The sequence below is a fragment of the Paludibacter propionicigenes WB4 genome (assembly GCF_000183135.1).
GTDB classification, from domain to species: Bacteria; Bacteroidota; Bacteroidia; order Bacteroidales; family Paludibacteraceae; genus Paludibacter; species Paludibacter propionicigenes.
In genome coordinates this window covers 576,717-634,387 of record NC_014734.1, presented here as the reverse complement: position 1 = coordinate 634,387, position 57,671 = coordinate 576,717, and the positions used below count along the sequence as shown (strand labels likewise).

The 57,671-nt window shown below is 39.8% G+C and carries 48 protein-coding genes, 1 tRNA gene and 2 pseudogenes (2 of these 51 cut by a window edge); 14 read left to right on the top strand and 37 right to left on the bottom strand.

Annotation, left to right across the window (positions count from 1 at the left end; all coding sequences use genetic code 11):
- From PALPR_RS02575 to PALPR_RS02565, 3 genes are all read left to right on the top strand, one after another.
- Window positions 1-21: the 3' portion of a 3-methyl-2-oxobutanoate dehydrogenase subunit VorB gene (locus PALPR_RS02575; protein WP_013444048.1), read on the top strand. The gene continues 1,062 nt to the left of window position 1, outside the view; only the last 21 of its 1,083 coding nucleotides appear in the window; its start codon lies off the left edge, out of view; its stop codon occupies window positions 19-21.
- Window positions 22-104: 83 nt separating this feature from the next.
- Complete coding sequence (locus PALPR_RS02570; protein ID WP_013444047.1) at window positions 105-866, top strand: thiamine pyrophosphate-dependent enzyme; 762 nt, start codon at window positions 105-107, stop codon at window positions 864-866.
- Between the two features lie 13 nt (window positions 867-879).
- Window positions 880-1,425: a 2-oxoacid:acceptor oxidoreductase family protein gene (locus PALPR_RS02565; protein ID WP_013444046.1), complete on the top strand. Its 546-nt coding sequence runs from the start codon at window positions 880-882 to the stop codon at window positions 1,423-1,425.
- 86 nt (window positions 1,426-1,511) lie between these two features.
- Here PALPR_RS02565 and prmA read toward each other — a convergent pair whose 3' ends face one another.
- Window positions 1,512-2,351, bottom strand: a complete 840-nt coding sequence (gene prmA / locus PALPR_RS02560) for a 50S ribosomal protein L11 methyltransferase (protein WP_013444045.1) — start codon at window positions 2,349-2,351, stop codon at window positions 1,512-1,514.
- Window positions 2,352-2,610: 259 nt separating this feature from the next.
- On the opposite strand from prmA, the gene PALPR_RS02555 reads away from it, so the two are divergent.
- The 8 genes and pseudogenes from PALPR_RS02555 to PALPR_RS02525 all read left to right on the top strand — a co-directional run bounded on the left by PALPR_RS02555 (window position 2,611) and on the right by PALPR_RS02525 (window position 16,873).
- Window positions 2,611-4,167 (top strand): hypothetical protein, encoded by a 1,557-nt coding sequence (locus tag PALPR_RS02555; RefSeq protein ID WP_148226415.1) that lies wholly within the window; start codon window positions 2,611-2,613, stop codon window positions 4,165-4,167.
- Between the two features lie 54 nt (window positions 4,168-4,221).
- Entirely contained in the window at window positions 4,222-5,778 is a 1,557-nt protein-coding gene (locus tag PALPR_RS02550) for an OmpP1/FadL family transporter (protein WP_013444043.1), read from the top strand.
- A gap of 191 nt (window positions 5,779-5,969) precedes the next feature.
- The gene (locus PALPR_RS02545; RefSeq protein ID WP_013444042.1) at window positions 5,970-7,547 is read left to right on the top strand and encodes a peptide chain release factor 3; all 1,578 of its coding nucleotides are present in this window, start codon (window positions 5,970-5,972) and stop codon (window positions 7,545-7,547) included.
- Window positions 7,548-7,714: 167 nt separating this feature from the next.
- The gene (locus tag PALPR_RS02540; RefSeq protein ID WP_013444041.1) at window positions 7,715-9,676 is read left to right on the top strand and encodes a KUP/HAK/KT family potassium transporter; all 1,962 of its coding nucleotides are present in this window, start codon (window positions 7,715-7,717) and stop codon (window positions 9,674-9,676) included.
- Window positions 9,677-9,944: 268 nt separating this feature from the next.
- Window positions 9,945-11,006 (top strand): annotated as a pseudogene (gene carA, locus PALPR_RS16145) (glutamine-hydrolyzing carbamoyl-phosphate synthase small subunit); the annotation flags it as partial.
- 87 nt (window positions 11,007-11,093) lie between these two features.
- Window positions 11,094-14,315: a carbamoyl-phosphate synthase (glutamine-hydrolyzing) large subunit gene (carB, locus tag PALPR_RS02535; RefSeq protein WP_041620601.1), complete on the top strand. Its 3,222-nt coding sequence runs from the start codon at window positions 11,094-11,096 to the stop codon at window positions 14,313-14,315.
- A gap of 136 nt (window positions 14,316-14,451) precedes the next feature.
- Complete coding sequence (locus PALPR_RS02530; protein WP_013444039.1) at window positions 14,452-15,162, top strand: glycoside hydrolase family 25 protein; 711 nt, start codon at window positions 14,452-14,454, stop codon at window positions 15,160-15,162.
- Between the two features lie 214 nt (window positions 15,163-15,376).
- Window positions 15,377-16,873 carry a cache domain-containing protein gene (locus PALPR_RS02525; RefSeq protein ID WP_013444037.1) on the top strand — a complete coding sequence of 499 codons (1,497 nt, stop codon included), beginning with the start codon at window positions 15,377-15,379 and terminating at the stop codon, window positions 16,871-16,873.
- 79 nt (window positions 16,874-16,952) lie between these two features.
- Here PALPR_RS02525 and PALPR_RS02520 read toward each other — a convergent pair whose 3' ends face one another.
- Complete coding sequence (locus tag PALPR_RS02520; protein WP_013444036.1) at window positions 16,953-17,639, bottom strand: transposase; 687 nt, start codon at window positions 17,637-17,639, stop codon at window positions 16,953-16,955.
- 159 nt (window positions 17,640-17,798) lie between these two features.
- Between PALPR_RS02520 and PALPR_RS02515 the strand changes: the two genes are divergently transcribed.
- From PALPR_RS02515 to PALPR_RS02505, 3 genes are all read left to right on the top strand, one after another.
- Window positions 17,799-19,085 (top strand): AAA family ATPase, encoded by a 1,287-nt coding sequence (locus PALPR_RS02515; RefSeq protein ID WP_013444035.1) that lies wholly within the window; start codon window positions 17,799-17,801, stop codon window positions 19,083-19,085.
- The gene (locus PALPR_RS02510) at window positions 19,075-19,647 is read left to right on the top strand and encodes a hypothetical protein (protein WP_013444034.1); all 573 of its coding nucleotides are present in this window, start codon (window positions 19,075-19,077) and stop codon (window positions 19,645-19,647) included. Before PALPR_RS02515 ends, PALPR_RS02510 begins: the two co-directional genes overlap by 11 nt.
- A gap of 497 nt (window positions 19,648-20,144) precedes the next feature.
- On the top strand, window positions 20,145-20,906 hold the full coding sequence (locus PALPR_RS02505; RefSeq protein WP_013444033.1) for a DUF6261 family protein: 762 nt from the start codon (window positions 20,145-20,147) through the stop codon (window positions 20,904-20,906).
- A 53-nt stretch (window positions 20,907-20,959) separates the two neighbouring features.
- Here the strand turns inward: PALPR_RS02505 and PALPR_RS02500 are convergent, their stop codons facing one another.
- From PALPR_RS02500 to PALPR_RS02335, 35 genes and pseudogenes are all read right to left on the bottom strand, one after another.
- Window positions 20,960-21,727, bottom strand: a complete 768-nt coding sequence (locus tag PALPR_RS02500; protein WP_013444032.1) for an ABC transporter ATP-binding protein — start codon at window positions 21,725-21,727, stop codon at window positions 20,960-20,962.
- 122 nt (window positions 21,728-21,849) lie between these two features.
- A complete protein-coding gene (locus PALPR_RS02495) occupies window positions 21,850-22,881 on the bottom strand; it encodes a FecCD family ABC transporter permease (protein WP_013444031.1) in 1,032 nt (343 codons plus the stop codon).
- Between the two features lie 6 nt (window positions 22,882-22,887).
- Window positions 22,888-23,373, bottom strand: coding sequence for a tRNA (N6-threonylcarbamoyladenosine(37)-N6)-methyltransferase TrmO (tsaA, locus tag PALPR_RS02490; RefSeq protein WP_013444030.1), 486 nt, complete (start codon window positions 23,371-23,373; stop codon window positions 22,888-22,890).
- Window positions 23,374-23,382: 9 nt separating this feature from the next.
- Complete coding sequence (locus PALPR_RS02485; RefSeq protein ID WP_013444029.1) at window positions 23,383-24,390, bottom strand: ATP-binding cassette domain-containing protein; 1,008 nt, start codon at window positions 24,388-24,390, stop codon at window positions 23,383-23,385.
- A gap of 22 nt (window positions 24,391-24,412) precedes the next feature.
- Complete coding sequence (locus tag PALPR_RS02480) at window positions 24,413-25,096, bottom strand: GTP-binding protein (protein ID WP_013444028.1); 684 nt, start codon at window positions 25,094-25,096, stop codon at window positions 24,413-24,415.
- A 178-nt stretch (window positions 25,097-25,274) separates the two neighbouring features.
- Window positions 25,275-27,602 (bottom strand): TonB-dependent receptor, encoded by a 2,328-nt coding sequence (locus tag PALPR_RS02475; protein ID WP_013444027.1) that lies wholly within the window; start codon window positions 27,600-27,602, stop codon window positions 25,275-25,277.
- A gap of 19 nt (window positions 27,603-27,621) precedes the next feature.
- Window positions 27,622-27,870 carry a hypothetical protein gene (locus tag PALPR_RS15750; RefSeq protein WP_148226414.1) on the bottom strand — a complete coding sequence of 83 codons (249 nt, stop codon included), beginning with the start codon at window positions 27,868-27,870 and terminating at the stop codon, window positions 27,622-27,624.
- Window positions 27,861-28,913 (bottom strand): ABC transporter substrate-binding protein, encoded by a 1,053-nt coding sequence (locus tag PALPR_RS02470; RefSeq protein ID WP_171805015.1) that lies wholly within the window; start codon window positions 28,911-28,913, stop codon window positions 27,861-27,863. Before PALPR_RS02470 ends, PALPR_RS15750 begins: the two co-directional genes overlap by 10 nt.
- 63 nt (window positions 28,914-28,976) lie before the next feature.
- Window positions 28,977-29,186, bottom strand: a complete 210-nt coding sequence (locus PALPR_RS02465; protein WP_013444025.1) for a heavy-metal-associated domain-containing protein — start codon at window positions 29,184-29,186, stop codon at window positions 28,977-28,979.
- A 47-nt stretch (window positions 29,187-29,233) separates the two neighbouring features.
- Window positions 29,234-29,989: a hypothetical protein gene (locus tag PALPR_RS02460; protein WP_013444024.1), complete on the bottom strand. Its 756-nt coding sequence runs from the start codon at window positions 29,987-29,989 to the stop codon at window positions 29,234-29,236.
- 6 nt (window positions 29,990-29,995) lie between these two features.
- Window positions 29,996-31,015: an ABC transporter substrate-binding protein gene (locus PALPR_RS02455; RefSeq protein ID WP_013444023.1), complete on the bottom strand. Its 1,020-nt coding sequence runs from the start codon at window positions 31,013-31,015 to the stop codon at window positions 29,996-29,998.
- A 145-nt stretch (window positions 31,016-31,160) separates the two neighbouring features.
- Window positions 31,161-33,407 (bottom strand): TonB-dependent receptor, encoded by a 2,247-nt coding sequence (locus PALPR_RS02450; RefSeq protein ID WP_013444022.1) that lies wholly within the window; start codon window positions 33,405-33,407, stop codon window positions 31,161-31,163.
- A gap of 22 nt (window positions 33,408-33,429) precedes the next feature.
- Window positions 33,430-34,476 carry an ABC transporter substrate-binding protein gene (locus PALPR_RS02445; protein ID WP_013444021.1) on the bottom strand — a complete coding sequence of 349 codons (1,047 nt, stop codon included), beginning with the start codon at window positions 34,474-34,476 and terminating at the stop codon, window positions 33,430-33,432.
- Between the two features lie 10 nt (window positions 34,477-34,486).
- The gene (locus PALPR_RS02440; protein WP_013444020.1) at window positions 34,487-35,281 is read right to left on the bottom strand and encodes a hypothetical protein; all 795 of its coding nucleotides are present in this window, start codon (window positions 35,279-35,281) and stop codon (window positions 34,487-34,489) included.
- Between the two features lie 98 nt (window positions 35,282-35,379).
- A complete protein-coding gene (locus PALPR_RS02435) occupies window positions 35,380-36,687 on the bottom strand; it encodes a hypothetical protein (protein ID WP_013444019.1) in 1,308 nt (435 codons plus the stop codon).
- A 221-nt stretch (window positions 36,688-36,908) separates the two neighbouring features.
- Window positions 36,909-37,976, bottom strand: coding sequence for an ABC transporter substrate-binding protein (locus tag PALPR_RS02430; RefSeq protein WP_013444018.1), 1,068 nt, complete (start codon window positions 37,974-37,976; stop codon window positions 36,909-36,911).
- A gap of 357 nt (window positions 37,977-38,333) precedes the next feature.
- Window positions 38,334-38,421 (bottom strand) — tRNA-Ser (locus tag PALPR_RS02425).
- 131 nt (window positions 38,422-38,552) lie between these two features.
- On the bottom strand, window positions 38,553-39,500 hold the full coding sequence (locus PALPR_RS02420) for a phosphoribosylaminoimidazolesuccinocarboxamide synthase (RefSeq protein ID WP_013444017.1): 948 nt from the start codon (window positions 39,498-39,500) through the stop codon (window positions 38,553-38,555).
- 24 nt (window positions 39,501-39,524) lie between these two features.
- Window positions 39,525-40,526: a PhoH family protein gene (locus PALPR_RS02415; RefSeq protein ID WP_013444016.1), complete on the bottom strand. Its 1,002-nt coding sequence runs from the start codon at window positions 40,524-40,526 to the stop codon at window positions 39,525-39,527.
- Between the two features lie 44 nt (window positions 40,527-40,570).
- Window positions 40,571-40,936, bottom strand: coding sequence for a four helix bundle protein (locus PALPR_RS02410; protein WP_013444015.1), 366 nt, complete (start codon window positions 40,934-40,936; stop codon window positions 40,571-40,573).
- A 64-nt stretch (window positions 40,937-41,000) separates the two neighbouring features.
- Window positions 41,001-42,281 (bottom strand): serine hydroxymethyltransferase, encoded by a 1,281-nt coding sequence (gene glyA, locus PALPR_RS02405; RefSeq protein ID WP_013444014.1) that lies wholly within the window; start codon window positions 42,279-42,281, stop codon window positions 41,001-41,003.
- Between the two features lie 82 nt (window positions 42,282-42,363).
- Window positions 42,364-43,044, bottom strand: coding sequence for a chloramphenicol acetyltransferase (locus PALPR_RS02400; RefSeq protein WP_013444013.1), 681 nt, complete (start codon window positions 43,042-43,044; stop codon window positions 42,364-42,366).
- A gap of 66 nt (window positions 43,045-43,110) precedes the next feature.
- Window positions 43,111-43,746, bottom strand: coding sequence for a flavin reductase family protein (locus tag PALPR_RS02395; protein WP_013444012.1), 636 nt, complete (start codon window positions 43,744-43,746; stop codon window positions 43,111-43,113).
- A 15-nt stretch (window positions 43,747-43,761) separates the two neighbouring features.
- Complete coding sequence (pyrI, locus tag PALPR_RS02390; protein WP_013444011.1) at window positions 43,762-44,217, bottom strand: aspartate carbamoyltransferase regulatory subunit; 456 nt, start codon at window positions 44,215-44,217, stop codon at window positions 43,762-43,764.
- A 42-nt stretch (window positions 44,218-44,259) separates the two neighbouring features.
- On the bottom strand, window positions 44,260-45,165 hold the full coding sequence (gene pyrB / locus PALPR_RS02385) for an aspartate carbamoyltransferase (RefSeq protein ID WP_013444010.1): 906 nt from the start codon (window positions 45,163-45,165) through the stop codon (window positions 44,260-44,262).
- A 510-nt stretch (window positions 45,166-45,675) separates the two neighbouring features.
- Entirely contained in the window at window positions 45,676-46,986 is a 1,311-nt protein-coding gene (locus tag PALPR_RS02380) for an aminotransferase class III-fold pyridoxal phosphate-dependent enzyme (protein ID WP_013444008.1), read from the bottom strand.
- 81 nt (window positions 46,987-47,067) lie between these two features.
- Window positions 47,068-48,177 carry an o-succinylbenzoate synthase gene (menC, locus tag PALPR_RS02375; RefSeq protein WP_013444007.1) on the bottom strand — a complete coding sequence of 370 codons (1,110 nt, stop codon included), beginning with the start codon at window positions 48,175-48,177 and terminating at the stop codon, window positions 47,068-47,070.
- Window positions 48,178-48,531: 354 nt separating this feature from the next.
- A complete protein-coding gene (locus PALPR_RS02370) occupies window positions 48,532-50,025 on the bottom strand; it encodes a M14 family zinc carboxypeptidase (RefSeq protein WP_013444006.1) in 1,494 nt (497 codons plus the stop codon).
- A 45-nt stretch (window positions 50,026-50,070) separates the two neighbouring features.
- Complete coding sequence (gene iadA / locus PALPR_RS02365) at window positions 50,071-51,234, bottom strand: beta-aspartyl-peptidase (RefSeq protein WP_013444005.1); 1,164 nt, start codon at window positions 51,232-51,234, stop codon at window positions 50,071-50,073.
- Between the two features lie 95 nt (window positions 51,235-51,329).
- A pseudogene (locus PALPR_RS02360) lies at window positions 51,330-51,732 on the bottom strand (GxxExxY protein).
- 192 nt (window positions 51,733-51,924) lie between these two features.
- On the bottom strand, window positions 51,925-53,529 hold the full coding sequence (locus PALPR_RS02355) for a YfcC family protein (protein WP_013444004.1): 1,605 nt from the start codon (window positions 53,527-53,529) through the stop codon (window positions 51,925-51,927).
- 89 nt (window positions 53,530-53,618) lie between these two features.
- A complete protein-coding gene (locus PALPR_RS02350) occupies window positions 53,619-54,458 on the bottom strand; it encodes a cyanophycinase (protein WP_041620148.1) in 840 nt (279 codons plus the stop codon).
- A gap of 9 nt (window positions 54,459-54,467) precedes the next feature.
- The gene (locus tag PALPR_RS02345; protein ID WP_013444002.1) at window positions 54,468-55,604 is read right to left on the bottom strand and encodes a PKD domain-containing protein; all 1,137 of its coding nucleotides are present in this window, start codon (window positions 55,602-55,604) and stop codon (window positions 54,468-54,470) included.
- A gap of 24 nt (window positions 55,605-55,628) precedes the next feature.
- Window positions 55,629-56,507: a DPP IV N-terminal domain-containing protein gene (locus PALPR_RS02340; RefSeq protein WP_171805014.1), complete on the bottom strand. Its 879-nt coding sequence runs from the start codon at window positions 56,505-56,507 to the stop codon at window positions 55,629-55,631.
- Between the two features lie 21 nt (window positions 56,508-56,528).
- Window positions 56,529-57,671, bottom strand: the 3' portion of a protein-coding gene (locus PALPR_RS02335; protein WP_013444000.1) for a RagB/SusD family nutrient uptake outer membrane protein. The gene runs 204 nt beyond the window's last position; only the last 1,143 of its 1,347 coding nucleotides appear in the window; its start codon lies beyond the right edge, outside the window — the gene reads right to left on this strand; its stop codon occupies window positions 56,529-56,531.

Genomic DNA, 57,671 nt, shown 5'->3' with positions numbered 1-57,671 from the left:
AATAAAGTAGTGATTAAATAATAATGGCTATACAATTATCCGCTGAATGTTGTAGTTATTGCAACATTAACTGATCATTGATAACTGATAACTGAAATATTATTATGACAACAAACGAAATAATTAACCCCAACAACTTAGTTTACACCAAAACTAAAGTTATGAATGACACGCCTATGCATTATTGCCCAGGTTGTAGTCATGGTGTGGTTCACAAACTCATAGCCGAAATCATTGAAGAAATGGATTTTCAGGATAAAACAATAGCTATTGCTCCTGTGGGTTGTGCTGTATTCGCATATAAATATCTTGATATAGACTGGCAACAGGCTGCTCATGGTAGAGCACCGGCTTTAGCCACTGCCATTAAACGTCTTCTACCCGATCGTTTGGTATTCACTTACCAGGGTGATGGTGACTTGGCTGCTATCGGAACTGCTGAAACTATTCATGCTGCCAATCGTGGAGAAAACATAGCTATCATTTTTATCAACAACGGTATCTATGGAATGACCGGAGGTCAAATGGCTCCTACTACCCTGTTGGGCATGAAATCATCTACCTCTCCCGGTGGCCGAACTGTAGAGCTAAATGGTAACCCGCTTGATATAACTAAATTAATGGCTCAGTTAGATGGAACTTGCTATGTAACCCGACAAAGTGTGCATAATGTCGGCTCTGTCAGAAAAACCAAAAAGGCAATTCGTCAGGCATTTGAAAACTCAATGGCAGGCAAAGGAACTTCAGTAGTTGAAGTGGTTTCAACCTGTAATTCAGGATGGAAATTATCGCCTGCAGCATCCAACGACTGGATGGTTGAAAATATGTTCCCTGCTTATCCGCTGGGTGATTTGAAAAACCTGTAAATATTTTATGAATATGAAAGAAGAAATAATTATAGCCGGATTTGGAGGACAAGGTGTGCTTTCGATGGGCAAAATATTAGCTTATTCCGGATTAATGCAAGGTCAGGAAGTCAGCTGGATGCCTTCATACGGACCTGAGCAACGTGGAGGAACAGCGAATGTTACCGTAATATTAAGCGAAGAACGAATCAGTTCTCCGGTACTTAACTCCTACGATACGGCTATTGTTCTAAATCAACCTTCGCTTGACAGGTTTGAAAGCAAAGTAAAACCCGGAGGAACATTGATTTTTGACGGTAATGGGTTTCATAAATTTCCTACTCGCACGGACATCAATGTTTATAGGATAGATGCTACTGAATACGCCTATGCTAATGATTCGGCGAAAACAATGAACATGATTATTCTAGGTGGACTTCTGAAAGTTCGACCAATTGTTCAAGTAGAGAATGTATTGAAAGGATTGAAAAAATCGCTTCCTGAACGTCATCATCATTTATTAGCTTCCAATGAGAAGGCCATTCAGATTGGTATGGGATTGATTCAAAAAATAAATTAAATAAGCTATTTTATCAGTGTAAAAAGCGCTGCAAAATCTAATTTTGCAGCGCTTCTTTTATCTAACATAAACTTGAAAAGTTTTCTTTATTCTTTAATTGTTTTTACAACAACCCACTTATTTTTCTCTTTATAGTCAATCAGTTTCAATCCATTTCGGTTTGCCTCAGCTTCTATAAGCGGAATATCCTCAACATAAAATCCACTCATATACAATTCGCCCTCGGCAGATAAACAAGAAGCATATTGCTGCATATCAGCCAGTAAAATATTACGGTTTATATTGGCTAAAATAATATCAAAGTGTAATCCTTCGAGCAATTCTGCACCTCCAAGTTTCACTTCAATTCCGGTTATTTTGTTGATTTCTATGTTTTCAAGTGAATTATCGGTACACCATGTATCAATATCGATAGCCAGTAACTGACTGGCACCGCGCATAGCCGCCAAAATAGCCAGCACAGCTGTTCCACAACCCATATCAAGCACGGTTTTACCCTCTAAATTCATTTCGAGCAGTTGACCTATCACCAAACTGGTAGTCTCGTGATGTCCTGTTCCAAAAGCCATTTTCGGATCAATCACAATATCATACTTCGCTTTGGGCACGTCTTTGTGAAAAGAACTGTGAATAACGCAATCACTTCCTATTACAATCGGTTCAAAATAGTGTTTTTCCCACTCTTCATTCCAATTTTTCGATTCTATTTGAGTGATTTGATATTCTATTGAAGCTTCGAAAGGAAAATCGGAAAGCAGACTCTTTACTTTTGCTTCGTCAAAGATATTCTTTGGAGCATAGGCATCCAAACTTTTTTCAGCAGGAACAAAACTATTGAAACCTATCTCCCCAAGCTCAGCAGCCAGCACGTCAGAAATATATTCTTCGTATGGTTCGATAAAAAAACGAACCTCAACATAATCCATATAAGTAGTTTTAAATTAATAAATTATTTTCAGGAAAAAGAATCACATCAACTTACAACGTTCAAACATCAAGTGAATTCATGTGTAATGTTCTATTAGCTGCAAAAGTACAATAATTTTCAATCATTATCCTGTTCCAATTTTATTTTGTATATTTACTTGTTTTTTTAGATTGAAATCTGCTTTTAATGGCATGATTCTTGTTTAAAACAAAATCAATAAACAGTCTGCAATGACTTAAATGATAGGAGATATAATTATGAAACGATCAATTTTTTTTATTGTTTTGCTGGCTTTGCTTTTTCCACTTATTGGGATAAGTCAAAACAATGCACCGATTATTGACGATATTTATTATAAGCCAGGTGTTACAAACAAAACACAGCCTTCTAATAAACTAGATCGTAACTCGGCCAACAAGCCGAATTACAAAAATGGCGCTAAAGAAATTATCTACAAAGAAAATGCTAGTGCTAAACCTAAAACTATTATACGTGACACTGTTTACGTTGTCGGTGAGGCTGGCGATGTAAAACGGAACACAAACAAAAAGCCGGTTCCAAGTCTTGTAAATTCGGATATGTTAGTGATACATGATACTATCTACGTTTCTGAAATTGCGATTAATGATAGCATTCAAAACAACCAGGACAAGGGTTATTATCTAAACGGATTTAATGGAAACTCTTCGGACTTAGAATATGCTGAGCGCATTCGTCGTTTTCATAATCCGAGATACACTGTATTTATTGGAGACCCAAGCTATAACGACATCTATTTTCTGAACAATAACGATTGGAATGTATATGTTGATGGTCCGTACGCTTATGTAACACCTACCTGGACTAATCCTTACTGGTGGAATTATAATTTCAGCCCTTACAGCTATGGTAGTTTTGGTTGGGGTTACGGCGGTTTTGGATTAGGATTTGGCTGGAATAATTATCCATGGAGTTATAATAACTTTTATGGTGGATTCGGAGGATCCTGGGGAGGTTACTATGGTTTTGGTAGTTACTGGGGAGACTATTATGGATATGGATATCCTTATGGGTACGGATATGGCTATCCATACGGTTATGGATACGGTTATGGGTATGGCGGAAGCTATAGCTTCAATAAAAACAGAAATCATGACGAAGGAGCTAGACGTGAAGTAACTAATTACGGCAGCGGAGGAAATCGTCTTGGAGGAACCAGAAATTCTTCAAGTATGATGATATCTGGTGGAAATACTTCCAGAGCAGCTAATCAATATACTGTAGTGAGCAATACCAGAAGTAATACTCCGGGAAGCACTAACACTTTATCGACCAGAAGCGCTTCAACACGTTCTGAGGCGGCTTTAAACTCAAGAACTGTTACAAATCAGTCAAGCGGCATTGGAGTTGTAAGAGCTTCAGGAATAACAACAAGAACAATAGACAACAATGGTCAAAATTCAAGCGGAGTAAGCACAACAACGCGTACAAGCTCTGTGAATATCAATACCAGACCAAGAACATATTCAACAACCGTGACTACGACTCCTACTGATAATTACACTAGCAGACAGAATTCATCTTATACCAACGCTTCTTCAAACAGAACTTCATACACAGAAGGCTCAAGAACTGTTATCAGTAACTCTACACCTTCGTATCAAACACGAAGCAATTCTTCATACAACAGCAATAATAGTTCGAGCTCTTCAAGAAGCTATACACCTGCTTCTTCTTATTCAAGCTCCAGCTCGTCATCTTCATCAAGTAGTAGCAGCTCTGGTAGTTCAGGAGGTGGAAGCAGAAGCTCCAGCGGTGGAGGTAGCAGACGTTAGGTTTTACTTTCCATTAGCATAACTAAATATATTCATTGAATAAAAAAACAACTTATGAAAAAGTATATATTAGCCTTAGCAGTGATTTCAAACTGCACTTTATTAATGGCTCAAACAGAATTTGACGCTTCAAAATTTATTCAGTCCGATATTAATGGTACTGCAAGATACGTAGGTATGGCGGGTGCTTTTGGAGCATTGGGTGGTGATGCATCAGCAATAAAAGATAACCCTGCAGGACTTGGTGTGTATCGCACATCAGAAATAAGCGGAACTTTTAATATCGGTCTGCAAAACAGCAATGCTGTATGGAGTGGTACAACAGCAAAAGACAATCGAACTAATACCACATTTTCTAACTTCTCCTACATAAAGGCCAGCCCAACATTCAGAAGTATGAATGATGAAAGTGGATTGTTAAGTTCAAACTGGGCTTTTTCTTACAACAGATTAAAAAGCTTTAATCGTAATTCAACACTCAGAAGTAATTCTTCAGCGTCATCTATTACAGATTATATGGCATATTTCACAGGAGATATTCCAAGTAAAGACTTAATTTACGTTCCTAACAGTTATGAACCGTTTGATAATAAAAATGTTCCCTGGATTTCAGTTCTAGCGTCTGAAGGTGCACTGATAGGTGAAAATGTAAATGCGGGTAAAAGCTCGTGGACATCGATTCTCGGATCCAATGAACTTGTTGCTCCAACATATACTTTACAAGAAACCGGATATATGGATGAATACTCTGTTGGTTGGTCAGGTAATTTTAGCAATATATTCTATTTAGGAACTACACTGAATATACAATCAATTGATTATACTGCCAGAAGCAGGTATTCTGAAACATTTGGAGCAGGAGGCGGAATGACCCTCAATAGCACTGTGAACACTTCCGGTACAGGTTTTAATTTGAAGTTGGGGGCAATTATCAGACCTACCGACATGTTGCGCTTGGGATTGTCTATACACACTCCTAGCATATACAACTTGACGGATAATAATTATTCGAGTATTGATTATGATACATCAATCAGAGGAAATTTAAGTACTCCAACCAGTGACCCAGGCTACAGTAACTATAAATTAAATAATCCGTGGAAGTTTAATTTCAGTGGTGCTGTTGTTATTGGTCAAAAAGGTTTGATTAGTGCAGAATATGATTATAATCTGAATACAACAGCCAAACTATACGATCAAGATGGTAATGCTCAATCTTTCTCCGATGAAAATGCTGGAATTAAAGATATGCTGAAAGATGTTCAAACCATTAAAATCGGAGGAGAATATAAAATGACAGACAATATCTCCTTCCGTGCAGGATTCGCACATTCAAGTGCTGCAACAAACAATTCGCAGGCTGATAAACTTATGAGATTTAATACCACCAGAACTGACACTGAGTACTTTCAGAACAATAAAACAGATTACTTAACTGCCGGTTTTGGATATCGCGAAGCAAGCTGGTTTATTGACTTTGCTTATATGAACAAAATTTTAGATGAAACGTTTTACCCCTATAATTCTAACAGTTTAGCGGTAGCAGTAAGACCTGCAAGCGTAAAGACTACAAACAACAATATTGTTGTTACATTAGGATTTAAATTTTAATTTTTCTTTCAAAAACCTACTTCGTCATTTGTTTTTGAATTTTGCATAAAGGTTGGCTTATAACAAGTCAACCTTTACTTTTTGAGTTTGATATGATCTTTTAAGCTATTTGCACAATCATTCTAAAAAACGTACCTTTGCAGCCGCTTTAAAAGAAGCAAATTGCCGAATAAAAAATCAACTTTTTTGCCATGTCTTTACAATCCGAAATACTTCGCCGACGAACCTTTGCAATTATCAGTCACCCTGATGCCGGTAAAACCACATTAACTGAAAAGCTTTTACTTTTTGGTGGTGCTATTCATGTGGCCGGAGCAGTTAAATCTAATAAAATAAAGAAAACGGCTACATCAGACTGGATGGAAATCGAAAAGCAACGTGGTATTTCTGTTGCTACTTCGGTGATGGGTTTTGAATATCGCGATTACAAAATCAATATACTTGACACACCCGGACACCAGGACTTTGCTGAGGATACTTACAGAACGCTGACTGCTGTTGATAGCGTAATTATAGTGGTTGACACAGCCAAAGGTGTTGAAGCACAAACCCGCAAACTGATGGAAGTCTGCCGTATGCGTAACACCCCTGTAATGATTTTTGTCAACAAAATGGATCGCGAGGGTAAAGATGCCTTTGATTTGCTGGATGAGCTTGAAGCTGAGTTGGGTATTGCTGTTCGTCCGCTAAGTTGGCCCATAAATCAGGGTTTCTCGTTTAAAGGAGTATATAATATTTACAAAGAGAATCTCCAGTTATTTACACCTAACAAACAATCCATTGGCGAATCCGTGGCTTTCTCTGATATCAATAGTCCGGAATTAGAGAAATACGTTGGCGAGCATAATGCCGTCAAGTTACGCGAAGATATGGAATTAATTAATGGCGTTTACTCTGAGTTTGACAATGAAAAATACCTGGCCGGACAGTTGGCTCCTGTTTTTTTTGGTAGTGCATTAAACAACTTTGGAGTGAAGGAATTATTGGATTGTTTCGTAGAAATAGCTCCTTCTCCCCGCCCTATCCAAAGCCAGGAACGCGAAGTGAATCCTTTTGAAGAAGCTTTCTCAGGTTTTATTTTTAAGATTCATGCCAACATGGATCCAAATCACAGAAGTTGTATTGCATTTGTCAAGATTTGCTCAGGTAAATTTGAACGAAATGTAAACTACAAACATATACGCCATGGTAAAATGATGCGTTTTTCCAGCCCTACAGCATTCATGGCCCAAAAAAAAGAGACTGTCGACGAAGCTTATGCAGGCGATATTGTAGGATTACCCGACACCGGAAATTTTAAGATAGGTGATACACTAACCGGAGGTGAAAACTTACATTTTAAAGGTATTCCAAGCTTCTCTCCTGAGATGTTTAAATACATTGAAAATGCCGATCCTATGAAAACCAAGCAATTAGACAAAGGTATTAATCAGTTGATGGATGAAGGTGTTGCTCAATTATTTACTAATCAATATAACGGTCGCAAGATTATTGGAACAGTAGGACAACTCCAGTTTGAAGTTATTCAATACAGACTTTTGCATGAATACAATGCTCAATGTCGTTGGGAACCAATTTCGTTGTACAAAGCCTGCTGGATTGAAAGCGATGATGCTACTGAATTAGATAATTTTAAAAAACGAAAAGCCCAATACATGGCTAAAGACAAAGAAGGACGTGATGTTTTTCTTGCTGATTCAGGTTATGTTCTACAAATGGCTCAAAATGATTTTAAAAACATCAGATTCCATTTTGCCTCAGAGTTTTAGTAATCTTTTATTCGTAAAGTTGATTGAAAGACGCTTATTATAGACATATCAGAATACTATATTTTTGTCACTGTTTGCGGTTAAATGCATCTTTATTGATTAATTTTTGAATATATTGTTATATTTTTGTCACCAAAACAAACAAATAGTAAAAATAAGAGCGCTTAATGAAAAGCAACAAAACTGAACATTCAAATAAATTAGGATTCTTAGGCCTGATTGTAACACTGGGAATTGTATATGGTGATATTGGAACTTCACCATTATATGTAATGAAAGCGATTATTGGTGCTAATGCCAATCTGGATGCGAACTACATTATAGGGGCAGTTTCTTGTATAATCTGGACACTTACGCTACAAACCACTGTAAAATATGTGCTTATTACCCTGCGCGCTGACAATAAAGGTGAAGGTGGTATTTTAGCATTGTATGCATTGGTTAGAAAAAGTAAGAAAAAATGGCTCTATGTGATAGCTATCATTGGTGCCAGTACATTAATTGCCGATGGAATTATTACTCCCTCTATTACCGTAGTTTCAGCCATAGAAGGATTAAAAGGTCTGAACAGTGAAACGCCTGTTGTACCCATCAGTATTTTAATTATTTCGCTTTTGTTTATTATTCAGCAATTTGGAACTAAGGTCATCGGAAAATCATTCGGGCCCATGATGGTTATTTGGTTTAGCATGCTGGGAATACTCGGGCTGAAAGAAATTTTTGTATTTACTCCGATTTTGAAAGCATTCAACCCCTATTATGCCATACATCTTTTGGCCAATTATCCAAGTTGGTTTTTAATTCTGGGAGCAGTATTTTTATGTACAACCGGAGCTGAAGCTCTTTATTCTGACTTAGGTCACTGCGGAATCAACAACATTCGCGTCAGTTGGATATTTGTCAAATCAACCCTTATATTGAATTACTTAGGACAGGGAGCGTGGATATTGACTCATATGAATCAATTGACTGAGAGCACAAATCCATTTTATGCACTGATGCCTGAAAGTTTCCTTATATTCGGAGTCATAATGGCAACTGTAGCAGCTATCATTGCCAGTCAGGCGCTTATAAGTGGATCATTTACTATTTTTAGCGAGGGTATGAGTTTAAACTTTTGGCCACGACAACGTATTAAATATCCAACGGAGGTAAAAGGACAATTGTATATTCCCTTTGTAAACTGGTTTTTATATATATTTTGCGTTATTGTAGTTTTGTTTTTCCAGACTTCGAGTAACATGGAAGCAGCTTACGGGTTATCTATCACAATTACAATGTTGATGACCACCCTGTTATTGGGCTTCTACCTGAAAACAAAGAAAATCAAAACAATTTTTATCATCCCATTTGTATCAGTATTTTTAATCATAGAATTATCTTTTCTTACTGCCAACATGTTTAAATTCATGCATGGAGGTTGGGTTACAGTGATGCTTGCAGGTCTGATATTTTGTGTTATGTTTGTTTGGTATAATGCCAGAGAAATTAAAAACAAATACATGCAGTTTCTGGAAATTGCTTCGTTTTACAACATTATTTCCGACGTAAGTAAAGATGAAACTATATCAAAATACTCTACAAACCTCGTTTACCTGAGTAAAGCAAATTACAAAACAGATATTGAAGGCAAGATTATTTACTCAATAATAAACAAACAACCCAAGCGAGCCGATAATTATTGGATTTTGCACATTGATCATTTAGATGATCCTACCACATTTGAATATACTTTTGAGAAACTTATCCCGGGTACTTTGTATCGCGTTAATATACGACTTGGATTTCAGGTTCAACCATTGATAAACCTGTATTTCCGTCAGATAATCGATGAATTGGTTGAAAACAAAGAATTTGATTTAACCAGTAATTATCCTTCGTTGAAGAAGAATAACATCCCGGGTGATTTCCGCTTTATCATTATTCATCGTGTTTACAATCAAAATCAGGGATTTAATTTCAAAGAAAGATTTACAATGAATATTTATAATATTATTAAGCATTTGGGAATTACTGATACCAAAGCTTATGGATTAGATACCAGCAATGTACATATTGAGTCGGTTCCTTTGGTAGTTCGGAGAGAATCTAAAAGCAAAATAAAAAGAGCCGAGACTCTTATGGAATAATCTATTCTACCGGATTTATGATTTAGGGATTGGTGCATAACCTTTCCCTATTTTTTTATGTATCCTGTCTGTTTATAAAAAATAAATCTTTTGGTATAATTATTCTCTTTTATTCTGCTTATTAACAAACAAATAAGTCTGAAAATAAAAACTGAAAAATGATACTCGTTTTTACATATTTCAGGTTGCAGGAAAGAATAAAAAGCAGTACTTTTGCACAAATTTGGACAATTGAGTCGAAACAGACAATTCAATCAAAAAAAGATATATGCAAGAGTACAAGCCTCTCCACTTAGTTTTGGAAGATGGGACCGTTTTTAAGGGTAAATCCTTTGGTTATGAAAAACCGGTTGCCGGTGAAGTTGTTTTTAACACTGCTATGGTCGGGTATCCCGAAAGTTTGACCGACCCCTCTTACGCAGGGCAGTTGCTGGCAATAACGTTTCCTTTAGTTGGTAATTACGGAGTTCCTAACGATTCCATCCAAAACGGACTTTCTACTTTTTATGAATCGGAAAAAATTCAAGCTACAGGCCTGATTATTTCCGATTTTTCTTTTGAATACAGCCATTGGAATGCAGGAAAAAGCCTCAGCGAATGGCTCGTAGAAAACAAAGTCCCCGGAATTTTTGGTGTAGACACCCGTGAGTTGACAAAGTTGGTTCGTGAAAAAGGAACCATGAGAGGAAAGTTAGTATTTCCCGATGGTGATGATATTGAGTTTATCAATCCCGATGATGAGAACCAAGTAGCTAAAGTTAGTTGCGATGAAGTGATAACTTATGGAATAGGAAAGCACAGAGTTTTGCTGGTGGACTGTGGTGTTAAGCACAACATTATCCGCTGCCTTCTGAATAGAGATACAACGGTAATTCGTGTGCCATGGGATTACGATTTCAACCATATTGAATTTGACGGATTATTTATCTCAAATGGTCCGGGTGATCCTGAGTATGCAAAAGATACCGTACGACACATTCAAACAGCTATGCAAACCGGAAAACCTATTTTCGGTATTTGTATGGGTAACCAATTGCTTTCAGTAGCTGGTGGAGCAAAAACTTACAAACTGAAATACGGTCACCGAAGTCATAATCAACCTGTACAATTGGTAGAAACACAACGTGCCTTTATCACTTCACAAAATCATGGTTTTGCCGTTGATAATAAAACATTGGGTGCAGATTGGGAACCATTGTTCGTAAACATGAACGATGGAACTAATGAAGGTATTCGCCACAAAACCAAACCTTGGTTCTCTGCTCAGTTTCACCCTGAAGCCTCTTCCGGGCCAACTGACACAGAGTTTCTTTTCGACGTGTTTATCAGAACACTTGAAGGAAGCGATAAGACAATTCCTGAATTGATTGAACAAGAATGCATTGCCAAGCTTAAAACTACTCACGAAGACAAGCAAATTAATAAAGGCGAAATCAAGAAGGTATTAGTACTTGGTTCTGGTGCTTTGAAAATTGGTGAAGCGGGTGAGTTTGACTACTCTGGTTCTCAGGCTTTAAAGGCATTGAAAGAAGAAGGCATTGAAACCGTACTTATTAATCCTAACATTGCTACGGTACAAACTTCGGAAGGTATAGCCGATAAGGTTTACTTTCTACCTGTTACACCGGAATTTGTAGAACGTGTTATTGAAAAGGAACGCCCAGATGGAGTTTTTCTTTCATTTGGCGGACAAACAGCACTTAACTGTGGTGTGGCATTGTTCAAAAACAAAATCTTTGAAAAATACGGAGTGCGTGTACTCGGAACTCCTGTACAATCAATTATTGATACAGAAGACCGCGAAATATTCAACCAAAAACTGTCGGAAATTGACGTTAACTACATAAAGAGTGAAGCGGTTAATGACCTCGATAATGCACTTCGGGCAGCTAACGAATTAGGTTACCCAGTTATCGTGCGTGCAGCTTATGCACTGGGCGGTATGGGTAGTGGTTTCTGCGATAATGATGCAGAAATGATAGAACTGGTTACTAAGGCATTTGCATATTCGCCTCAGGTTCTGGTTGAAAAATCATTAAAAGGTTGGAAGGAAATAGAATACGAAGTAGTACGTGATAAGTACGACAACTGTATTACGGTATGTAATATGGAAAACTTCGATCCACTGGGAATTCATACCGGTGAAAGTATCGTTGTGGCTCCTTCGCAAACACTTACCAACCGTGAATATCACAAACTTCGTGAACTGGCTATCCGCATTATCCGTCACATTGGTATTGTGGGTGAATGTAACGTACAATATGCCTTCGATCCATTCTCGGAAGATTACCGTGTTATTGAGGTAAATGCCCGTTTGAGCCGCTCTTCGGCGCTGGCTTCTAAAGCAACCGGTTATCCGTTAGCTTTCGTGGCTGCTAAACTGGGACTTGGTTACGGATTACCGGAATTGAAAAACTCTGTCACCAAAGACACTTCGGCATTCTTCGAACCTGCACTCGACTATATTGTCTGCAAGATTCCTCGTTGGGATTTAGGTAAATTCCAGGGCGTAAGCCGTCAGTTGGGTTCAAGTATGAAGTCGGTCGGTGAAATTATGTCTATCGGTCGCAACTTTGAAGAAGCATTCCAGAAAGGCTTGCGTATGATCGGACTTGGAATGCACGGATTTGTGGCTAACAAAGCTTTCTATGCAGACGATGTGGATACAGCTTTGAATCAGCCAACCGACAAACGCGTGTTCTATCTGGCGCAGGCGCTTCACAGCGGTTATTCTGTAGACAGACTGCATGAGCTGACTAAAATCGACCGTTGGTTCCTTTATAAACTGCAGGCTATTGTTGAAAAAGAACATGAACTGGAGAAATTTAATTCGCTAAATGAATTGCCAGATGCAGTACTGAGACGCGCTAAAGAAATGGGATTCTCTGACTTCCAGGTAACTCGCTTGGTTACCAAATGCGATAGTAATGACATTGACGAAAAAATAAAACTTACCCGCGAACACCGCAAAAGCCGCGGCATTGTTCCGGTGGTAAAACAAATTGACACGCTTGCAGCCGAATATCCTGCACAAACCAACTATTTGTACCTGACATACGGCGGAACTGCCAGCGATGTGAAATATACAGGCGACCACCGTTCTGTAGTGGTTCTTGGTTCGGGAGCTTACCGTATCGGCTCGTCGGTTGAGTTCGACTGGTGCGGTGTAAACGCGCTGATGACTATCCGCAAGGAAGGTTTCCGCTCGGTAATGATCAACTACAACCCTGAAACAGTTTCGACCGACTACGATATGTGTGACCGTCTGTACTTCGACGAATTAAGTTTCGAACGTGTGATGGACATTATCGATATGGAAAATCCAATGGGAACAATTGTTTCTACAGGAGGTCAAATTCCAAACAACCTGGCATTGAAACTGGCCGGAGCAAACGTGAATATACTTGGTACACAAGCAGTAGATATCGACCGTGCCGAGGATCGTCATAAATTCTCGTCGATGCTGGATACGCTTAAAATCGACCAACCACGTTGGAAAGAGCTGACTACGTTCGACGACGTAAACGAATTTGTTGACGGTATTGGTTATCCTGTACTGGTTCGTCCTTCGTATGTACTTTCGGGTGCTGCCATGAATGTTTGCTACGATGCCACTCAGCTTGAAAACTTCCTGAAACTGGCTACGGATGTATCTAAGAAACACCCGGTTGTAATTTCGGAATTTATAGAACGCTGTAAAGAAATTGAGATAGATGCGGTAGCTAAAAACGGTGAAATACTCGTTTATGCTATTTCGGAGCACGTAGAATTTGCCGGGGTTCACTCGGGTGACGCTACCACGCAATTCCCTCCGCAAAAAATCTATGTAGAAACCATTCGTCGAATCAAGAAAATTGCGAGCGAAATTGCAAAATCTTTGAATATCTCAGGACCATTCAACATTCAGTTCCTGGCGCGCGATAATTATATCAAAGTAATTGAATGTAACCTGCGTTCGTCACGTTCGTTCCCATTCGTTTCCAAGGTGTTGAAAATAAACTTTATCGAGCTGGCTACGAAAGTAATGCTTGGTTTGCCTGTTGAGAAACCTGAGAAATCTGCCTTCGATCTGGATTATGTGGGTATCAAAGCTTCTCAGTTCTCATTCGCCCGTTTGCAGCAAGCTGACCCGGTATTGGGAGTAGATATGGCTTCGACCGGTGAAGTAGGTTGTATCGGAGATGATTTCTCGGAAGCAATTCTGAAATCACTGCTTTCGGTAGGCTATCGCATTCCAAAGAAACGTATCCTGATTTCGTCTGGCGAAACAAAATCGAAGTTAGAGCTTTCGGACGCTTGTCTTGCTTTACAAAAGAAAGGTTATGAATTGTTTGCAACCCGCGGAACGCAGCTTTTCCTTGCTGAAAACGGCGTAGAGTCTACTGCCGTTAATTGGCCGGATGAAGAAGGAGATTTGAATGTAAAAGAGATGATTTCCAACAAAGAATTTGACTTGGTAATCAACATACCGAAAAATTCATCCAAGCGAGAATTGGCAAACGACTATATCATTCGTCGTGGAGCTATTGACTTCAACATTCCGTTGTTTACCAATGCGCGTTTAGCTTCGGCCTTTATCAATGCATTCTGTACCATGAGTTTCGAAGACATAAAGATTAAGAGCTGGGATGAATATTAATGCATAATTGATAATTCATAATTAATAATTAGAAGCAGCCGGTTGCAGCAATGCGGTCGGCTGTATTTCTTCATTCATAATAACGAATATTTTTCTAATTAGAAGCAACGCATTGTAGTATTGCTATAAGAAGATTATGCAGACGACAAAAAAGAATATATTAAGAGCATTACTGATACTTACACTTGTATCCTGCTCTACATCTAAGAAAACCACACAAGCAATTGCTCCCGTAATAACCCCTGTTCAAGAAGATCTCACACCTACCTGGGGACTTGATATTTCTCATTATCAGGAAATAATTGACTGGTCGATACTAAAAGAGCAAGAACTGGGTTTTATATTTGTAAAGGCTACTGAAGGCAGTAACCTGCAAGACGTAAAATACAAGGAATACTATAACAAAATAAGAAGTCTGAAAATTCCCGTGGGGTCGTATCACTTCTTTACTTATCTGAGCTCGGGTAAAAATCAGGCAAAGAATTTTTTGAGTGTAGCTAAATATCAGCGGGGTGATTTACCGCTGGTAGTTGATGCTGAATTCTCTAAAAAAATGCCCCTGAAAGAGCAGGTTATAAAAGAATTAAAAGAGTTTATAGCCACCGTTTATATTAAAACCGGAATTTACCCTATTATTTATTGTCCGTATAAGTATTACAATATGTATGTAAAAGGCAATCTCCCTACAAACTGCAAACTGTGGATCGTTGATTATGCAGGTAAGCCAAACTGCGATTGGACATTTTGGCAAACCACCGAGCGATACAAGGTAAAAGGCATTAAAGGATACGTAGATTTTAATCAGTTTCGCGGAACGAAAAAAGACCTGAAACAATTGTTTCTGTAGGTTTCTGAGCATTAAGGCATATTCGATTGCAGTCGGTTACTTTTCTGTAACCGGCTGCTTTTCTTTTGGTTTGTAACATGAATTATTCTCGATATTAAATAAATTAGTATATTTGCAAACCCATTATCTTAAATATATATTGCTTTTTTACTGCTTAACCACGTATAAAAGCCACTAAGCAGGAAAATTATTGCTTGTTTAAATATGATAAACTATGAAGACAAAAAAAGCTTTTTGGATCGTTCTAATCGTTTTTGGAGCTATATGTGCTTTTCTGTTCTATGTTTTTTATAACGAAGCCAGACTTGCAGCCATTAAAAACACGAATGAAACTCAGATGGTGCATGCCAGGGTAACAGCCCGTGGAATTCAGGGATATTTTGAAACCTGGATAGGCTTGCTGGATGCGTTATCAAGAGTTGAAGCCGTCGCAGATAATACTGCTGAAGGTAAGCACTTGATGAAAGTGTTGTACGATACCCACATACACGAAATCACAGCTATCACCCGTGTGAATGAAAAAGGAGTAATCTTATATACCACTTTCGACAATAAATTGATAGGGAGAGATATTTCTGCTGACAAGCATATAAGCATGCTGCTCAAAAATCGCAAAACACTCATTAGCGATGTTTTTGAAACTCCCGAAGGTGTGAAAGGAATTGCTGTACATGTACCGATTTTTAAAGGCACAACCTTTAAAGGATCGGTTTCTGTCCTGATTAATTATAGAAATGTGACAAGCCATTTCCTGAACGAAATAAAAATTGGAAAAACAGGACATGCATGGGTTGTAAGTCGTAACGGTATTGAACTTTTCAGTCAAAATCCGAAGTTCATTGGAAAATCGATGTACGAGAACCTCAAGGATTTCCCCACTTTTATTCCAATGGCAAACGAAATGCTCAAAGGGAGGCAGGGATATGCAACCTACCAATACGACAGAGCCAACGGACACAAAATGAAGCTGTCAACAAAACTGGCCGTATATGTTCCGGTTCATCTTCGCAATACTTTTTGGTCGATAGTGGTGGTTACAAACGAAGATGAAGTGCTGAAGGGGTTGGTATCTTTCAGAAACAAACTGTTGATTGTCATTATCACATTTTTTGTTTTCGGTATGGTATTTATTGCCTACGGAACCAAGGGCTGGCTTATTGTCAAAGAAGAGGAAAAGCGGAAGAAAACCGAAGCTCAACTGAAAGAAAGCGAAGAAAAATACCGAAATATATACGACCATGCGTTAGAAGGTATGTTCCAACTTTCGCTTTATGGAGATATTATTCACTGCAACAATGCTATGGCAAAAATACTGGGTTTCGAGAGTGTTCAGGAGTTTTTCGACTTGGGAATCACCTCGTGGGATCAGATATGGATAAACGAAAATGAGCAATACGCTTTCCTTTCAAAACTGGAAAGACATAAGGTGGTGCTGGAATTCGAATCGCAATGCAGGCGGAAAGACAATGAAATAATATGGATATCTACCAATACCCGCGTAGTGTATGACAAGGACGGAAAAAAACTGTATTATGAAGGATTCGCGATGGATATTACCAAACGCAAAGAAAACGAACTGATCATCCAAAAAAAGATAGAAGAACTGCAATGGTACTACGACATAGCCATCAGCCGCGAGCTAAAAATGGTAGAACTAAAGAAGGAAATAAATGAGCTCCTGAAAAAAATGGGCAAAGAGGGCAAATACTAACAAACAGCGTAAAGAATCCATTCGCAGTGTTTTTACTGTCAATGCAGGATAACAGTGAAAACACTGTCAAATTAGATATTCATTGCACATAATACCTGTCGTCATTCCAGTTTGCAATGTTCATATCGATATAAGCACCTATCCGCCGACATTCTTCGTAATCGCGGATAACATGATCGTGAAACCGGGTTTGCCAAACCTTCTGTCCTTTAGTTTGTCGCAATGTATTTATGCGTGCCGTAACTATCGATTTAAAACCACCAACAAATGATGATATCGATTTCGGTTCACGAAATGCAACGCCATTATTACCCGTTTTCTGTATATACGCACGGCTGTGCGTATCGATATTAGCATCGATATCACCCCGTAGAGCCGCACGGTTGTGCGTCTTATAATACGAATTACCACTGTTGTCATCAGACGCGTGCGTATCGGCATCGGTATCACGTAAAGCCGCACGACCGTGCGGCTCTACAATAACGGTTGGGTGTTCGATACGTAATATCGCATGGATATGATTGGGCATAATGACGAATGCATCACAAAATAATTCCGACCGGATTTCAAATGATTTGTTCCACTCCTCCTCCACTATTTGCCCGTACGTCGATAAATACATTTCTTTATCAACGATACTACCGAACAAACATTCACGATATGCTGTATTGATAGTAATAAAATACAGACCTTCACTGCTATAATCCCACGACTGCCAACGAGCAATTATTAGGTTAACTATCTTCTTTGTTTCTATGCTTGACAATACATTTATTGTAAGAATTAGAAAACAATAATTCTCTGCAAAAAAAATGTATTATCTACTACTGGATAAGATATTGATTTTAGTGATTCCGTATTTGTATGAATAGATAAAATAGACTATTTTTGTTCTATCTTAATAAAGAATAGAATAACCCTCATTATGAATAAAATAATAATACGTAATATTGGTCCGATTGAAGATATTACTATTGATTTAAATAAAATCAATGTAATTATGGGACCACAGAGCAGTGGAAAAAGTACTATTGCAAAAATAATTAGCTACTGCACATGGGTTGAAAAAGATGTTGCTGTAAATCAATCTTTAAACGCTTATAAGGCAGAAGGATATTTTAAAGATAAACTTGAAATTTTCCATAAACTTAAAGGATATTTTAAAGATAACTCTGAAATAATTTATCATAGCGATGTTATTAAAATAAATTACTCTAATCAAGTTTTTAATATTGACTGGACAGACAAGTATGCCTACAAACGAAGTAAAATTGCCTATATTCCTGCTGAACGGAATATAGTGATTATGCCGGAAATGGAAAAGGTAGAAATGCCCAATAATAATATTCGTAGCTTCTTATTCGATTGGTTTGATGCAAGAAAAGTATATTCAAAAGAAAACAGTATCTCAATTTTACAATTGGGAGTAGATTACTATTTCAATGAAGAAGCTAAAGAAAATCATATAGAAGTGTCAGATGGTGTAAACAAATATGACATCTTACTATCAAATGCATCAAGTGGTTTGCAATCTATCATCCCAATGACTGTAATGATTGAATACCTGACTAATTGGGTGTATAATAATGAGCAAAATCTTTCTTTCGAAGAAAAAGAAAAAAAGAAAAAAATAGTAAATACTCTTAGTATCGAAAGAGTTATTGAACCTTTCATCGGAAAAAAAGTAACTGAAATAAATGAAGAGATTGTCAATAAATATGAAGAGATTACAGAACTACTGAAATCGCAAGACAAAAAAGCTGTCACGCTGATTAGTGATTACCTCGAGAAAACGAACAATTTATTTAATATCCACAATACTCAATTCATTATTGAAGAACCAGAACAGAACCTTTTCCCTGAAGCTCAACGTGATTTAGTTTATTATTTACTAGAAAAAAGTAAAGATAAAGCAAGAGATCATCGATTAACACTAACTACCCATAGTCCTTATATACTATATGCTCTTAATAATTCCATGATGGGATTTTTGGTAAAAGACAAAATACCTGAGATTGAACAAGCCGGATTAAAATGTAAACCAGCATGGATAGACCCCAAATTAGTATCGATTTGGGAAATTGAAGATGGAAAGATCAATAATATACAAAATGAAGATGGTTTAATCGGAGATAATTACTTTGATACTTCAATGAGGAAAGTAATGGATGATTTTTACACCATGCTAAATTATTATGGAGATGAAAAGTAAGGTTTTAGCTGCGTACCCACATTTTCAAGTAGAAGAGCATGCCTGTAATTTATTTATTGCAGATTATACTTCACAAATAGAGAATCAACGAGAAGTTGAGATTCACACAACAAAACCGACTGACATTGACAGTTTTGAAATTAGAAATCCAACGCCAATTCAAACATGCTCTGTTAAATTCGATAATAATTCTTTTCAGGATACAGATGGTAAGCCTTTGACACAATGCGAGTGTGTAAGTTTTCCCAATGTTCCAGTTGTAAATAAGCCATGGCTTTTGTTCCTTGAATTAAAGTATTGTCAACAGCCAAAGAAACAAAGAAATCTCAATAAAGCCAAAAGCCAATTATTTGCGACAATGGCATATTTTAAAGAGAAAGGTATAATTGCCGATCAGCAACCTTGCTACCTAATAGCATCTCTACCATTATTAAACAAACCTCCTTTTGAAAGTTTCATATTAATGCCATCTGAATTACAAAAACTCAAAAGAGAGGAAAACATAATTATTAAAGGAACAAATGCAATAACGATTAAAAATGAATTTCTGATTCAAGTTTAAATCTTTGAATTATAAATTATAGAGAACACTTTCTTTTTACAAGACTCTTACATTTAACACGGATACACCCCCCATCGCTCCGAGCGATGGCACCATTTTTTAAGATTCGACTTATCGCTCCAAGCGATGGGTCGAATCTTTTTAATTTTGCCCAACCGCCAGCGCCGAAAGCACCAATGTTAAGCGGTTGGAGCAATCGCTCGTGCCGAAAGCGTCATTCTCTTAAACTTCTGCCCATCGCTCGCGCCGCAAGCTCGCGGGCAGAAAAAGTACCTCATCGCCCGGAGCGATGACAACCCACCGAAAAAAAATTTCTATTATGCTCAATTAACGCAAACGCTTTGTTAATCGGGGTTGTGTGAAAATGAGGATAATTCAAGTGAAAATTTTTGTCATTTCACTAAAAATATTTTTATTTTTATATTAACCATTTCAGAAATTGTATTTATATTTGCGTTAATAATTTACTAATACTAACAAATAAACTACAATTTTCCATGAAAGTAAAAATTATCCGTTTGCAATTAAGTCATCTATGGAACAATGAGTATTGCATGTTTGTGAGCCAACTTGTGGCTATTTTTCTTAAGTATAATGCAGAGGCATTGCATCTGAGAAAAGCTTTCGACCGCCTACAGGGCACGTTGCCCGAGATTGCTAAAATCAAAGCGTATGACCTTAGTAGTGCTATCAGTAATCAACTCTCCGACCTGAACAACGAGCGCCGGACATTGATTTTAGGCATCACGGAACAAGCTAAAACTTTTGGCAGATTAAGTATGCAGGGCGTATCGCAACATGTGGATGTGCTTACAAGATTTATCAACAAACATGGTCGCGACATTGGTACCACCAACTACAACGACAACACAAAACGGTTTAATGATTTGATTGCCGACTATGATAATAGTCAGGCTGTGCAGGAAGCTGCATCGGTATTATACTGCCGCATTTTGTTCGACCAGCTGCGAACGGTAAATACGCAGTTTGCTAGTTTGTTTCTACAACGCACACAAGAAGATTCGTCGATTCAAACAGTTGATACCCGCGCTATACGCAGCGAAACAGATGATGTATTGAATGATTTTTTCAATGCCTTTGAATTTTGCAGTTTGGAGTACGAAGGGTTAGACTACCAGACTCCGGCCAATGAAATGAACGACATAATTTCACACTATAAAACCGAGCTGAAAGCGCGCACTACCCGCAGGCTTGAAGGGAAAGAGGTACATTCCGAAAAACCGATATCAGTTTCATAACACGCCAACGGAATCGGCTGAATAACCACAGTGTTGTTCAGCCGATTTTACAGTTACACCTCCGGCACACAAACCAGCCGTGTATCGTCCAACGGACGTACTTTTACATCCACTCCGTAAATTTCTTTCAGTACCTGTTCCGAAATAATATCGTTGGCATGCCCCGCTTTGCGTAACGTGCCCTGATGTACAACGGCCACATTGGCATTGCACATAAAAGCATGGTCGGGCGAGTGTGTAGCCATCATAATGCCCAGTGCGTTATTTTTCAGCGCATTTACCTGCCGGATAATGTTGATTTGGTTTCCGAAATCCAGACTGGAAGTGGGCTCGTCCATAATGAGGAAAGCGGGTTGCTGAGCCAATGCACGGGCTATAATCACCAACTGTTGCTCGCCACCGCTCAGGTGCGTAAAGGTGCGGTGCTGAAGGTGTGTGATATTGAGCAAGTCCATACACTCCCCGGCCAGTATGCGGTCGCGCTTACCGGGCGACCCGAAAGCAGACAGGTGAGCAGTGCGCCCAAACAGCACCACATCCATCACCGTGAATGGAAAAGGAAGCGAACGTGCTTGCGGAATGTAACCAACCAGGCGCGCAAACTGTTGACGATTCCAGTGTTCAATGGGTTTTCCGTTCAACAGTATGGAGCCCGAAAGAGGTTTAAGAACGCCCAACATGGATTTAAACAAGGTGGTTTTGCCAGCACCGTTTTTACCCAGCAGACACACTATTTCGCCCGTGTTCAGTTCAAAATTCACATCCTGCAGCACCGCATTACCTCCATATCCGAACTTTCCGTTTTGTATTTCGAGCTTCATACTATGTAATATTTATTGAAATTTTATTTGAAAGAAATGTCGTACTCACAACCCATAACTTATAACCTGTAACTCACAACTTGTAACTTGTAACTTGTAACTCGTAACTTGTAACTATAAGGCTACCACGACTTCTTAGTTGATCTGGACAAAAATACCAGAAACAAAGGCGCTCCGATAAGCGAAATAAGAATGCCGAGCGGAATTTCGAGCGTAGTGGCCGACCGTGCCACATCGTCTACCAACAGCATAAAAATACTGCCGGACAAACACGAAGCCGGAAGCAGGTATTTATGATTGGGGCCTACCAGAAAACGGGCAAAATGCGGCACAATCAATCCTATCCACCCGATAAGTCCGGCAATGCAAACCACCGAAGCCGTAATCAGCGAAGCACAACAAATAACTATAATGCGAAGCCGCCCGGTATTTACGCCCAGCGCCTTGGCTTCCTCGTCGCCAAACGAAAGCACATTGAGTTTCCAGCCGAGCAGCAACATGGGAATAATGCCTGCAACCACCAGCGGAAGCACCACTTTAATTTCGTCGAAACTAATGCCGGCCAGGCTACCCATAAGCCAGAAGGTGATGTCGGGCAGTTTAGAATCGCTGTCGGCAATGTATTTCATCAGCGAAATCAACGCGTTGAAAATGGCTCCGGTGACCATGCCCGAGAGTACCAGCATCAGGATTTTATCATGATTCTTACCGATAACCCGGCTTACCAAAAGCGCCAGCAACACTGCCAGCAACCCGAAAAAGAAAGCCATAAGTTGCACACCGATAAGCGGCAACGACAGGGTGATGGCAAGCGAAGCACCAAATCCGGCACCGGAACTGACGCCCAGTATATCGGGACTGACCATAGGATTCCGAAAAAGTCCCTGATAGGCCGTACCGGCAATGGCAAGCACCGCTCCCACTATCAGCGCACCGATAATGCGGGGCAAACGCACATTGAGCAGCACGGTGGGCAAAGAAGAATCGACACTGTGTCCGGTAAACAGGTACGTGAGCAAATCGGAAACCGAAAGCGGATAGCGCCCCAGGCATGCCGACAGCAACACCGAAACAACGAGCAACACACCGAGCCCGACAAAAATAAGTGTTAGCCTCCCTCCTTCCCTGCTTTGTAGCTTAGCTGTTGGGTTCATGCGGGTCTATTTAAATCGTTCGTCGGACCGAAGTTCTTCCAACGGAAGATCCTTGTTTTTTTCGAGCCAGCCCAACTTTACATCAAATCGGTTGTCGTAGCGCGGATAAAAAGGTTTAATGTCAATAAGCGGCGTACCGTCCAGCATATCTACCTGTTCAATGTGAATGATATTGCCCTCCACACCGATCAGTTTCACGGTGGAAAGCCCAATGGCATTGGGGCGTTTGGGAGCCTTACAGGCAAAAATCCCGCGCTCTTCGGTATCCATAAACGGCACTACAACCAGTTTATACCCATCGATTTTATGGAAACGATAGAGCAAAGTGAGATGCGAAAAGCCTTCAATATCTTTTAATCCTGCCGCATACTCGGGCAGCAATTCTATATACCCCCGAATGCCTTCGGCAGCTATGGGTTGAATAGGCATATTCTTCACATCGGTGTGCGGTGTGTGAATAATGCCAATGGGTTTAATAATAATATCTTCCATTATCAGTTTTTAAAAATTTGTATCTTCAATAATTTCACCAAGGCGAAGTTTATTTCGCAGTGTCAACATTTTATTATCAATTGCTTCCAAAGCCGACAGATTGTTTTTTTCGTTTTCGGAAGTGATAATAAGCTTATGAATTCCTCCGTTTTTGATAACCAGTCGCTGTTCAGCCATCAGAGCCAGAATAGGATCGTGTGTGGCTATCAGGATGATTTTTTCGTTTTTTACCAGCAGTTGCAATGCTTTTTTTCGGTCGATTCCGGCATTTTCAATTTCGTCAATCAATACCACAGGCGATGTGCTTAGAAAAGCCGTATCGGCTATCATTAATGCGCGCGATTGCCCGCCGCTCAAAGCGGTTAGCGGTGTTTCGGGCAGGAAACTTTCGCCTGCCAGTAAGTTGGCTTGCCGGATAATTTCCTGTGCAACGGACTCAATATTCCCAACCATTCTGCTTTCGGCATGCATAGTTATAAATTCGCTCACGGTGACATCCATCACGAAGTTCATGTTTTGCGACAGCTGCGCCACCAATTTATGATCCAACGAGAAACGCAGCTCCGAATCGGGCGTTTCATTGTTTATCAATATCGTTCGCCCGGTAGGCGTATCGCCCTGCGCCAACCACTCAATATCGGCCAACAAACGACTTTTCCCCGAACCTGTCGGACCGACAATGCTGGTAATACTTCCCGCGTTCAGGGTTAAGGTCTTATCTTCAGGAGTTCCATTCTTATCCTTTCCGCCAATAATGGTTATCGAATGAATCCGCTGCGCATTGCCCGGAGTTTCCAGCAATTCCCGGTTTTGCATATAAGCTTCAAAACTTTGAATCAATTCGGCTTTCCCAATACCAATATCTTCAAAAAAATCAGCAGGAAGGCTATCCAGTTGCCCGGCAAGAGATAAATCCCCGGGTTGAAAAGAAACACCATAATGCGTGAAAAAATCCAGCACATAAGGCATCTCCTGCTTTAGGGTTACGAAATTCTTGAGGAGAATATCATTTTTCATTTTCAATTCATCATTTTTCAGTTTAAAACCCTATTTTCTTCAAATTTCCCACCTGATATTCCGACCCTATTTTTGTTTCGCCCAGGCAATACGAACAAAGCGCAGCCGGCATTGAAAAGCGCAATTTTTCGTCGTTCAGCGATACAGTCTCGTTGGCTTCGAGCATCATGCGCGACAGTTCGAAAGTGCCTTGCCCGTTGATTCCGTTCACAAACATGATTTTAGCCTTGGCATTGGCCTGACGGACACGGAAAGCAAACACCTCGCGCTCAGCTTGTGAAACAATATCACCTTTAGTTATCACCACAATATCGGCCATACGCAGCATGGGTCCTATTTTTCGGGGCGTGTCCATTCCCATCAGATTATCGATCACACAGACCGCCAGCACATGCTTGATATGCGGCGAACAACGGTTACACAGTCCGGCACTTTCCGTAAAAAGATATTCGAAGCCCTGCTGTAGTCCCCAGTCCACGCCATCCTGTATGTTGCTTACAAAAAAATGATCGGGACAAAGATTACCCGAAAGACCCACTTTAACCGGCACATTGATACGGGCAAACTGCTGCGCTTCGTTGGCATACAGGCAGTCGAACTTGATGACACCGGCTGTGTGCCCATCCTGTTGCATGTTGCCGATAAGCTTTAGCAAAACGGCTGTTTTTCCGGATGACGGAGGACCTGATATAGTTATTAGTTTCATTTTTTTTATATTTGGAACAGGAATCAAGACATTATACTTTTGTCATTTGATTTTATACTCTAATATTCCTGTTTTACAATAAACATGCCTTTTATGTAAGTAGCTGATTTTATGCAATTCTTTCTGTATATATAAAATTATCATCCTACCTAAATGTAAGCCAATTCTTTGTTCATTCTCAAAACTTCAGGTTCAGCATTAGCTTCACGTTTCGCCCCATGCCGTATACTAACGATTCAAACGGTCGATACTTATTATCAGTCAGGTTATCACCCCGAAGTTTCACATCCCAATCGAATGCCCGCCCTTTGTGACTGTACCCCGCCGAAGCCCCAAACAGACAATAACCGGGTGAAACATAACCACCATCGGCACTGGGTGCAATCCGGTTTTGAGTGATATAAAGCCGCACATCGCTACTTACATACACCGACGAAGCCGAGTTAATCAATCGGCGCAGTGAAATATCCTGATAAAAATTAAACGGCGGAATATTTCGAAGTGGAACTCCAACGGAGAACCAACCGGGAGCATCAGTCAGTTTATCACCCTGTGTAAATACAAACATTCCGTTATACATCAACGTATTATCGGGATGTAAGCATCCTTTCCATTTAGTTCCTATAGAAAGTTCTGCACCAAAAATACGCGCACGGTCAATGTTGTAATAGCTGTAATTAATTCCTTTTTTACCGGATCCTATCCAGTATTCCATGGATATAAAGTCCTGCAAAAAATTACCAAACATGCTCAGATCGAAGGACAGGAATCCGACAACACCACGCAATCCGGCATCAAGGTTCAAACCGTATTCGGGTGTCAGATTGGGATTGCCATAAACCACACCATCGGAAGTGGAATTGACAATAAACATTTCCGAAGCATCCGGCATGCGACACGAACGCGCAACTTGAAACGAACTAAAAACATTGGGAGATACCTCATACACAGCTCCCGCCGTGCCATTCCATGCAGTAACGCTGCTTTTTCGACCGACGGTTTGAAGAGTGTCGTGTACATCACCCTCATTAATTCGGGAATAATCGGCTCGAAGTCCGGCTCTGATTTTTAATTTGCTATCCATCGATTTGTATTCCGTTTCGGCAAAAACTCCGGCCAACATCACACCTGCATCCTTTGATACCCGGTTTTTGATATTGATAGTATGAAAGAAATCGGTGTATTCTGTGGGTGACTGTATGCGGTAATAAACGCCATCCGTACCGATGTTCAGTTCCATTTTTTTATTCAATGACAAAACAGAAAGACAGCGCCACCCACCGTAATAATTGCTGTATTTCACATCCTCGCGGTACGACAGTTTTCCAGTTCCGATATCATACGAATCTTTGATCTGCCTGCGATTTTCCTTATCAAAATATACCGATGCTTCTATCCGTTTCAGAACGGTTTCCGGCTTCCATTTCAGCGTAAAGGCATTGTGCCAGGTGTCGTCATTAGGATTGTACACCCGCATATAATTTGTTCCGTTGAAACCTACGGGTCGTCCCCATGTACCGCCCAGATGCAGTTCGCTTTCGGCATTTGCCGATAAAGAATTATTTCCTTCCCAGGTATATGATAGTCGCATGTCTTTGTCGTGATATTCACTATTCTCGGCTTTCAGACCTTTCCCTACCGAGTAATCATTGGCATCGCGCAAACGAGCTGAAAAACTTACAGCATGATCCATATCAGCCCAATTAACTGAGCCCAACGCCGTTTTCTCGTTATTGTTTGTACCGTACGACGTCAGCGCACGACCATGCCAACCCGAAAGCAGAAAAGGCGATTTTGTCTCCATATTGATAATGCCAGTAATGGCTCCGGGGCCATACATAACCGATGCCGGACCTTTAATTACTTCCACTTTGGCCAGATCATAGACATTTACTCCCTGCCCCATGAAACTTCCCGAGAAATTTCCCATACGGCGGTTACCATCTTCGGTAACGAGAAGTCGCTTTCCACCCAAGCCGCGCAGCACAATGGGCGAATGATACTCGCCGCGTTTGGTGATGCCGGGCACTTCTTCCAACACATCGATAAGCGAAGCAGCTATTTTTTCCTCTATCACCATTTCGTCTATATTGGTTTGCGAGTAGCTTTGGGTGAGCACCTGTCGCCGTAGTGGTGCTGTGACATTGACATCGGCCAATGCCGTAATTTTACTTTTCGTTTCTATCCTGATAACTGTGTCATTCATAACTTTGCCTAAAGAGACATAGACAGACTGATAACCAACATGCGAAAAGCTTAATCCTACTGTAGCCGGTTTCTTTAAACGAAGCTCAAAGCTTCCTTTAGCATTGGTTACGCCCCACAATTTTATTTTCCAGTCGCTAACGGTAAAATCCGAAATCGGTTTTCCGGTGTCTTTGTCTGAAATTACTCCCCGAATAGTTTGGGAGTAAGCGGAAAAAGAACCGGCAAGAAGACAACAAATAATTATGGCTAATAATTTATAGTTCAAGTTGTATCGTTTTATTTCTTCTATGTCGTACACAGTAGTTTAAAGCTTCAAATCACAATCTCCGCCTACAATTTTCATTGTTCAACCGCTTGGTTGAGTCATTCAACTGAACGGTTGCATCACTCAATAGAGCGGTTACATCATACAAGAGAACGGTTGCGTCATCCAAAAGAGCGGTTACATCACCCAAGAGAGCGGTTACATCATATAAGAGAACGGTTGCGTCATTCAAAGGAACGGTTGCATCACCCAAGAGAGCGGTAGAATAACCTGACTTTTCGACCTCGGAGTCTATCGCCACGCATATAATCCTGCATACTCCTTATCCATAAGCTCATAATGATAAAAAATGCGGTAAAACTCTTTCACCTTTTGCCGGGTGATTTCGTTAGGCTGATTGTAAAACAAGTCATTAAACCACACCAATCCGAGGATTCGATTGACCGAAGGCGGAATATCAAACCAGGAGTATGGTTCCGTGGGTACGAAGAATACCCGCTTGGTTTTTGTAGCCGTTATGCCACGCCATGTTGCTGATTTCAATATATTGCGATACGGACTTGCCTCTCCTTTTCCAACACAAAACACATAGTCAGGATTCCACGCCATAACCTGCTCCATCGAAACCTGAGCAAAACCTTTGGCATCGAGTGAAACATGCGCTGCATTGGAAATTTTCATAACATCGAATAGTTGCGCATGATTGCTGCTGTTTGGCGATGTGCGTAGTCCGTCATTATCGTTAGCCATATAAGCCTTGCCCGCGACACGCTTACCTTTGGTGTATTTTTCCACATCGCCGTAAACCGAGCGAATATAACCGGAGCAGGATTTTGCTTCGGCAGTTTTTCCCAGTAACTGTCCGAGGAAATCGTAGGTTTTGTCCAGATTCATTAGCTCCAAATCAACCACTACCAACGGAATATTTATTTTGGAAGCAAAAGCTTCGTAGCGACTCACATTGTCCCTGTCCTCCAGAAATGCCCCAACAATAATCACATCGGGCTTTAGCTTTATCACCTCTTCGGCATTTTTGGTGTCAATCTCTCTTTTACTCAGAAAATCTTTACTGATAAACCTCAGATACGGGCTTTCCATGCTTCGGGCTTTGGCTATCATCAGGTTTCCAGCAACCGAAAAAAGTATCGGATTGGTTTTGTTGTCGTATGGAATTACGCGTGTAATCTTGTCGGGAACAGTTACCTTACGTCCTGCCATATCGGTAATGGTTCGGGCATTAGCTACCACCATTACTCCAAAAAGCAGAATTACAAGCAGTAACCCGCCGGCATTACTCCCGATAATCCGCTGCATCCTGTGGCGTAACCCTGAAAAATTGTACATATTGACTTTATAGATCATATTCTTACAGTCATTTAACGGATAATGAATGCTTCAAAGGTTCTGTCAGTGAATGCTTATTAGAGTGAAGCCTACTTTCTGAATAGCTTCGCTCAGTAAAGCATCGGCAATTTCATTTTCGAAGCAAACCAACGCTTCGTTTTTATCCTGGTTTACGTCCAGGGAGGTAGCATCAATGCCTCTCAGGGCTGCTTCTACTTTAGCAACACATTTCTTGCAATGCATTCCTTCTATTTTTAATGTCTTTTCTATCATAGAGTTGTTTTAATAATTCATCGTTGTTTTTCGGAGAGTAGTATCATTTATTTTATTGCCTGCCATTGCAAACTGAGTTTCTGTGTATCGTTACCCACACCTTTAAAACGAGTTACCATAAACTTGGCATAAAGTCCCTCGCGTGTTTTAATCAGGAACACAGGTTGCAAATCGATCTGAGCTTCTGCCGAGACATCGGTCATATTAAACACTCCTCCAATGTTAGGTCGGAATTTATGGCCAATCATCAACGAATTATAAAGCGTAGTTGCCGTAGTTTGAAGCAGCATTAACCCATTAGTTTTAGTAGTATGAATTTCAGTTCTGTATTTTGCAAGATTGATATATGGGTCAGGTTTTAGTTTTGCTATTTGCTTGGCAGTAATGCTGTCTTTAGTAAAACTATTGAAATAGGTAACCCCCTGACCTACCAAAGCAGCTGTTACAGTTTTTGAAACATTTAATGTATCGGTGTACATAAAAATAACCGGATATCCGCTTCCGCTATAATCGCCGTTAGCAAGAGGTGCATAAGCCATTTCATTATAGAATAATAAATCATATCCAAACGTGCTGTTAGCTGACTTCAGGTACAATGTATCAAGCGAAGAATTACCTTCGTGATAAATGTCTATACCAAAACCATTGCGTACCACCGTAGGATCGCGTTGCACCTTGTATTGTTTCAAACTGTAAATACTGTCGGTGTAAGTTACGGTTGGTGTTGTTGTGTTTTCTTGTTGACAAGAGACTAATAAAAGAACAGCCCATAAATTGTAGAAAAGAAGTTTTTTTGTTTTCATTTTATATTATTTTAATCGTTTATCAATTTCTTCGTGTCGCAAGTTGCTTTGGTATATTTTTTCTATTTCACTTGATATCAAAGCAAATCCATTAGCTGCAAAACGGGCGAAATCAGGCAAAATATAGTTGTTACTCCAACTGAGTTCAGCAGGCATCAGGTAGCCGTTCGACTGGAGCATTCGTTTAAAAGAAGAGCCATGGAAAAAGTCAAGTATCGGCCTACATGTATCCAGTTTGTTCTTTTTCACCATTAAAATCATGGGATTTAGCGGACAGCCTTCGGCAAAACGCAGTCGTTCCACACTTTTCCACGAAGGAATATGCGAGGCAGCTACATCGGGCAATACATTGAGTGCCGTACGCATATCATCCATCGAATCCATACGCTTTATAATGAGTGCAAAATGGCGCATATCGATTACATTACGGGCGAAACGGGCGATGGCATCATCGCCACACTGCTGTTGTAAAAAGAGTAGCAGTCCGGTGCTGCCTGCTTTCCCGTGGCAACCATGAACAGTTATCTGGTTCAGGAAATCAGGTTCCAGTATTTCGGCCCACGAACCTGGTTTTTTCCGTATTTCAGAAACCGAATAATCCTGGGCCACACCCCACGAACTGAATGCCAGACAGCCTATATTGTGTTGACGAAAAGCATTCAGAATAGGTTCAGGGATATATGCCTGTTTTGATTCATCAATATAACCGGATAAAATCCCCGTCTTGACGAATTTGGCATAAAATGATTTATCAAACAGGATATTATAATTTGAAGTCAGGTAAATATCCGGAAGCTCATCTTCGTAGGCTGCATGGAGAAGAAGCTTATCAAACTCGGGATTGGTACAATCGTTCTGATCAGGACAAAATATAGTGTGATATGGATTATTTGTATTGTAATTTTCAATAAAAGCATTGAATAACTCCCTGAACGGAACCTTTAACGGGCATGGCATAGTTGCTATTACCTTGATGGATTGTTGTCGAACATATTTAAATCCAGATGTTTTTATTTGTGTTTCCATTACAAATTGAATTATAAATGTTATACATTGGTTTTACTTTATGCTTTCCCCAGTTATCTACCCTCACGGGCAGATACTTGGAAAAACACTAACAGATAATGTGTAAGGCGGTTAAACAGATATGTAATTTATTAAGAGTGACATTTTAAAATTTTGTACGTAATCCTATTTTCATTTGTCGTCCGAAATCGGGATAAATAGGTGAAACGGTGCAATAGTGCGAATCAAGCATGTTGATTATCGAACCAAACGCTTCCAGACAGGTGTGTGCTATCTTGTAATTGGTAGTCAAATCCCAATTGAAATAATTGCCGATATCAACTTCCTTTTGTAAAAAGCGATCGGTCGTATATTTTGAAACGTACTTGCCCATAATATTTATTTCCAGCCCTTTATGCGCGTATGAGACTCCAATATTTCCGATAAAAGGCGGTTGCTTGGTATATTTTTTATAGGCTGAACTTTGCGACTGATATACCTGCTTGTACGAAAGATTGGCAAAACCACTCCAACGATCGGCAAAGACAGGACTCTGATACGAGCCTTCCAGTCCGAGTGTAGATAAGTTGATATTGCGCTCGTAATAACGAATCAGTCCATCTTCATCGTAATATGAACGGGTTGTATATTCCGAAGCATTGTTTTGCCTGATTCCAAAAAGAGTGAATTCTATATTGGCACCTGTCTCCGGTTTATATTGCAATCCCAGATCCAGTCCGATTCGTTGTTCCTGTTTCAACTTACCCACCGAACCGTCATCGTACAATTGTAGCGAACTATTGTCCACAGGCAATTCTCCAGAATTCAATACCACGTTGTATGTAAGTCGACTATTGCGCCGATACGAAACACCGGTACTAAAATTGACCAATACCGGTTGCGATTGATTTTGAATAGCACGGGATTCGTCGCCAAATCCCTGATTGGGAACATAATAATTGTAATACTCCCGAATCACTTTTACACCAGCATGTATATCCGTTCTGCCAAAGCTATGCTGATCAAGCACAGCCAATGAATAAATAGCACGTTTGGATTTTCCGTGGGTGTAATTTGCGGATGAAGCATACATAGCAGCCACCCGTAAATAATTATTTGCAAATGGTTGTACCGCCTGAAAAGCAGCCAGTGTAAGCACGGTATCCGGTTCGTTGAGCATGTGATTGCGAATAATGGAATCTCCCACTACAGATTTCTTTGTAACCGGATCAACAGTGAACAGGTGCATGTCAGGATACAAATCCATCCGATTGAGAATATAGCTCATTTGCAATTCTGTGGAAGCTGATTTTGCTTCGTTTATTTTTAATCTGACCGTAGAAATGTTGTACCTCATAGGATCATACTCCCAAATATCAGCCAACTGACGCATGGGTAAAGTCAGTCCCTGATAATCCACCGCCTGAGTAACAAAGCGGGTACCGTAAGTATAGAAATTTTCGACATTCAGTTCGAGTAACTTCTTATATTTGTACCCTATTTTGCCATAGATATTCCATAGATTCTCATAGCTATGACGGTTCGCCGGACCATCCGTTTTGTCGTTGTAAATAGAAAATGCATAATTGAAGTTTTGAAATTTTCCTCCATGAAGTACTCCCACTCTATACGAGTTGAAAGTTCCGTAACTGGCTTCGGCCTCCGTTGTAGCCTTGTCAAATGTTTTGGTTTTCACGTTCACCACGCCATTCAAACCACTAAAACCAAGTAGCAATGAATTTCCGGATCGCACCACTTCAATGGATTCTATCATGGTAGCAGGCAACATGGATGGTGCTTCAATCCATTGAGCCATAGGACCGGCACCGTTAGTGGATAGAGATACGCCGTTGATAGAATAGTCGGCAGCCATGTTTTGTCCCCGCACAAGGTAATAATACTTCTTCCGGCGTCCTTGTGTAGATGGAAGTCCATCCATAGAGTATTTTAATGCATCCAGTGTCGAGGTGGCTCCCATCTTTCTAATCTGATCAGCACTAATATTGGTTATAGAGGTTGCCCATGCCGAAGGCTCCACCGTAATTTCATTCAGAGGTGATGACTTCTTAACGGCATTTACCAATACCTCAGACAAGTTAACCGATTGAGATTCCAGATAGATCTCTGCATTTAAGCTATCTGTTGCAATTGCCTGTACTATTGTTTTGTATCCTAAATGACTGAATGACATTTTATAGATTCCATTGCGAGCCACACGTATTGAAAACATTCCGTTTCGGTTAGTTTGCGTTTTCCCTGATTCTCCAACGATTTGTACATTTACTTCCGCCAAAGCTACATGCGTCTGCTTGTCGAATACAAAGCCTTTCAGCACGCCGTTTCCGGTGGCTGAAAGATTTGCAACTTCAACCAACAAAACAAAAAGAAATATATAAATGCGTTTAAGAGGCATAGAAACAATGTTCAGAATTTAATTATTTACCTAGCAGTCGGTTTACGTCAGTATCAGTAATTTTCGCATGATAGAAAAGAGCAAAATATTCTTTCAAAGCCTGATTTATATTGAACGAAACCTGATCCGGATAAAGCGTTTTGGCAGCCCAAAGTACTCCGGGAATAATGTTGGTGGTAGGCGGGCGATCGAACCAGCCGAATGGCAACGATGGTATCTGATATACTTTTTTATGGATAACAGCCTGCACTTTTTTCCAAGCCGGATCGGTCATAATATGATCATAGGTGCTTTTCGAAGTTCCTGCATTACCCAAACCCATTCCGGCTGGCATTCCGGTCCAAACAAGAATTACTTCGGGATTCCATTTCAGAATTTGCTCCATTGATGCAGCGGACATACCATGCATACCGCCAATAGAAGTTTTGGCGACATTGCGTGCTTCCATAAAATCAATAACCTGACTGTGAAATGAGCCTGAAGGTTCAGTATTCTCACCTTTCATTCCTTCGGCATAATACAGCCTTGGTCGTTTAGTTTCGGGAAGGATTTTAAGCTTTTGATGAATTGGATAAATGTAGGTATTCAGGTATTTAATTAGCCCTGCTGCTTGTTGGTTGCAACCAAGAGCTTTTCCCAAAAATGAAAACATTGCTCCGTATTCAGGCAACGTAAAATTGATAACCAATACCGGTATTTTCAATCGTTTTTGCATCGTTGCAGCCTCCTCAGCGGCATTTGATCCGGTCATATTGCTGCAGATTATTACGTCTGGTTTCATTTTCAGAATTTCTTCGTCGTTGTCTTCCGACATAGGTTTACTCAGATATTCAGGCGAAATGTATTTCTGTCCTTCTTTTTTTATCTCGAAGGTTGAATTACAGAGTAATTTTGGATTCAGAGCAAAAACAGGCAACGATGCAAAACGATCGGTGTATACTTTTCGAACAATTGTTGGAACAAGTACTTTTCGCCCGGCCATATCGGTCAGCATTTGCTTTTGTTGGGCACTGAGTGGTAAACTCACCACAAAGGCCAACAGGAAAGCTATTTTATTTATTGTTTTCATGCGTTCATTTTCAATTTGATTCTTTTATACTCCAAATCCATAAATCGTGTATCCTAACATTCCTGTTACTATGCGTTGGGTCATTCACACCTATTCCTTTGCTGCTGATAGCCGGAACAAATTTCAGATAAACGTTTTTCTTATTAATATCAACCGTAAAAGTCTGACCCACGGTTGGATCAGTCGGACTATAATCACTCACACGAGTAAAACCACTTTCGCCTTTCGCCTTTATCCACAACGACAAGCCTCCGACATAATCTACATCGCCTCCGTAGGATACGCTAAATTTAATCTTCGATACGGAAGGGAGTAACGATAAATTAAGCTGAGCATCCGAATTGTGTCCGCCACATTCGTAGTAAATCTCACTTTGTAAAGCCACATATCCCAAACTCACTTCCGAAGTGCCGGTTGAAGTTCCTACTTTGTTTCCACAAGTTGGATTTACTGCAAAATCTTCCAAGGAATAAGTAACCGGAAATATATTGTTATAGACACGCGTTACAGGCTTATCGGGTCGATACATAATGACGGTAGAAGTCATTAAATCAGTTTCGCAGTCCTGCTTCACTTCGTTAATGTATCCATCACGTTTCCAGCCCTGAAAATTTTCATGAAAAGCCAGTGAACCATCAGTCGGATATTTTGCAATGGATATACTGTCACCTAGCAAACCGGTTGTATCAGAAATAACCTCATCATCAATTCCCAGAAATCTGTAATTGCTTTGTTTCTCACATGAGCTAACTGAGATTATCAGGAATGTAATCCACAATATTTGTATATTTACCCGTATATTCATGAAATACAAAAAATAGGTTTGTCTGTAAAAGCTTATATATAGCTCTTCCCAAAGTTTTAGGCTTTAGTAGAGCTATATAATATAAAATGAGTCATTTATCAGGGTTTCCCGTCACTCCAGATTTTCAACCCAAAGAGTTTCGGAGTGGTAGTATAAGCTCCAGTTCCTGTATAGGTGGTGAATTTAAAGGACACGTTTTTTTCGTTCACATAGAAGCGGAAGTATTTACCAATTCCTGCATATTTGGGAACTGTAATGTCTTTATATAAAGTATAAGCTCCACCATCTACCGATTTGTAAACTTGATAATGACCTGACATTCCTGTTACTGCTATCCAAAATTCAAGTAGCGAAACAGAAGGAACTGCCGAAATTGTAATCGATGAGCTTAAATTTGTATTAGCATATCCCGACTTTACGAGCGGCATTTCAAGATAGCCTGTAGTCAGTCCGTAAACTAATGATACATCACCGTGATGATTATAGCAATCGGGATTGATAGCTCCATCATGAATCATATAGGTTACAGGTACACCTTTATAATAAGTTATTGTAGTATCATATTCTACCTCACTACTCCATGCAAGCGGTACATAGCTCGTTCCGGTTTTATTTGCCGTTACACCCGGCACTGGCAGTACGTATCCTTTCAATTTCCATTTTTGGAAGTTATCATCTACATACAATACCGAACCATCGATTACGCCTTTCGACCACACTTTCAGATCATGTATGCGATAGTATTCATTTTTGCTGTCTTCCGAGGCAAATTTCAGGTAAACATTGACTTCATTGATCGCTGCAGAAAATGATGAACCGATAGTTGTGGTTGTGGGGTTGTAAGTGGCAACCTTAGTATATGTAACTCCGTCGGTTGATTTATACAGAGTAATACCTGATCCATTCAACGAACTGGCAGTCAGAGTAAACTGAACAGTTGACACATAAGCCATTTTTGAAAGAATCATAGAAGGAGCTGCAGCTCCACCTTGCGCCGATTTTTTATTGAATAGCACATATCCTTTTGTTATAGAGTCAGCACTTGCTGTCAATCCCGAATATAAACCACAACCAGTGTTTACAGCAGCATCTTTGTAAGTAATCATGACCGTATCGTTATTTACACCATTGAAATAAGTCTCAGTCCATGTATAAGGGGCATCACTGGAAGCCAAATGGTCGTTTCCACAACTATCAGTCTTACTTGAATAACCAATTGAAAGTTTCGAAACAGAAGGCCATGCACCCGATGTTTGGAAGTTTTTATTGACAATTAAAGCTGCACCAGATGGAACTGAAGCTGTGAGAATCGAACTGTTATCTACGTCATCACTTTTACACGAAGTAAACCCTAAAATCAACAGTAATATTGTTATCGCCCTAAAAAAATGTTTTTTGTTTGTCATATTTTTTAAATTTTATGAATGAATTTCTTTATTATTTGTATTTCTGCGGATGTATTGAACCTTAAATCCGTTATGCACTAAAAAGAATATCGCTATTCAAAAAAAATCATAGCTATCTTTTCATTCCGTCGAATTCATATCCTCTATTTTCATTTTGTCTCAATTTATTATTCTAAACCTATCGTTATACAGACTAAAGAATAACGCAAACTAAAAAAAACTTAAGCTTTGTGCTTTTCATCAACCAGCAATTCAGCTTTACCTTTAAACTCAGAAAAGAATAATTTCTGCATTCGTTCTTTACAGTCCTGAATATCATTATCTTCCATGTATTCCCAACCAACCCAGTTCAGCGTAGCAGACGGTAATTGATTTACGGCATCTTTGTTTGCTGAAGGAAATCCCGATTGAAGCAAAACTGTTGACATATCGGCACTTAAAATATAATCTATGAGAGCCTTATGCTCCATATATTTCCCTTTCTTCACTAGCATTTGAACCGGACTTACAATGGCACCTTCCTGAGGAAACACAATTCGAAATCTTTCTGTGTTCCGTACTTTCAAAGCAAATGAATAAGGCATAACATATACCGTAGTTCCTTCTATATTCCCGGCATTGAGCATTTTTACCATTTGCGATGGATGCAATCCCCTGGCTGTATTTTTTCCTAAAAGTCGTATGGCCTCATCCCCTATCGTTTTCATGTATGGAAAAAACATGGCGTTACAGAAAAAATCCGTATCTCCACGCAATGTCAGGTCGTTTGAGAATGATTCAGGTAAGATATCTAGCCATGATTGTGGTAGCATACGAACACCCAACTTATCGGTATCCACTACCATAACCAATAAATTTGTTGTAAACCAAACCATCAACCTGTTCGGATGTACATAATTTGATTTTTCAAACAAAGAATGAACTTCTGTAGAAATGGTTTCAAAATTATCTGAATTCAAAAATAATTCCTGAAACCGTTTGTGATAAAGGCTATTAATATCAGAGGAGATGAAAATATCCGGCAATTCATCAACAGAATTCAGCTTGTCAATACCCGCAAAGAAGCTTTTCTCATAATTCAGATTACCTTCTACAACAAGTTTTGAATTTTCAGCATCTACATATTCCGGAAATGCATTGAACAATGCCTGTTGAAAAGCATTTCGTAAACCACATGGAAGCAGTGCCAATAAAACAGGTTTGCTGATTACATCCTTCTGGTCATGTTGGACAACATCACCCAAATGACCACAACTACAAGAAGCTTTATGTTTAGATGCTTTATCCATTTATAGTTACATTGTATCGCAACTTTGCGATTTAGATGAATTATCTGAACGACTGTGTTTCCAAAAGATGTCATTCAACGATATCAACATATTGCAACAGTTATGCCAACAGTATAAAACACTACTAAACAAGTGATTAAATTAAATGGCGATATTCTTTTAAAAGTATAAAGCTACTATTTGGTAGGAAATTAGAAGCATTTCTACAAAATTGTATACAAAACGTATCAAAAGATTGGGCGGATTATAAGATTTGCTGTACTCACAAATTATAATCTCTTTAATCCAGGTGAGGTAAACGGAGGTTGACTTTTGGGCATAAAAAAAGAGACCCGAATAGGTCTCTTTTTTGTTTTTTGGCGGAGAGAGAGGGATTCAAACCCCCGGTACCTTGCAGTACGGCGGTTTTCAAGACCGCTGCAATCGATCACTCTGCCATCTCTCCAGGGATCGTCTTTTCTTCAAAGGCGGTGCAAAGATACGGCTTTTTCCGAAACTACCAAACGATTTTTCAATTCAAAATTCAAAATTCATAACTCAAAATTGAATATCATTTGGCTTTCAGAGTTTTATTGTTTAAACAGTTTTCAAATAATCTACAACATTTTTTTCAATACGCTTTGAAATGTCGGCTATATCGGCTTTATCGAAAGATTCTCCACTAATATTTTCGAACAATTCGATATAACGTTCACTGATTCCTGCCACTATTTCCGGAGTCATTTCGGGTACAGACTGTCCGTCCTTTCCCTGAAAACCATTTTCCATTAACCATTCACGTACAAATTCTTTCGAAAGCTGTTTCTGTGCTTCTCCTTTTTCGAAAAGTTCCTGATAACTGTCGACATAAAAATAACGCGAAGAATCCGGTGTATGAATCTCATCTATCAGGTAAATTTTACCATCACGACGTCCAAATTCATATTTAGTATCCACCAAAATCAAACCACGTTTAGCTGCTATTTCGGTACCACGCATGAAAAGTTCCATGGTGTATTTTTCCAACATCTCATATTCTTCTACCGATACCAAGCCCTGACTTAAGATTTCATCACGGGTAATATCTTCGTCGTGGCGGCCAAGCTCTGCCTTGGTAGTTGGAGTGATGATGGGTTGTGGAAAACGTTGATTCTCGCGCATGCCATCAGGGATCTTTACGCCACAAATTTCGCGCACGCCGCTTTTATAGGTTCTCCAGGCACTTCCGCAAAGATAACCGCGTACAATCATTTCTACAGGGTATCCTTCGCAACGCAGACCCACTGTTACCATCGGATCCGGACTGGCCAGTTTCCAGTTTGGAACAATGTCAGCGGTAGCATCTAAGAATTTAGCAGCAATCTGGTTGAGCATTTGCCCTTTGTAAGGAATTCCTTTAGGCAGTACCACATCGAAAGCCGAAATACGGTCGGTAGCAACCATAACCAGCAAGTCATTTTTTACTGTATATACATCACGCACCTTGCCGTGATACACGTTTGTTTGTCCATCGAAATGGAAATCGGTGTTAGTTAAAGCGTTCATATTGTTGAGTTGTTATATTATTTATTACTTTTTCAAAATCAAAACCTCTTTCTTCTCTTCCTCTTTTTCCCCTTTAGGGGCTAGGGGTTCTTTGGCTCTTTTCTCATACGCATCCACAATGCGTTGTACCAGCTTATGGCGAACAATATCTTTTACATCAAATTCTACTTTGGCTATTCCTTTTACATTTTTCAGCACATCCAAAGCATCAATTAATCCTGATTTTTGGGCGTATGGCAAGTCTATCTGCGTCATATCGCCAGTTACTATCATTTTGGCATTCAACCCCATGCGTGTCAGGAACATTTTTATCTGCATGGTGGTCGTATTTTGTGCTTCATCGAGAATAACCACAGCATCACTAAGCGTACGTCCACGCATAAAAGCCAGCGGAGCAATCTGGATGGTACCGTTTTCCATGTATTCTTTCAGTTTGAGCGGCGTAATCATATCCTGCAAAGCATCGTAAAGCGGTTGCAGATACGGATCAATTTTTTCTTTCATATCACCGGGTAAGAAACCAAGCTTTTCGCCCGCTTCAACAGCCGGACGACTAAGAATAATCTTTTTTACCTCACGGCTTTTTAGAGATTTAACCGCCAACGCTATGGCAGTGTAGGTTTTACCTGAACCTGCAGGTCCGATAGCAAAAAGCAGGTCGTTGGTTTCGAAATCTTTTACCAGTTTCTGCTGGTTGGCGGTGCGCGCCATAATGGATTTTCCATTGACTCCGTGCAGAATCAGGTGCTCAAACTTAATTTCTGCAGGCGCATTTCCCTTTATGATTTCAATAACGTTTTCTTCTGATAAAGAGTTGTTGTCAAGACTAAACCTTTCAATTCTTTTTAAATTATCTATTAGCCGATCAGCTTCATCGTCGCTTCCCGAAATTTTCACAACATGTCCACGTGCCATCAATCGCAGATTTGGATGCAAATTTTTCAGCACCTGAATATTGGCATTATTTACACCATAAAAAACTGTTGTGTCTGTATGTTCGGAAAGTTCAAAGATGTGTTCTGTCATAAAATAAGTAGTAAGAGGTAAGAAAGTAAGAAGTAAGTAATTTGTTATTTTTTCATGTTGGCTTTACTAGCAGTGAAAATTTTCACAAGTTCATTAATTTCATTTTTGAGATTTGAAAATGTTGATTTTTCTAAGAGTTCTGATTCTTCGATCAATTCAAACCAAAATTGTGTTTCATCAATTTCTTCAACGACTATACACATTTTTGAAAATCTTTCGGCATGAGATCTTCCTCTAGTAACAGCCCGGAAATTAGCTGCTACGGAAGTTCCCGACCGTAGTAACTGTTTTCCTATTACTCGTAACTCTTCAGTTTGTTTGCAATATTTCGCATAGAAGACTATAATTGCAACAGCAAATTTCTTAGTTCTTTGTCTGTATTTCTCGTTATAATCGAAACTTTCCGACATACTTACTTCTTTGAATTTACATACAAATTACTTACTCCTTACCTCTTACATTTTTACCTCTGTATTAGTCCGCGAACAAAGGAAATTTCTCCATTGTCTTATTTACTCTTTCTTTTACTGATTTGATAACTTCTTCGTTGTCAACGTTTGAAAGCACTGTTTCAATCATCTCGGCAATTTCTACCATCAAATCTTCTTTTGCACCACGGGTGGTGATTGCAGGAGTTCCTAGACGGATACCAGAAGTTTGGAATGCTGAACGGCTGTCGAAAGGAACCATGTTTTTGTTCACGGTAATATCAGCTTCTACCAACACTTTTTCAGCTACTTTTCCTGTCAACTCAGGGAATTTTGAGCGTAGGTCAACCAACATAGAGTGGTTATCGGTTCCACCGGAAATAATAGTAAATCCACGTGCAATCAAAGCAGCAGCCAGTGCAGCAGCATTTTTCTTTACCTGAGCCTGGTAAGCTTTATATTCGGGTTGCAGGCATTCACCAAATGCAACAGCTTTTGCAGCAATTACATGTTCAAGCGGTCCGCCTTGAATTCCGGGGAAAACAGCCGAATCCAACAAAGCAGACATCATTTTGATTTCTCCTTTTGGAGTGGTTTTTCCCCATGGATTTGGGAAATCCTTACCTAACAATATAATACCACCACGAGGTCCACGAAGGGTTTTATGAGTTGTTGAAGTCACGATATGAGCCCATTTCAATGGATTTTCCAACAATCCGGCAGCAATAAGTCCGGCTGGGTGAGCCATATCAATCATCAGAATAGCACCAACTTTATCGGCAATTTCGCGCATGCGTTTGTAGTCCCACTCACGAGAGTAAGCTGATCCGCCACCGACAATAATTTTCGGTTGTTCGCGAAGCGCTACTTCTTCCATTTGATCATAATCAACGCGACCTGTCTTTTCGTCAACGTTGTATTCACAAGGTTTGTAAAGAATACCTGAGCTGTTTACCAACGAACCGTGAGACAAGTGACCACCGTGCGATAAATTCAATCCTAAGAATTTATCACCGGCATTCATGCAAGCCAAAAATACAGCAGCATTGGCTTGTGCACCCGAGTGAGGTTGCACGTTAGCCCATTCGGCACCAAAGATTTCTTTCAGGCGATCGATAGCAATCTGCTCGCTTTCGTCAACCACTTCGCAACCACCATAGTAACGTTTTCCGGGATATCCTTCAGCATATTTATTCGTTAACACTGAACCCATAGCTTCCATAACCTGTTCGCTTACAAAGTTCTCCGAAGCAATTAATTCAATTCCTTTCAACTGACGCTGTTTTTCGCGTGCAATGATGTCAAAAATAACCTGGTCTCTTTTCATTTTTTAAGTCTATAGTCTATAGTCTAAAGTCAAAAGCCTTTAGTCAATAGATGAAATTATTATTAATTTATTTATTTCAAATTTATTGGTTGAGGTATACTTGAAACCTCTCAAAAAATTTCCCCACGTGAAAACCATCCATTAAAGCATGATTGGCATGTACATCTACTGCCAGCCACATCTTTTCAGCATCGCGTGTTAGTTTACCGAACGTAATTTTGGGAATGCTGCGACCTACACTCAAAATTCGCGCATGATTTACAGCCGTAAAATCAGCCCACGGGAGTGTTGAATAGTGAATCAGATTCTCGCCGTTGAACGTGAATTTCAAACCTTTCTCGGCTTTAACCCGTTCTACTTCAGCTTTAGCCTGTGCCATAAATTCGTCAATATTTTCATTATAAGGCATATATCCGCATCCATAAGTTTCGTCTTCACGAAAAATGGTAGGCCCTGCTCCTACACTATCAAAACAGTATACCTTATCATTCTCTATCCTGTACCGGAATTCTTCGATTTCGTTGACCGTTTTCAACGACAAATATAAGTAATATAATGAGAATGGATAACCTGACTCTTTTGCTTTTTTATATGCTTGTGAACATTCTACACGGACAGTTACACCAAATAACGGCTCGTCAAAGTTTTTAAAGACTTCAAAATGCTCGCGGCGTTTCCATGTAGAAAGGTCTATTTCGTGTTTACCCCCTACCCCTAAAGGGGACTTGAAGGTAGTCTCGTCTTGTGTATGTTTTGTTTTCAACTGTTCTAAAATAACTTATTGGATTAGTTACTACAGATATTCTTGTCCCCCTTTAGGGGTTAGGGGTCATTTCTTTTTTTTAACTGTCCACCCAAATTTTCCGATTTCTTCACCCAGCTTATAATAATGACCGTGCGAATAAGCAATCAGTTTTGCTGCTCCCAAATTAAACTCTCCGGTTTCTGGATGAATATAACGGCTATCGGCCTGCACATTGACTACCTCCGAAATAAACATATCGTGCGAGCCCAGTTTTACAACCTGTTTTACACGACACTCAATACTAAGAGGCGATTCTTTGATAATGGGAGCCATGATAAATTCTGATTTTGCCGGTGTAAGTTTCATCTCCGAAAACTTATTGTAATCTTTCCCGCTTTTCACACCGCACCAGTCAGTAGCATAAGCCATATCTTCGTTAGTCAGATTTATTACAAACTCTCCGGTGCGTTTGATTATTTCGTATGAATGCCGCTCCGGACGAACTGAAATATAACACATAGGAGGATTAGTACAAATGGTTCCAACCCAGCTAATGGTGAGTAAATTGTATTCTTTCTGAGTACTGCCACAAGAAACAAGTACAGCCGGCAACGGATAAATTAATGTTCCGGGTTTCCAGGACACATGACCTTTACCGGAATCACTTTCCACTTCACTAATCTGGCTTTCAGGCTTTATTGCTTTCTTATCTTCTTTCATACAGAGTTTGATACACTATTTTATTTTCACTTCATCCCGTTTTACTTCACGCTCGCAATAATGACATTTCAACATAATATCTCCATCATTGTTCAGTACATGAAAGCGAGTGGTTACCGGTTGGTGATTCGTTATACAATTTGGATTAGCACATTGTACTATCTCCCTTATCTCCTCGGGTAAAATCAACGGTCTTTTTTCAACTACCTGATAGTCGCGAATAATATTAATTTTGGCGTTTGGTGCAATCAACGCTAGTTTATTCGTTTCGTCCACCTCCAAAATCCTGTCCGAAATTTTCACCAAACCTTTAGAGCCTATTTTGGCACTTTCAAGATTGTTGGCCAAAGTTATTTGATTTAAACTGGTTTCTATATGCAAAATTGAAACAACTTTAAATAATTTGTCTGATGGTATATGATCTATAACGGTACCGTTACAAAGTGCTGCTACTTTTAATTTCTTTTCCATGCAAATCCTGTATTAATTCAAATTTTAAATACTGACTTTATTTTAGCCCAGAACTACTTTGCTCATAATAGCCTGCCTTACGTACAATCCGTTTTGAGCCTGGCGGAAATAATACGCCTTCTCATTACTGTCCACATCCGGATCAATTTCGGTAACGCGCGGAAGTGGATGCAGTATCCGTAAATTCGTTTTGGTGTTATCCAGCATCGAATTCTTTAACGTGTAGACATTCTTCACCCGTTCGTATTCCATTAAATCCTGAAAGCGTTCTTTCTGAACACGCGTCATATAGAGAATGTCGGCATCATTGAAATTATCATTCAGCTCATTTACCTCCGTGAAAGGGATATTATTTTTCCTACAAAACACTTTGTATTCGTCAGGCATTTTCAATTCATCTGGAGCTATAAATTTAAATGTAGGATTGAAATGCGACATGGCCATAATGAGCGAATGCACCGTGCGTCCATACTTTAAATCTCCCACCAGACAAATGGTCAGATTTTCAAGCGTACCTTGCGTTTTCAGAATTGAATACAAGTCGAGAAGCGTTTGTGATGGGTGCTGATTGGAACCATCACCGGCATTGACAATCGGCACCGGTGACACTTCGGCCGCATACCTTGCAGCACCTTCAAGCGGGTGTCGCATCACAATAGCATCGGCATAACAACTTACCATATGAATGGTGTCATTCAGCGTTTCGCCTTTAGACGAACTGCTGGTAGCTGCATCTGAAAAACCGATAATTGAACCTCCCAAGCGTATAACAGCTGTTTCAAAGCTGAGTCTGGTTCGGGTTGAAGGTTCAAAAAACAAGGTAGCAATCACTCTCCCATCCAAGGTTTTACGGTTTGGATTGGCTTCAAAATCGGCAGCCGAATGAAGAATAGCCAGAATTTCTTCTTTGCTGTAATCGGCAATTGATACTAAACTGTTGTTGCTCATGGTTTATAGCTTAAATCCAGTCTTAAACCCACAAGGAGCTTTAAGACTATATAAATTGAATCTTTTAAAATTAATCTTACGTTCTTTCCAAATTTCCCTTTAGCGGAATTTAATGGCTAAAAAAAAACCAACATAAATCTGCTACGGATTTATATTGGTTTCTTTGAATTTCTTAGGGGCAACTTTTCAGCGCAACTATTTTGCTGTGAGTTGCTTTGTTCGAAAAAATATTTAAAGTTTCTCGTTTTCATTTCTGATTGCAAAGATAGTGGAAATTTTGCAATAAATAAATAGAAAATAATCAATTTGTTTTTTACAGGGATATTATTAAACTGTTTTAAAATAATACTTAATATTAACCAACTATGGTTGTACGAGAGAATGATATTTATTAATTCAATGAATATCAGACATAAACAATAATAAGATCCCATTTAACTAACTTTTCTATTAGGCTTAAGCCAAATAGACTCTGAGATTCTTTTTAAAGCAGTATATTTCTTTTAAGAATCAATCAAGTACAGCCAGACATCTGTCCAAAATTTCGAGCATAAGTTTAATTTCATCAATTGTAACATCCATAGTCGGTCTAAAACGAATGCTATCGGTACCGGCTTCCAGCAATATCAGTTTTTCATTGTCCTGAGCATGCTCAACCAACTTCATCAGGTTATCAGGATTGACCAACGAAAAGCCCTGATAGAGCCCCATGCCTCTGATGTTTCTTATTTTATCCGGATATTTGTTTTTGAGTGCATCGAGTCCGTCGAGCAGGATCGTTGTTTTCTGTGGCAATGCATCTAAAAGATGTTCGCTTTCCATCACCTTCATTTCCTGACAAAAACGAACCATATCGGCCAGATTACCACCCCAGGTTGAATCGAGAATGCCCTTGTCTTCCATGGGATAAAGCATGTATACAACTCCGTTAGCCAGTTTTTTACCGGAGGCAATAGCCTGTGGCGGGTAAGGTAAATTGTAGCTGTCCACCGAGAAGAAAGTACCGGTTTGTCCACCGGCTGTTTGCACCTCGTCAAAGCCTAAACTAATGTCAAATTCGTGCGCAAGCTTACTTAATTCCTGAAAGAAATAAGGCTCCGTGGCACGATGTCCACCGGCTCCCTGAATAGGTTCTACAATAATACCCACAATTTCGTCGGGTGCTGCTTCTATTTCTTTACGGATGGCTGCCAAACTTTCATTGACTGCCTGCCTGTTTTCGGCTGCCGGTCTGTCATTATCTATAGCCGGAAAAGGCACTTTGATATTATCCACCGTCATGTGCTCAAAATTACGGTTAATGACCGGCACATGCGATAGTTTAGTGATGTTGAGCGTAAAAATAGTACGCCCATGAAAAGCCTGATCGAAATAAATCACCCTTTTAGCACCAAGAGGTTTATTCTTCACCTTCATCTTGGCATCATAAAGGTTGATGAAGTATTTCAACATATTCTCGATCGCTTCCGCACCCGAGTTTACAGCATAAATCTCCAGATTGGGGTTGGCCATACACAGGGGAGCTAATTCGTAGAGCTTCCTGTAGTATTCAACACATTCCGGTGTCAAAAAATCAGGATTGGCCATCTTGTTATTGGCCGCATAAATCAGCTTTTCGATATAATCGGGCTCAAACATTTTCGGGTGATTGTGTCCGATAAGTCTCGAACCATAATAACCACACCAATCAAACAACTCATCGCCATCAACAGTGTGTATCCACATACCATGCGAGTTTTTCAGATCCACTACAAATGGAAATGGCTGCATGATGACGTATTTCGAGAACTCGTCTAAATAAACTTTACTTTTTTCGTACATATTTTTGGGGAATGAAGACAAAAGACAAAAGATTAAAGAACAAAGAGCAAAGACAAAAAGAGCAAAGACAAAAGATGTGCTTTACAAAGTAAATACTTCGGTGCGTACAGTCATTTTTTTCAACTGACCGAGGTTTACTTCCACGCCAATGCCCGGTCCGGTGGGAACATCCATTGTACTATCAGCATTGATTACAAATTCAGGATCAACCAGATCCTCCAGGTAGTGACGTTTGCTGGAAGATATATCGCCGGGTAACGTAAAGTTTGGCAACGATGCCAACGCCACATTACCTGCACGTCCAATGCCCGATTCCAACATGCCTCCATGCCATACGGGTACGTTCATCTTCTGGCAATAGTCATGAATGAGTTTCGATTCGGTAAATCCACCCACACGCCCCGGTTTGATATTGATAATACTACAACTGCCCAGTTCAATACCCGCACATGTATCGGCCAGCGAGTGGATACTTTCATCGAGACAAAGCGGAGTTTTAATTTCTTTCTGTAGTTTTGAATGTTCGTAAATATCGTTGTAACCCAAGGGTTGCTCTATCAATTCCAACCCGTAGGCATCCATTTTTTTGAACAACTCAATGTCTTTAAGCGTATAGGCTGAGTTGGCATCTACCCACAGTTGCAAGTCGGGATATTCTTTGCGCAGTGCTTCCACCACATTCAGGTCGTTGCCCGGAGCTATCTTTATTTTAATGCGTTTATAGCCTTCTTTCAGATAACCTTCTACTTTTTGAATCATTACTTTGGGCGTTTCCTGAATGCCAATGCTCACACCTGCATCAATCTTGGTGCGTACACCTCCCAACATTTTGGATAAAGATATGTTTTGCGATTTGGCAAAAGCATCCCAAAGTGCCGCTTCCAGTCCGGCTTTAGCCATGTTATGTCCGCGGACTTTATCGTATAAAGCAATGGCATCAGCCACGCTGCTAAGCTCTTTACCCAGCACAGCGGGAATCAAAAAATCGCGCAGGATATGCCAGGCTGTCGGTACTGTTTCGTACGAATAAAATGGCGTTCCTTCAGCCACACTTTCACCCCAGCCAGTAATTCCTTCACCATCTACACGAACAATAATATGCTCTTCGTCCAGTTCCACACCCATCGAAGTCACAAACGGTGCCCGCAATATCATCTTGATATGGATGAGCTCAATACGATCTATCTTCATACACTATATTTTTAAATGGATACACATTTTATTATTTAAACCAGTAATCTATTGTTTAAACATCGGCTACTATTTAAATCATTTATTTATTATTTGAACCATTAAGGAGTTAAGATTATTTAGATCTCAATTTCCTTAATTCCTTAATGGTTGAATTTCAAACACTGATCAATAATCTAAACCATTAAGAAGTTGAGATACATTAAGATCTCAATTCCCTTAATTCCTTAATGGTTGAATTATCTTAGGTTGAATTATCCTAAGTTGAATTATCTTAGGTTGAATTATCTATGATTTAAGCCACTTAGATGTTGATATTATTTAGTTTCTAAAATGGTTCAACTTCTTTTAAACTTACTTTTTCACAACCCGCAATACAGGGAACTTCTCATTCGCTTTCAGTAATTGGCTATAGCCTGTATAAGTCACCAGTCCCAGTTCCGATTTGGGTTCCAACGCAATGACAATCATGTTTCCTTTGAGCTGCGCTGTTGGAATATAAATATAATCTGAAGCTTTTATTGCAGAGTTTATTGTTACGGCTTTTACTCTGGGGTTGACAATTATATCACCTTCAAAATCCATCGAGTCGATAGCTGCCACTTCATATTGCTCAATCTTTAGCTTAGACGATGGCTTATAAGTTGATGTCGAAAAATTATGGCGTTTAGCCCAATCCAATAATAGTTTACTGCTTTTAGGAATCAGATATCCTTCCGGTTTCGAAATGCTAGTGATAGGTTTTACCACTGGCCGGTAGTCTTTCACCATGATGATACTATCCTTACCAGTGGAATAAGAATAAACCGGCAGTGGATGTTGTTTTCCATTTTTCACGTGCTCCATCTGAATGGCAACAGTTTCAGGTTGTCCCTTTATCAAATTCAGACGTTGGCTAGCTACCATTCCTTTGATTTGCGTATGATTCCGGGCAGCAAATTCAAGCAAAGCAAGCATACCGGTTTCCTGACCTTTGGCACGATGCTCCAGACTGTCTTTAAAAGTATCAAAACCATTCAGCCCTTCCTGGATAAGCGAAAAGGAGTTTTGTATCCCGAAACTTTGGCGTCCGTCATTTATATCAAAGGTGCTATGGCGAATGTAATCTTGTTCAGGAGGCCCACCGGGTGCATAAATAGAACTTGAATACTGTTTTTTAGTCAGGTAATTGTGATAAAACGGCACAAAGACCTTGTTGGAGAAATCGCGTATTTCAGCCGGAATATTTGGGTTAGTATTTACCCCGATCAATTCATCGGAGTTGCAACGATATCCGTATTTTTTCCATGCTTCGCTAAAATAAGGAGCATATTCATGTACATCCATATTTACATCAAAAAGATATTTATCGAAAAAAGTATGGAGAGCAATCGCCTCGGGTTCTTCCAGTATCAAATGATTCCGGTTCAGGTCGGCATTATGCCCGTTACGACGTTTATTTTGCTCTGCACCATCCGGATTCACCTGAGGTACGAGTGCCAGATCAATATGCTCAAACAAATATTGGTTTTCCGGTTTTAGCAGTTCGGCAGCCAATAACAAAGCACCTTCTTTACCCGACTGTTCGTTGCCATGCTGCTGTGCAAAAATCAGAACTTTTAGTTTTTTCGGGTCTTTGCCAAACTGCGATGATGAGAACTTAAGCGCATACACATTGCGATTTTCTGCAGTCTGACCGATTACTTCCAACGCGAGTTTTGGGTTTTGCGCAACCAAGTCTTTGAGGTATTCCGATAATTCGGCATAAGTGGTTGGTCGGGAGAAATTGTTTTTTTCAAGCGGTGTTTTTAGTTCACGCCCAATAACCAACATAGGGATCGTTAGCAACAGTAGAAGTAGCTTCTTCATTTATCAATCTTTTATTATGAATACTAAAGTAAATAAGGTTTGTAATTATTCATACATTCCTTTTCTCAATCGTTTATAATTATGCGTGAATAATTGTCCGCGGGCAATAACATCCGAAATACCAAAATCAGCATCGATAACCACCAGATCAGCATCTTTACCGGCAGCAATGTATCCTTTCCCTTTGAGTTTCAAAATATCGGCAACATTCGAAGTAACCACCTTTACAGCTGTTTCCAGATTCATGTTTTCCTGCAAAACAGCATCTCTCAACTCGGTGAAAATTGAACTTGGATAACCCATATCCACTTTAATCAGCTTACCTTGTTCGTCGAATAGAGGTAAAGAACCATTGCCGTCTGATGTAAAGGTGATATGCTCAACCGGAACACCTGCTTGCATAAGCAAACCAAGAGCTTTCGACGGTTTAATTTCATTTTCCATATCGTAGGGATACGAACTGGCTGTAAGGTCCACATATCCATGCACGCCGTATTTCTTAGCATCTTCAAAAATGTAAGGATTACGGGTGCAGTGTGTGGGGTAAAATTGTGTCAGTTTCAGTTCGCTATTATTCACCGCATCGTAAATCGGTTGAAACGGATTCTGAGCATCACCCATGTGAATATTCACGATTCCGGCTTTACCTCCGAGCATACCACCTACCCGCGCATGTTCTACCAATCGGATAAGTTCGGGTGTAGTGGGACAAGAACTCCTATGATCGGACAGTGCCACTTCGCCTACACCAATGACTTCTTCAATCATGGCAATATCCTTTGCTACATCTCCAAACATAGTGGGCGTTGGCACCTGATATGCTCCGGTGTACATAAATGCAGAAACTCCTTCTTGCTTCAGGCCCTTTACCTTCATCAACACCGATTGCAATGAACGGGTAAAACCATCGGTTCCCAAACATCCAACGATGGAAGTAATGCCACCATTAATCATATGCGAAAGTTGCATCTCGGGAGTTCGTGTGGCAGGACCGCCTTCTCCACCTGCCCCTGCTATATGCGCATGAGCATCAATCAAACCGGGAATCAATTTCTTACCTGTACCATCAATCACGGTAATATTCAGATTTTTCAAAGATGAAATATCAATGGATTTTTCTATGGCGATAATTTTTTCACCACCTACCAAAACATCATTTACCCCTAAACAGGCAGGCTGATAAACAGCTATATTTTTAATCAGAATCATTTTGTAATATTATTAGTATTCAGTTTTTAAAACCATTAAGTAGTTAAGATACATTGAGATATTAATTTACTCAATTCCTTAATGGTTTAATATCTTTATTCAGGTAATCGCCTGAAATATTCATTTACAAAAGGTTTCAGGGTGCTTGTTATATTATCAGTAAAGAAATTAATCAGTAATCCTTGTGGTTTTTTCAACAATTTCATGTACGTAAGTAGCTGCGCTTCATGAACAGGCAGTACATTTTCTACAGCTTTTAGTTCAACTACAATCCAATCGTTTACCAGTAAGTCCAGTCGCAAATCAATTTCCATTTCTAAATCATCATATAACTGGTATGCGAAGTTGTTGCTTGACATTCATTCCGCTTTTCTCCAACTCATATTTCAGGCATTGTTCATAAACACTCTCCAATAGACCCGGACCTAGCTTTTTATGTACTTTTATTGCACAGCCGACAATGTCGTAAGAGAGGTGTGTGATTTCCTTTTTTGTCATAGCGGTGAATTATTCAAAACATTAATCTATTATCTTAAACCATTTAGAAGTTAAGATACATTAAGGTCTAAATATCCTTAACTCCTTAATGGTTTAATTTTAAATATTTATCTATTAATCTATTCCTCAAGATCTAAGTATCATTGATTCCTTAATGGTTATAGTTTAATCATTAATCAATGGTTTCACTCCTTAAAATCCATTCAGTTTAAGTACAACCGTCGGGATTAGCAATATGAATCCAAGTATAATCAGCATAATCATCAGTGGCCAAACCCATTTAACCCATTTATTATAGGGTATTTTAGCAACACCCAAAACGCCCATCAACACTGCTGAGGTTGGGGTAAGCATGTTGGTAAAGCCGTCGCCAAACTGGTAAGCCATAATGGTAGCCTGACGCGAAACACCAATTAAATCTGAAAAAGGTGCCATGATAGGCATTGTCAGTGCTGCTTTTGCCGAGCCCGATGGCATCACCAGATTAATCATGGTTTGTATGCCATACATAATGCTCAACGAAGCATATTTACCGACATTCTGCATTGCACCGGCAATGCCATGCAACATCGGATCAATTACCTTACCGTTTTGTAGAATAACAATAATACCTCCTGCCAGACCAACAATCAATGCTGCCGACAGAATATCTTTTACTCCTGCCAGAAAAAGATCCGTGATTTTGTTTGGCGAGTAATTCATCGCCATTCCACTAGCAATTCCCATTCCGAAAAACAGGGTGGCAATTTCCATTACATACCACTGATATCCCATCACACCCACAATCAGATACAAAATGGTAAAGATAAAAATATTCAGGATGAAGAAGTGCACCGATTTGCGTAAAGCCACAATGCTGCTAATGGCAAAAATAGCTGTAAGAATAGGTATAATAGGCACTGTCAGTTTAGCCTGACCGATACTTAATGACGACATGGGGTATTTAAAAGCAAACAAGCACATCACAACCAGCAGAAAAACGAAGGTAATCCAAGCTGAGCGTGGAGTTTCGTATTTAACCTCTTCTGATTGACTGTTATTACGATTACGCCAGTATTCATCTTCCTCATAAACCGGTGATTTTGTAGGGTCTTTTTTTATTTTAGCAGCATAACGTAAGATAAAAATGATACCAATAAGGGTAATGACTACCCAGCAAAACAGTCGGTATTCAATGCCGGAAAACAGCGGAACATCCGACAGTCCTTGCGCAATTCCGATAGTAAACGGATTAAGCGTAGCTCCTGCAAATCCAAGCCCTGCAGCAAAAAAGCAAAGGCAAACTCCCACAATGGAGTCATATCCCATGCTTATGGATAGAGGCACAAAAATGATGATAAAAGCAATGGTCTCCTCGCTCATGCCAAACACTGAACCAAACAGACTGAATACAATCATGATTGAGGTCATGATGATATTGTTTATCCCTATTCTTCGAATAAATTTTATTTTCTCCAGCTTTTGGGTAGAACGTAAAAAAGCCATGATGGAAACATCAATCGCTTTACTTTCATTCATAATCCAGAAAGCACCGCCAATGAGAAGAATAAAGATAATGATGTCGGCTTTACTCACAAATCCATCAAACATAGCTGAGAATATCTGCCAGGTTTGGGGCTGATTATCTACCGTATGATACGAATCGGGGAGAATGATATTTTTGGTACTTCCATCTGCTAAGACTTTTTGAGTGTGTTTGTATTCTCCTCCTGTAACAAACCATGATGAAACCGCTGCAATAACAATGAGGGAGAAGATGATAACAAAGGTATGAGGGAATTTTCTTTTTGAAGCCATTCTGTTTTATTGAGGTAAAAGATAAATGTAGTAACGAAATGGCGAATATAAGAAATATTCGCCATTAGCTGTTAATTGAGAGTAATTTCTTAGTAGATTTTAAAGCTGTCGCCTGCCAGATAAACATCCAGTTTAAGTCCCTGAGCACTTAGCTGTCCGTTTCTATTGAAAATCTTAGCTCCTTTGTTTCGCAACACAATTACCTGACTTACACCAAACACAGTTGCTTTTTTACCTTCTACAAATATAGCCGTTGCTTCATCAATACCAATACTCATGTGGTTCGGATTTTCCAACCCGTAGGACAACATGCGGTTGTAGCGTTTACGCACGACAAAGTGCTGATCGATGGTTACGTTTTCCAGAAATCCCAGTCCTTCTTTGGTTTCTACATTTCCGGCTTCAATGCAAGTAAAATTATCATCCGGGTGTTTTAAAGCGTTACCTGTAACCATGATCTTGCTCATCAACGAAGCACCGGCACTGGTACCAGCTATCAAAGCACCTTTATTATACGCATCGTGAATGGCTTCATTGATGCCGGTTCCTTTCGTAATATCTAAAAAGCGCATCTGATCGCCCCCGGAGATAAATACGAGACAAGCGTTGCGAATTGAATCCAGTCGTTCTGCTGATACCGGATCTCCCTTTTGAATGTTGTAGGTATATATTTTTAAATTGGGTATATCTTTAAAAACGATGCGAATTTCTTCTGCATTTACCAAAGGTTCTTCTTCGCTTGACATAGGCAGGATGACCATATAGCCAGCCTTGTCCAACCCCGATGCTTTGAGCATCTGGTCGCGCATAGATACATTCACTTTTCCACCACCAATAATAAGGAGGCTACCTTTTTTTGTTGCTGCATAGATTGTAGTTGTTGCCAGTATACTGGCTGCAAACATGCAGATCATTACTACTTTTTTCATATAAACTAATTATTTCTTCTTTCCAAACACAATGGCTCTTGGACTGGAACCTGCTTTTGTATACCATGTTTCTATACCAGATCCGTCCAGATTCGCACGCATAATCTTACCTGCGCTACGGTCACCCCAATAGATTTTTTTGTTAGTAGCCTCATATCCTAAACCAAAAACGATTTTGCTAATGCCTGTAGTAACGGTACTCATATTGCCACCACTCAAATCGGTTGATTTTAAATGAATATCCCCACTTGCCTCATAATAATCGAAGTACAGCTTATTCCCAACAACGAGTGTAGAAGCACCTTCAGGAGTCGGTAAAAGTTCGGTTTTAGCCGTACCGTCCAGATTGATTGACCAAAGACCGCCATCGTAGTTTATCCAATACAACTTATTGTGGACAGCATCAATGGAAACACCTTCTGGATCGTTATCCTGCCCGGTAACAAAGTCTTCCACATCGGTTGGATTAGTGCTTGATAAGTCGGTTCGTTGAATGCCGGAATCGGTATCCCAATATAATTTTCCGGTTTTAAAGTCAATAGCCAAACCATCAGGGCTGGACAATCCGCTTCTGAATGTAATTATATCACCCGTTTCGGTGTCGTATCGGTAAATAATGTTAGCATCCGAATCAGATATATACAGTTTAGAATTCAGGGTGTCGATAGCCATTCCGTAAGAAGCGCTGAACGGACCAATCGGCAAAGCCGAGAATGCAGGTGCTGTACCATTTAAAAAGCCTTTATAGACTAAGCTTCCATCGGTAAAATAAGTTTGAATACCCGATGCATTTGGATCTATAATTGCAATGGTTTGAGTAGATTCACTGATCTCCTGCGAGATATCCGTTTTTACGGACAGTTTAACCGTGAAAGTTCCCGGCTGAAGAAAAGTATGAACCGGATTTTCATCGGTCGATCTGTCTCCGTCGCCAAAGTTCCATGTATAATAAGCTTTGCCTACGGTTGCCGGAACAATGGACTTATTTGTAAACGTGGCTTTGGCCGGAATATAACTATCGTTGTCTATAATAAAGGTGAACTTAGAAACTGTACTGGCTGCCGGTACAGGAAAATCATCTTTTGCACAAGAGTTGAATAACAAAGTAACAACCACTAAAGCTAATAAAGCTGGAATATTTTTCATTTTCTTCGATCTTTAATGGATTAATTAATATTTTAAGAAAATACCGCGTGGTTTGCCCAAGCCGGTGGCTAAAGTTACTTTCTTAGTTCCGTTTAAGTTAGCCTGATAAATTTCTTTGGTATCACGTCCCGACCAATATACTTTGGAATTCTCCACATCCAGGGCAATACCGTAAATACGCGACTGAGTATTATCAATTTCAACCGGATTGGTACCATCCAGATTCGCACGATACAAACCGCTCACGGTGCCATCATCACTCTGAGCATCAAAATATATTTTATTATTCTTGTTATCTACAGCAATGGCATATCCGTAATATCCGCTTAGGATAATACTTGTACTTGAGCCATCCTGATTAGACATATAAAGATTGTTATTATTCGTATCGCAGAAGTAAAGCTTCTTGTTGATCGGGTCAAGTGCCATCGAGCGGATAGCACCACCATCGATCTTGATAAAACCGGTTACCAGACTATCACCATTTAAATTACAACGCGACACATTACCGTCACCATCACCCCAATATACCTTACCGTTAGTTAAATCTAAGGCAATGCTATGAGGATCCTGAATACCCGAGACTAACACTTTGGGATTAGTACCACCTACATCCATTTTCCAAATTTTTCCATTGGGAGTATCGCTGTCGGCAAAATCACTGTAATAGATTTTCTCGTTTACTTTATCATAAGCAATGCCTGCTCCTGAAATTCCACTCGCCAACGCCTTGGGAGTCCCTCCGGCGATGGCAATCGTTTCTATATCTTCATTATCAGTATCCATAAAATAGATACCCGTATATTCCTTTTTTGTAATCGTACTTTCATCGTCTTTTGAACAAGAAGCAAAAGTTACAGCCGATGCTATGACTAATATACAAAAAAATAGGTTTGTTTTCATACTCATCTTATATTCTGTGTTTTAATTATATCCGGGATTCTGTTTCATTTTGGAATTCGCGTTAATCTCCGACAAAGGAATCGGGAATAGCATTTTATAGGACTTCGTTACATTGGGCAACAGATCAAGAGCTCGGTTGGTACGTACCAAATCAAACCAGCGATGACCTTCAAAAGCAAATTCCAGTCGTCGTTCTTTTTCTATGGCCAACAACAAATCAGGCATGGTAGCAGCATCGGTATTAGCCAGACCTGCACGGTTACGAATTTTATTTATATCGTCCTGAACGTTAGAGATGACTCCTGTTGCTGAATGCGCTTCAGCTTCAGCCCGTATCAAATACATTTCGGCTAAACGCAGTACTATTATATTTTTATCACCCAAACTCATATCTTTATATTTTTGTGCGTAGTTATACGTCACACTATCAGCAATAGAGCTAACCAGTCGCTTGTCAGTTACCTCATAGGCAGTAACTAAAGTCGGATCGGGTTTTGCCTCTCCTTTGCCATTCATTACTTTCGGAAAATTGAATTCGGCAACACGGTTACGATTTTTAGCGTCGAATTCAACTTCGAAAATGGTTTCAGGACTACCTTCCGTAGCAAAAACCTGAGCAAAACTAGGCAAGAAAGTATATCCGCCTTTTGTAATTACGTCGTTAGCCTTTTCGTAGGCTAAAGCATAATTTTTCTGGTACAGATAGACCCTTGCCAGCAAAGCTGTTGCAGCATACTTTGACGCTCTGGTCTTTGTTGATGCGGAAGCCGGAAGATGTGCCTCGGCATACTTCAAATCGGTGATGATTTGTGTAAAAACTTCGGTGGTTGTATTTCTGGGTACATCCAGGTTTTTAGTTCCCACAGTTGCTGTAGTTTTAACAGGAATGGCTCCGAAATAATTCATCAGATTAAAATGATTCAGTCCTCTTAAAAAATAAAGTTCGCCAAGCGCTGCCGCTTTTTCGTCGTCGGTCATGCCAGCCATTCCGGGCACTTTATCTATAACACTGTTCGCAACATTTATAGCAGAATAAATACTCGCCCAGATATTTTCAACCACTCCGTTTTCGGACAAAAGGGTATTGTTATCTATCTCTGCATAATCAACCTGAGTAGCATCTGTTGGATGTACAAGGTTATCGGCTGCCATGTCGGAAGCAAT

What these genes read in the sequence shown, in the direction of transcription:
- PALPR_RS02465 (WP_013444025.1), bottom strand. Translation starts at nt 29,186, where the DNA reads ATGATAGAAAAGACATTAAAAATAGAAGGAATGCATTGCAAGAAATGT.
- PALPR_RS02550 (WP_013444043.1), top strand. Translation starts at nt 4,222, where the DNA reads ATGAAAAAGTATATATTAGCCTTAGCAGTGATTTCAAACTGCACTTTA.
- PALPR_RS02420 (WP_013444017.1), bottom strand. Translation starts at nt 39,500, where the DNA reads ATGAACGCTTTAACTAACACCGATTTCCATTTCGATGGACAAACAAAC.
- PALPR_RS02435 (WP_013444019.1), bottom strand. Translation starts at nt 36,687, where the DNA reads ATGACAAACAAAAAACATTTTTTTAGGGCGATAACAATATTACTGTTG.
- glyA (WP_013444014.1), bottom strand. Translation starts at nt 42,281, where the DNA reads ATGAAAAGAGACCAGGTTATTTTTGACATCATTGCACGCGAAAAACAG.
- PALPR_RS02345 (WP_013444002.1), bottom strand. Translation starts at nt 55,604, where the DNA reads ATGAAAAATATTCCAGCTTTATTAGCTTTAGTGGTTGTTACTTTGTTA.
- PALPR_RS02480 (WP_013444028.1), bottom strand. Translation starts at nt 25,096, where the DNA reads ATGAAACTAATAACTATATCAGGTCCTCCGTCATCCGGAAAAACAGCC.
- PALPR_RS02540 (WP_013444041.1), top strand. Translation starts at nt 7,715, where the DNA reads ATGAAAAGCAACAAAACTGAACATTCAAATAAATTAGGATTCTTAGGC.
- PALPR_RS02415 (WP_013444016.1), bottom strand. Translation starts at nt 40,526, where the DNA reads ATGACAGAACACATCTTTGAACTTTCCGAACATACAGACACAACAGTT.
- PALPR_RS02350 (WP_041620148.1), bottom strand. Translation starts at nt 54,458, where the DNA reads ATGAAAAAAGTAGTAATGATCTGCATGTTTGCAGCCAGTATACTGGCA.
- PALPR_RS02470 (WP_171805015.1), bottom strand. Translation starts at nt 28,913, where the DNA reads ATGTACAATTTTTCAGGGTTACGCCACAGGATGCAGCGGATTATCGGG.
- PALPR_RS02355 (WP_013444004.1), bottom strand. Translation starts at nt 53,529, where the DNA reads ATGGCTTCAAAAAGAAAATTCCCTCATACCTTTGTTATCATCTTCTCC.
- PALPR_RS02495 (WP_013444031.1), bottom strand. Translation starts at nt 22,881, where the DNA reads ATGAACCCAACAGCTAAGCTACAAAGCAGGGAAGGAGGGAGGCTAACA.
- prmA (WP_013444045.1), bottom strand. Translation starts at nt 2,351, where the DNA reads ATGGATTATGTTGAGGTTCGTTTTTTTATCGAACCATACGAAGAATAT.
- PALPR_RS02570 (WP_013444047.1), top strand. Translation starts at nt 105, where the DNA reads ATGACAACAAACGAAATAATTAACCCCAACAACTTAGTTTACACCAAA.
- PALPR_RS02430 (WP_013444018.1), bottom strand. Translation starts at nt 37,976, where the DNA reads ATGGATAAAGCATCTAAACATAAAGCTTCTTGTAGTTGTGGTCATTTG.
- PALPR_RS02545 (WP_013444042.1), top strand. Translation starts at nt 5,970, where the DNA reads ATGTCTTTACAATCCGAAATACTTCGCCGACGAACCTTTGCAATTATC.
- PALPR_RS02510 (WP_013444034.1), top strand. Translation starts at nt 19,075, where the DNA reads ATGAAAAGTAAGGTTTTAGCTGCGTACCCACATTTTCAAGTAGAAGAG.
- PALPR_RS02395 (WP_013444012.1), bottom strand. Translation starts at nt 43,746, where the DNA reads ATGAAAGAAGATAAGAAAGCAATAAAGCCTGAAAGCCAGATTAGTGAA.
- PALPR_RS02340 (WP_171805014.1), bottom strand. Translation starts at nt 56,507, where the DNA reads ATGAAAACAAACCTATTTTTTTGTATATTAGTCATAGCATCGGCTGTA.
- PALPR_RS02445 (WP_013444021.1), bottom strand. Translation starts at nt 34,476, where the DNA reads ATGAAAACAATAAATAAAATAGCTTTCCTGTTGGCCTTTGTGGTGAGT.
- PALPR_RS02525 (WP_013444037.1), top strand. Translation starts at nt 15,377, where the DNA reads ATGAAGACAAAAAAAGCTTTTTGGATCGTTCTAATCGTTTTTGGAGCT.
- PALPR_RS02530 (WP_013444039.1), top strand. Translation starts at nt 14,452, where the DNA reads ATGCAGACGACAAAAAAGAATATATTAAGAGCATTACTGATACTTACA.
- PALPR_RS02555 (WP_148226415.1), top strand. Translation starts at nt 2,611, where the DNA reads ATGAAACGATCAATTTTTTTTATTGTTTTGCTGGCTTTGCTTTTTCCA.
- menC (WP_013444007.1), bottom strand. Translation starts at nt 48,177, where the DNA reads ATGAAGATAGATCGTATTGAGCTCATCCATATCAAGATGATATTGCGG.
- tsaA (WP_013444030.1), bottom strand. Translation starts at nt 23,373, where the DNA reads ATGGAAGATATTATTATTAAACCCATTGGCATTATTCACACACCGCAC.
- PALPR_RS02440 (WP_013444020.1), bottom strand. Translation starts at nt 35,281, where the DNA reads ATGAATATACGGGTAAATATACAAATATTGTGGATTACATTCCTGATA.
- PALPR_RS02455 (WP_013444023.1), bottom strand. Translation starts at nt 31,015, where the DNA reads ATGGAAACACAAATAAAAACATCTGGATTTAAATATGTTCGACAACAA.
- pyrB (WP_013444010.1), bottom strand. Translation starts at nt 45,165, where the DNA reads ATGAGCAACAACAGTTTAGTATCAATTGCCGATTACAGCAAAGAAGAA.
- iadA (WP_013444005.1), bottom strand. Translation starts at nt 51,234, where the DNA reads ATGATTCTGATTAAAAATATAGCTGTTTATCAGCCTGCCTGTTTAGGG.
- PALPR_RS02515 (WP_013444035.1), top strand. Translation starts at nt 17,799, where the DNA reads ATGAATAAAATAATAATACGTAATATTGGTCCGATTGAAGATATTACT.
- PALPR_RS02565 (WP_013444046.1), top strand. Translation starts at nt 880, where the DNA reads ATGAAAGAAGAAATAATTATAGCCGGATTTGGAGGACAAGGTGTGCTT.
- PALPR_RS02380 (WP_013444008.1), bottom strand. Translation starts at nt 46,986, where the DNA reads ATGTACGAAAAAAGTAAAGTTTATTTAGACGAGTTCTCGAAATACGTC.
- PALPR_RS02370 (WP_013444006.1), bottom strand. Translation starts at nt 50,025, where the DNA reads ATGAAGAAGCTACTTCTACTGTTGCTAACGATCCCTATGTTGGTTATT.
- PALPR_RS02485 (WP_013444029.1), bottom strand. Translation starts at nt 24,390, where the DNA reads ATGAAAAATGATATTCTCCTCAAGAATTTCGTAACCCTAAAGCAGGAG.
- PALPR_RS02450 (WP_013444022.1), bottom strand. Translation starts at nt 33,407, where the DNA reads ATGCCTCTTAAACGCATTTATATATTTCTTTTTGTTTTGTTGGTTGAA.
- pyrI (WP_013444011.1), bottom strand. Translation starts at nt 44,217, where the DNA reads ATGGAAAAGAAATTAAAAGTAGCAGCACTTTGTAACGGTACCGTTATA.
- PALPR_RS02500 (WP_013444032.1), bottom strand. Translation starts at nt 21,727, where the DNA reads ATGAAGCTCGAAATACAAAACGGAAAGTTCGGATATGGAGGTAATGCG.
- PALPR_RS02460 (WP_013444024.1), bottom strand. Translation starts at nt 29,989, where the DNA reads ATGAAAACAAAAAAACTTCTTTTCTACAATTTATGGGCTGTTCTTTTA.
- PALPR_RS02505 (WP_013444033.1), top strand. Translation starts at nt 20,145, where the DNA reads ATGAAAGTAAAAATTATCCGTTTGCAATTAAGTCATCTATGGAACAAT.
- PALPR_RS02410 (WP_013444015.1), bottom strand. Translation starts at nt 40,936, where the DNA reads ATGTCGGAAAGTTTCGATTATAACGAGAAATACAGACAAAGAACTAAG.